The 57,671-nt window shown below is 54.9% G+C and carries 51 protein-coding genes and 1 tRNA gene (1 of these 52 running past the window's edge); 32 read left to right on the top strand and 20 right to left on the bottom strand.

Annotated elements, in window-relative coordinates; translation table 11 throughout:
- Positions 1 to 1,978: the 3' portion of a cell surface protein SprA gene (sprA, locus tag B2310_RS10005; RefSeq protein WP_290731076.1), read on the top strand. 4,880 nt of this gene lie to the left of the window's left edge; only the last 1,978 of its 6,858 coding nucleotides appear in the window; its start codon lies off the left edge, out of view; it ends in the stop codon at positions 1,976 to 1,978.
- Between the two features lie 100 nt (positions 1,979 to 2,078).
- On the opposite strand, the gene B2310_RS10000 is transcribed toward sprA, so the two are convergent.
- The 6 genes from B2310_RS10000 to B2310_RS09975 form a co-directional block, all read right to left on the bottom strand.
- Entirely contained in the window at positions 2,079 to 2,843 is a 765-nt protein-coding gene (locus B2310_RS10000; RefSeq protein ID WP_173380824.1) for a tetratricopeptide repeat protein, read from the bottom strand.
- Positions 2,840 to 4,648, bottom strand: coding sequence for a BatD family protein (locus B2310_RS09995; protein WP_290731072.1), 1,809 nt, complete (start codon positions 4,646 to 4,648; stop codon positions 2,840 to 2,842). Before B2310_RS09995 ends, B2310_RS10000 begins: the two co-directional genes overlap by 4 nt.
- 382 nt (positions 4,649 to 5,030) lie before the next feature.
- Positions 5,031 to 6,077 carry a CofH family radical SAM protein gene (locus B2310_RS09990; protein WP_290731068.1) on the bottom strand — a complete coding sequence of 349 codons (1,047 nt, stop codon included), beginning with the start codon at positions 6,075 to 6,077 and terminating at the stop codon, positions 5,031 to 5,033.
- Between the two features lie 27 nt (positions 6,078 to 6,104).
- Positions 6,105 to 6,593 carry a hypothetical protein gene (locus B2310_RS09985; RefSeq protein ID WP_173380827.1) on the bottom strand — a complete coding sequence of 163 codons (489 nt, stop codon included), beginning with the start codon at positions 6,591 to 6,593 and terminating at the stop codon, positions 6,105 to 6,107.
- A complete protein-coding gene (gene hpt, locus B2310_RS09980; protein WP_173380828.1) occupies positions 6,583 to 7,113 on the bottom strand; it encodes a hypoxanthine phosphoribosyltransferase in 531 nt (176 codons plus the stop codon). The genes B2310_RS09985 and hpt overlap by 11 nt, the downstream gene beginning before the upstream one ends.
- The gene (locus tag B2310_RS09975) at positions 7,106 to 9,529 is read right to left on the bottom strand and encodes a DUF3536 domain-containing protein (protein ID WP_173380829.1); all 2,424 of its coding nucleotides are present in this window, start codon (positions 9,527 to 9,529) and stop codon (positions 7,106 to 7,108) included. The genes hpt and B2310_RS09975 overlap by 8 nt, the downstream gene beginning before the upstream one ends.
- A gap of 80 nt (positions 9,530 to 9,609) precedes the next feature.
- Here B2310_RS09975 and B2310_RS09970 point away from each other — a divergent pair, with 80 nt between their 5' ends.
- The gene (locus B2310_RS09970; protein ID WP_290731062.1) at positions 9,610 to 11,358 is read left to right on the top strand and encodes a fibrobacter succinogenes major paralogous domain-containing protein; all 1,749 of its coding nucleotides are present in this window, start codon (positions 9,610 to 9,612) and stop codon (positions 11,356 to 11,358) included.
- Positions 11,359 to 11,584: 226 nt separating this feature from the next.
- Positions 11,585 to 12,607: a branched-chain amino acid aminotransferase gene (locus tag B2310_RS09965; protein ID WP_088638563.1), complete on the top strand. Its 1,023-nt coding sequence runs from the start codon at positions 11,585 to 11,587 to the stop codon at positions 12,605 to 12,607.
- Between the two features lie 96 nt (positions 12,608 to 12,703).
- On the opposite strand, the gene uvrB is transcribed toward B2310_RS09965, so the two are convergent.
- Positions 12,704 to 14,935: an excinuclease ABC subunit UvrB gene (uvrB, locus tag B2310_RS09960; RefSeq protein ID WP_290731059.1), complete on the bottom strand. Its 2,232-nt coding sequence runs from the start codon at positions 14,933 to 14,935 to the stop codon at positions 12,704 to 12,706.
- Positions 14,936 to 15,237: 302 nt separating this feature from the next.
- On the opposite strand from uvrB, the gene B2310_RS09955 reads away from it, so the two are divergent.
- The 7 genes from B2310_RS09955 to B2310_RS09925 all read left to right on the top strand — a co-directional run bounded on the left by B2310_RS09955 (position 15,238) and on the right by B2310_RS09925 (position 21,546).
- A complete protein-coding gene (locus B2310_RS09955) occupies positions 15,238 to 15,483 on the top strand; it encodes an acyl carrier protein (RefSeq protein ID WP_173365779.1) in 246 nt (81 codons plus the stop codon).
- A gap of 77 nt (positions 15,484 to 15,560) precedes the next feature.
- Positions 15,561 to 17,963, top strand: a complete 2,403-nt coding sequence (locus B2310_RS09950; protein ID WP_290731056.1) for a beta-ketoacyl-[acyl-carrier-protein] synthase family protein — start codon at positions 15,561 to 15,563, stop codon at positions 17,961 to 17,963.
- 16 nt (positions 17,964 to 17,979) lie between these two features.
- Positions 17,980 to 18,711, top strand: a complete 732-nt coding sequence (locus B2310_RS09945; RefSeq protein ID WP_173365778.1) for an SDR family NAD(P)-dependent oxidoreductase — start codon at positions 17,980 to 17,982, stop codon at positions 18,709 to 18,711.
- Entirely contained in the window at positions 18,708 to 19,154 is a 447-nt protein-coding gene (gene fabZ / locus B2310_RS09940) for a 3-hydroxyacyl-ACP dehydratase FabZ (RefSeq protein ID WP_173365777.1), read from the top strand. The genes B2310_RS09945 and fabZ overlap by 4 nt, the downstream gene beginning before the upstream one ends.
- Complete coding sequence (locus B2310_RS09935; protein ID WP_173380833.1) at positions 19,154 to 19,936, top strand: lysophospholipid acyltransferase family protein; 783 nt, start codon at positions 19,154 to 19,156, stop codon at positions 19,934 to 19,936. Before fabZ ends, B2310_RS09935 begins: the two co-directional genes overlap by 1 nt.
- The gene (locus B2310_RS09930; RefSeq protein WP_173380834.1) at positions 19,933 to 20,778 is read left to right on the top strand and encodes a patatin-like phospholipase family protein; all 846 of its coding nucleotides are present in this window, start codon (positions 19,933 to 19,935) and stop codon (positions 20,776 to 20,778) included. Before B2310_RS09935 ends, B2310_RS09930 begins: the two co-directional genes overlap by 4 nt.
- A gap of 60 nt (positions 20,779 to 20,838) precedes the next feature.
- A complete protein-coding gene (locus B2310_RS09925; protein ID WP_173380835.1) occupies positions 20,839 to 21,546 on the top strand; it encodes a hypothetical protein in 708 nt (235 codons plus the stop codon).
- A 29-nt stretch (positions 21,547 to 21,575) separates the two neighbouring features.
- Here the strand turns inward: B2310_RS09925 and B2310_RS09920 are convergent, their stop codons facing one another.
- The gene (locus B2310_RS09920) at positions 21,576 to 22,712 is read right to left on the bottom strand and encodes an LD-carboxypeptidase (RefSeq protein WP_290731050.1); all 1,137 of its coding nucleotides are present in this window, start codon (positions 22,710 to 22,712) and stop codon (positions 21,576 to 21,578) included.
- Positions 22,713 to 22,823: 111 nt separating this feature from the next.
- Here B2310_RS09920 and B2310_RS09915 point away from each other — a divergent pair, with 111 nt between their 5' ends.
- The 4 genes from B2310_RS09915 to B2310_RS09900 all read left to right on the top strand — a co-directional run bounded on the left by B2310_RS09915 (position 22,824) and on the right by B2310_RS09900 (position 25,723).
- On the top strand, positions 22,824 to 23,186 hold the full coding sequence (locus B2310_RS09915) for a hypothetical protein (protein WP_290722566.1): 363 nt from the start codon (positions 22,824 to 22,826) through the stop codon (positions 23,184 to 23,186).
- A gap of 54 nt (positions 23,187 to 23,240) precedes the next feature.
- Entirely contained in the window at positions 23,241 to 23,864 is a 624-nt protein-coding gene (gene hisH / locus B2310_RS09910) for an imidazole glycerol phosphate synthase subunit HisH (protein ID WP_290722567.1), read from the top strand.
- A 226-nt stretch (positions 23,865 to 24,090) separates the two neighbouring features.
- Positions 24,091 to 24,924: a TIGR02147 family protein gene (locus tag B2310_RS09905; RefSeq protein WP_290722568.1), complete on the top strand. Its 834-nt coding sequence runs from the start codon at positions 24,091 to 24,093 to the stop codon at positions 24,922 to 24,924.
- Positions 24,917 to 25,723: a hypothetical protein gene (locus B2310_RS09900; RefSeq protein WP_290731047.1), complete on the top strand. Its 807-nt coding sequence runs from the start codon at positions 24,917 to 24,919 to the stop codon at positions 25,721 to 25,723. Before B2310_RS09905 ends, B2310_RS09900 begins: the two co-directional genes overlap by 8 nt.
- Here the strand turns inward: B2310_RS09900 and rph are convergent.
- The 6 genes from rph to dusA form a co-directional block, all read right to left on the bottom strand.
- Positions 25,701 to 26,426: a ribonuclease PH gene (rph, locus tag B2310_RS09895; RefSeq protein ID WP_097036700.1), complete on the bottom strand. Its 726-nt coding sequence runs from the start codon at positions 26,424 to 26,426 to the stop codon at positions 25,701 to 25,703. The genes B2310_RS09900 and rph overlap by 23 nt on opposite strands.
- A gap of 39 nt (positions 26,427 to 26,465) precedes the next feature.
- Positions 26,466 to 27,317, bottom strand: coding sequence for a prephenate dehydratase (locus tag B2310_RS09890; protein WP_290731040.1), 852 nt, complete (start codon positions 27,315 to 27,317; stop codon positions 26,466 to 26,468).
- A gap of 18 nt (positions 27,318 to 27,335) precedes the next feature.
- Entirely contained in the window at positions 27,336 to 27,950 is a 615-nt protein-coding gene (locus B2310_RS09885; protein ID WP_290731037.1) for a C40 family peptidase, read from the bottom strand.
- A 48-nt stretch (positions 27,951 to 27,998) separates the two neighbouring features.
- Positions 27,999 to 28,970 (bottom strand): biotin synthase BioB, encoded by a 972-nt coding sequence (bioB, locus tag B2310_RS09880; protein ID WP_290731034.1) that lies wholly within the window; start codon positions 28,968 to 28,970, stop codon positions 27,999 to 28,001.
- Positions 28,971 to 29,038: 68 nt separating this feature from the next.
- On the bottom strand, positions 29,039 to 29,998 hold the full coding sequence (gene argF / locus B2310_RS09875; RefSeq protein WP_173380843.1) for an ornithine carbamoyltransferase: 960 nt from the start codon (positions 29,996 to 29,998) through the stop codon (positions 29,039 to 29,041).
- A 332-nt stretch (positions 29,999 to 30,330) separates the two neighbouring features.
- Positions 30,331 to 31,356 (bottom strand): tRNA dihydrouridine(20/20a) synthase DusA, encoded by a 1,026-nt coding sequence (gene dusA / locus B2310_RS09870; RefSeq protein WP_290731031.1) that lies wholly within the window; start codon positions 31,354 to 31,356, stop codon positions 30,331 to 30,333.
- Positions 31,357 to 31,390: 34 nt separating this feature from the next.
- Here dusA and B2310_RS09865 point away from each other — a divergent pair, with 34 nt between their 5' ends.
- Genes B2310_RS09865 through B2310_RS09850 form a run of 4 tightly spaced genes read left to right on the top strand, consistent with a single transcriptional unit; the run spans position 31,391 to position 35,138 of the window.
- Positions 31,391 to 32,302 (top strand): aspartoacylase, encoded by a 912-nt coding sequence (locus B2310_RS09865; RefSeq protein WP_290722574.1) that lies wholly within the window; start codon positions 31,391 to 31,393, stop codon positions 32,300 to 32,302.
- A gap of 1 nt (position 32,303) precedes the next feature.
- Positions 32,304 to 32,966: a hypothetical protein gene (locus B2310_RS09860; RefSeq protein WP_290722575.1), complete on the top strand. Its 663-nt coding sequence runs from the start codon at positions 32,304 to 32,306 to the stop codon at positions 32,964 to 32,966.
- Entirely contained in the window at positions 32,959 to 34,227 is a 1,269-nt protein-coding gene (locus B2310_RS09855; RefSeq protein WP_290731028.1) for a hypothetical protein, read from the top strand. Before B2310_RS09860 ends, B2310_RS09855 begins: the two co-directional genes overlap by 8 nt.
- A gap of 5 nt (positions 34,228 to 34,232) precedes the next feature.
- Positions 34,233 to 35,138 carry an HAD-IIA family hydrolase gene (locus B2310_RS09850; RefSeq protein ID WP_290731025.1) on the top strand — a complete coding sequence of 302 codons (906 nt, stop codon included), beginning with the start codon at positions 34,233 to 34,235 and terminating at the stop codon, positions 35,136 to 35,138.
- Here B2310_RS09850 and B2310_RS09845 read toward each other — a convergent pair.
- Both B2310_RS09845 and B2310_RS09840 read right to left on the bottom strand, forming a co-directional pair.
- Positions 35,116 to 35,700, bottom strand: a complete 585-nt coding sequence (locus B2310_RS09845) for a hypothetical protein (RefSeq protein WP_290731022.1) — start codon at positions 35,698 to 35,700, stop codon at positions 35,116 to 35,118. The two genes, B2310_RS09850 and B2310_RS09845, sit on opposite strands and share 23 nt — an antisense overlap.
- A gap of 264 nt (positions 35,701 to 35,964) precedes the next feature.
- Positions 35,965 to 36,037 (bottom strand) — tRNA-Gly (locus B2310_RS09840).
- Between the two features lie 191 nt (positions 36,038 to 36,228).
- On the opposite strand from B2310_RS09840, the gene B2310_RS09835 reads away from it, so the two are divergent.
- Positions 36,229 to 38,790: a VPS10 domain-containing protein gene (locus B2310_RS09835; protein WP_290731019.1), complete on the top strand. Its 2,562-nt coding sequence runs from the start codon at positions 36,229 to 36,231 to the stop codon at positions 38,788 to 38,790.
- Between the two features lie 16 nt (positions 38,791 to 38,806).
- Positions 38,807 to 39,664 carry a hypothetical protein gene (locus B2310_RS09830; RefSeq protein ID WP_290731015.1) on the top strand — a complete coding sequence of 286 codons (858 nt, stop codon included), beginning with the start codon at positions 38,807 to 38,809 and terminating at the stop codon, positions 39,662 to 39,664.
- Between the two features lie 107 nt (positions 39,665 to 39,771).
- On the opposite strand, the gene putP is transcribed toward B2310_RS09830, so the two are convergent.
- Positions 39,772 to 41,313 (bottom strand): sodium/proline symporter PutP, encoded by a 1,542-nt coding sequence (gene putP / locus B2310_RS09825; RefSeq protein WP_290731012.1) that lies wholly within the window; start codon positions 41,311 to 41,313, stop codon positions 39,772 to 39,774.
- Between the two features lie 53 nt (positions 41,314 to 41,366).
- A complete protein-coding gene (gene cysK, locus B2310_RS09820) occupies positions 41,367 to 42,290 on the bottom strand; it encodes a cysteine synthase A (protein WP_290731009.1) in 924 nt (307 codons plus the stop codon).
- A 96-nt stretch (positions 42,291 to 42,386) separates the two neighbouring features.
- Here cysK and B2310_RS09815 point away from each other — a divergent pair, with 96 nt between their 5' ends.
- Positions 42,387 to 43,295 (top strand): lysophospholipid acyltransferase family protein, encoded by a 909-nt coding sequence (locus B2310_RS09815; RefSeq protein WP_290731007.1) that lies wholly within the window; start codon positions 42,387 to 42,389, stop codon positions 43,293 to 43,295.
- Here the strand turns inward: B2310_RS09815 and B2310_RS09810 are convergent.
- A complete protein-coding gene (locus B2310_RS09810) occupies positions 43,292 to 43,843 on the bottom strand; it encodes a pseudouridine synthase (protein WP_173365756.1) in 552 nt (183 codons plus the stop codon). The genes B2310_RS09815 and B2310_RS09810 overlap by 4 nt on opposite strands.
- Positions 43,844 to 43,971: 128 nt before the next feature.
- Here B2310_RS09810 and B2310_RS09805 point away from each other — a divergent pair, with 128 nt between their 5' ends.
- The 10 genes from B2310_RS09805 to B2310_RS09760 all read left to right on the top strand — a co-directional run bounded on the left by B2310_RS09805 (position 43,972) and on the right by B2310_RS09760 (position 56,195).
- Complete coding sequence (locus tag B2310_RS09805; RefSeq protein ID WP_290731004.1) at positions 43,972 to 46,377, top strand: Tex family protein; 2,406 nt, start codon at positions 43,972 to 43,974, stop codon at positions 46,375 to 46,377.
- 328 nt (positions 46,378 to 46,705) lie between these two features.
- A complete protein-coding gene (locus tag B2310_RS09800; RefSeq protein ID WP_290731001.1) occupies positions 46,706 to 47,623 on the top strand; it encodes a hypothetical protein in 918 nt (305 codons plus the stop codon).
- A 134-nt stretch (positions 47,624 to 47,757) separates the two neighbouring features.
- Entirely contained in the window at positions 47,758 to 48,606 is an 849-nt protein-coding gene (locus tag B2310_RS09795; RefSeq protein ID WP_173380855.1) for a TIGR02147 family protein, read from the top strand.
- The gene (locus tag B2310_RS09790) at positions 48,603 to 50,045 is read left to right on the top strand and encodes a LamG domain-containing protein (RefSeq protein ID WP_290730998.1); all 1,443 of its coding nucleotides are present in this window, start codon (positions 48,603 to 48,605) and stop codon (positions 50,043 to 50,045) included. Before B2310_RS09795 ends, B2310_RS09790 begins: the two co-directional genes overlap by 4 nt.
- A 27-nt stretch (positions 50,046 to 50,072) precedes the next feature.
- Positions 50,073 to 50,846 (top strand): fibrobacter succinogenes major paralogous domain-containing protein, encoded by a 774-nt coding sequence (locus B2310_RS09785; RefSeq protein WP_290730995.1) that lies wholly within the window; start codon positions 50,073 to 50,075, stop codon positions 50,844 to 50,846.
- A gap of 6 nt (positions 50,847 to 50,852) precedes the next feature.
- Positions 50,853 to 52,409 (top strand): PEGA domain-containing protein, encoded by a 1,557-nt coding sequence (locus B2310_RS09780; protein WP_290730992.1) that lies wholly within the window; start codon positions 50,853 to 50,855, stop codon positions 52,407 to 52,409.
- 152 nt (positions 52,410 to 52,561) lie between these two features.
- The gene (locus B2310_RS09775; RefSeq protein ID WP_290730989.1) at positions 52,562 to 53,347 is read left to right on the top strand and encodes a fibrobacter succinogenes major paralogous domain-containing protein; all 786 of its coding nucleotides are present in this window, start codon (positions 52,562 to 52,564) and stop codon (positions 53,345 to 53,347) included.
- 86 nt (positions 53,348 to 53,433) lie between these two features.
- Positions 53,434 to 54,207, top strand: coding sequence for an FISUMP domain-containing protein (locus tag B2310_RS09770; protein ID WP_290730986.1), 774 nt, complete (start codon positions 53,434 to 53,436; stop codon positions 54,205 to 54,207).
- Positions 54,208 to 54,229: 22 nt separating this feature from the next.
- Positions 54,230 to 55,501, top strand: a complete 1,272-nt coding sequence (locus B2310_RS09765) for a TonB family protein (RefSeq protein WP_290730983.1) — start codon at positions 54,230 to 54,232, stop codon at positions 55,499 to 55,501.
- 67 nt (positions 55,502 to 55,568) lie between these two features.
- Complete coding sequence (locus tag B2310_RS09760; protein ID WP_290730980.1) at positions 55,569 to 56,195, top strand: fibrobacter succinogenes major paralogous domain-containing protein; 627 nt, start codon at positions 55,569 to 55,571, stop codon at positions 56,193 to 56,195.
- A 279-nt stretch (positions 56,196 to 56,474) separates the two neighbouring features.
- On the opposite strand, the gene B2310_RS09755 is transcribed toward B2310_RS09760, so the two are convergent.
- Positions 56,475 to 56,672: a ferredoxin gene (locus tag B2310_RS09755; protein WP_088636941.1), complete on the bottom strand. Its 198-nt coding sequence runs from the start codon at positions 56,670 to 56,672 to the stop codon at positions 56,475 to 56,477.
- 135 nt (positions 56,673 to 56,807) lie between these two features.
- On the opposite strand from B2310_RS09755, the gene argB reads away from it, so the two are divergent.
- On the top strand, positions 56,808 to 57,599 hold the full coding sequence (gene argB / locus B2310_RS09750) for an acetylglutamate kinase (protein WP_072812227.1): 792 nt from the start codon (positions 56,808 to 56,810) through the stop codon (positions 57,597 to 57,599).
- The last annotated feature ends 72 nt before the right edge of the window (positions 57,600 to 57,671 follow it).

The raw sequence follows: 57,671 nt of genomic DNA, 5'->3' as shown, positions 1-57,671 counted from the left end.
CTACGTGAACCAGGTGCGAGATCCGGATTTCGTGGAACCGCAGGTGGACAAGGTCGTCACCTATACGGCGGACCTCACGCATAAGCTCAACATGCGCTGGAACATCCTGTCGTTCCTTTCTACGAGCTACTCGTTGAATATCAAGCGCGACATGTATGGTGGCGGCGACCGCGAAGGCTTCGTGAAAGAAAACTTCTTTACCACTGATGAAGGCGGGCTTTTTGCTAGCGGGTATGTTTTCGATTACGACCATACCGACAGGAAGGTCTATATTTCGCGCGACAGCCTCGTGATTATCCCGACGGATACGATTCCGAAGAAGGATGCTTCGGGCAAGGATATGGCTATCGACATGTCCAATCCGGATTCTTACACGATTCTTTATGATAGCACCACGTTCTACAAGGTGGATAGCGTCGGTAGTCGCCAATATGGCAAGTCCTACGGCATTCTCCGCAACGAACGTTCTAGAAACCAGCAGTTCAAGGTTAATTTCAATCCTCGCCTGATTCCATTCCTGCCGTTCAACATGGGATTTACTTCTGACTTCAACCAGCAAAAGACAATTCCCGATGACTTTGACTTCATGAACCAGAAGACGCTCGAAAAGAATTACTGGACGATTTCGCAGACGAACCGGTTTGAATTCACACCCACGCTCAAGATTGTCGACCTTGTTAAATTGTTCGGAAAGGAATCCATGGCTGTGAAGGCTCTTGAAAAAATCAAGTGGCGCGAAATTCGCATGAACTGGACGGCCAGCACGAATACCATCGGTGAAAACTTTACACTTGCGCAGCTGTACGAACAGCAGGGCGTGACACCCTTCCAGTATTACCTATACGGATTAGGCCTTGGTAACGGCTACCGCAATCGTGGCCTGTGGAATATTGTATCCGGGGATATGGGACTTACTTCGCGCGGTGATTTCGAAAGGTTCGGCCAATACCGCAGCAAGGATGTCGATACCCTTGTCTACCAGGGCAACTTCCGCCATGCGGTTTCCCGTAGCTTCCAGATTGGTTCCGGCTTTACCCTGCCTATTTGGGATATCGGCATTACCGGCGATTTGCAGTGGAAAGAAGATTTCGCGCAGTCCAGGGAATACCCGCTTTACATAGATACGACGACGGTGTGGCCGAAGATCGGTGTAGGCGTGACGGTCCCGAACTTTGCGCAAAGGATTCCTCTGTTGAATAGCTTCAAGAGTGTGAGCACGGTCCATCGGTTTGACTATACCTACACGACGACGGTGAAGCCGTTCCAGAGCGCAGAAGATTCCTGGGCGCATCAGATAAACTTCAATCCGCTCATCCGCGTGACCTTCTTGACTCAGAAAAACCTGAAGATAGAGAATAGCGTTCGATTCAAGATAGAGACAACAGACAGACGTCCGAAGGAAGAAGTCATCGGGCTCCCATGTTGGCCGGATTCTACGGGCAATATTGCCGATACCTCCGATTACTTCTGGGAAACTCCGTGGATACATACGTCGCTTTACAACGATTTTGCCATAAACATCGGGGACGACTTTACGATTTCCTATCCGCTCAAGCTCAAAAAGGGCTTCCAGATTTGGAAGTGGTATTTCAAGCTTGAAAATAACCTGGACCTGAAATTGACTGCGGGCTACGACTACAACAAGACGATTCGCAAGGAATATAATCCCGATCAGAACTACAGCATGTGGAATAAGGAGTCCGGTACGGACGGGGTGTTTAAGCAGTGGCATTTCGATTCCAGCGTCAACGCTCCCGATGCAGCCTACAAGCCCGAGCTGAAGCTTACGGACCGTACGGTGCCCTCGCGGACACACGAATGGTTTATCCGTCCGAGCGCAAGCTACCAGTTCAATAAGATGGCCTCGATGAGCAGCTACATCGAATACCGCCAGATTCACGAAAAGCTTGATGACGAGACTCCGCACCTGCGGCAGATACTGCAGTTCGAAATTGCACTACTGCTGAAGTTTAATTAATTGTGGGTGCGCAAGGCTAACGCAGTTAGCCGAAAAAAATTTGCATTATAATCGCATACGCTAAGGCGTATGCGCGAGGCTAACGTAGTTAGCCGAAGTATTACTTTATAATCCCCACTTCGGAGAGTTTCACGAAGCCCTTGATCTTTTCGCCGAGGCGGATTTCTGCGAAGTTGCCTTGTTCGGAAATGACTTCGAACGTGGTGCCTTCGGAAAGCGTATTGAGCGTCTGCGACTTGTCGCTCGGGGCGCTTGTCACGTCGGCGTCGGTTGCGGTGACAACTCCACAGATGTCTTTTTCGAGCACGAAAATCTTGTAGGCGGCACTGGAACCGATGACGCAGAAAATTGCAGTGAGCACGAATATGGCGCCCGTGCAGATGTTCTTGGCGCGTTCACCGATGACGATGCGGCCGGCAATGCCGATGAGCGCAATGAACCAGAAAATAGCAAGCAGCGTGATGAGCTGGGCCTTCAGGGAAAGCGCGTGGTGTAACTTGAAGAGGCCGGAGAGGATGGGGTTCTCTTCTTCGTCTTCGTCCACCTTGTCGCGGGTCATGGCCTGCGCAAACTTGAGGTTGTGCTGGATGTCATCGTCACCCGGGCGCAGCCTGAGGGCCGAACGGTAATAGAAGATGGCGAAACCAATCTTGCCGCTCCTGAAGTAGGCGTTCCCCAGGTTGTAAAGCAGGTCGGCATCGGGTGTGCCGTTGTCGGCACAGGTGCGCCATTCGTCGATGGCGCGCTCGAAGTCGCCCCCGTTATAGGCCTTCGTGCCGGCGTCAATGCCCGCGCAGTCGGGGGCGGCTACGGCCGATGCCGCAGCGATGCAAAGTGCCAGAAAAATGTACTTCATGAAATTCATACGTCGATCTCCTCGCAAAGTTTTTCTACGTCGGCAAGCATCTGCTTCTGCTCGCTTTCGTTCGGGTTCACCGGGGCAAACCGCGCAAAGGCGCACTTTTCGAGCCAGCTGTCGATGGCCTCGATGGTTTCTGCCTTCACGCCGAGTTCTTCGAGTTTCGATTTCATCTGTGGGCGGGTCATGCCCTTGAATTCCAGGTTGGTGCGGTCGCTCAGGTAGCCGATGAGGCCGTTTTCGAGTGCGGCGTACAGAGCCTTCGCGTCACCCTTCGCCAGGGCGTCACGGGCGCTTGCGAAGCGGGCCTTGAGCATCTTGTTCGCCTTGCCCTTGCGTACCAGGGCCGTGTCGCTATTGTGCTTGCGGCGCTTGCGGATAATCCATGTCACGACGAAATAGAAGGGAAGGGCGGCCGCCATCAGAACCCAGTAAAGGATGCTCTTGTACGGTGCGGTATTGCCTGTGCCCTTGACCTGGTGGATAAAGCGGATGTCCGAACCTAGCGATTCGATTTCCTGTTTTTGCACGGCGGCGGGGCCGCTTGCGGCGACGGGGTTCTGGAATACTGCCTCGGGGGCATTTTCACCCTTCTCCACATGGATGTTCCAGGGGCCTGCCTTTGCTGTCTCGTACTTCTTCTTTGCGGGGTTGAACCAGCTGTAGGTAATCTCGGGTACGGTAAAGTCGCCCTTCTTTTTGGGGTAGAGGAAAACTTTTATGCTCTTGCTGGTAATGACCTTGCTGCCCGCGACCTTTTTGCTGATGCTGTTTTCGGGCGGGACGGAGCGGAAGTCGCTGAAGTCGGGGAACTTCGGGTCGGTAATGGTACCGGGCGTTCCGTCGCCCTTGATGTCCACGGAGAGCGTGAGCGCTTCGCCCACCTTCACGTCGGTGCGGTCAAAGTCGGCACTGAAGCTGTAGTTACCCACCATCCCGCTGAAGTCCGCAGGCTTGCCTTCGGTGGGGAGCGGCTTTACGGTAATGTTTATTGCCGGCGTCTGGGTTTCGGCTTCGACGGATTCCTGCCGGATGCTCTGCGAATGGAAGGACATGCCGCCCATCTGCTTGTTTTCTTCGACAATCTTCGGTTCGCCGCGCTTGGTGTACTTGAACTTGAACGGCGGAATTTGCAGGTTGCCGCTCTTGGTGGGGCTGAGCCATGCGAACTTTGCACTCGCCTGTAATTCGCGGCGGTTATTCTCAACGGGTTCGAACTTGATGCCGGCTATATCGCTCCTGTGGACGATGAAGTCGTTGCCCGTGTTCATGTCGGTCGCCTGCAGGTTGCCCTGGAAGTGCTCGTAGGCGTAGAATCCTAGTGTCACGTAGAACTGTTCGCCTTCGTAAATGGTGCGCTTGCTTGGGGTGAGGCTTACTGTGAGCGCATCGTCGCTATAGGCTCGCTGGATGTTGACGGGGATTTCGCCCGAGATGGGTTGTTTTTGCCCTTCAAATTCGATCATGACCTTGCCGATGTTCAGGCGCCCTGTCTTTTTGGGGGCCCTTAGCTTGAAGGTATAGATGCGGGCCTTGTAGGCGCCGCGGCTACCGCCTCCCCAGAAGGAATTGAACATTTCTTCCATACTGGGGCGCATCACTTGGTCGGTACTGTCCATGCCAAGGAACGTGAAACCGTTCTGCGTGTCGATGGAAAAACCGCTCCTGTTTTCGGGCAAATCGCTTAACGGGTATACAAGCTGCAGTCCAAAGGTCTTGCCCGCTTCTACGCGTTCCCTGTCGAGTTGCAGGGAAGGCCGCGCGGAGGCTATGGCAGCCAGGACGAGGCAGAATACGATAATTTGTTTCATGCCCCAAAAATACCAATTTTTCAGGGAGAAAACCAACGAGAAGGATCCGAATTGGGCGTTCGGGGGAAGAGGGCGAGGGATGTAGGGATGCGAGAAAAAATAGAGTGGGTAAATTATTTAAATATATATAATTTTTCCCCTTGACGCGTTAGTAAATTTTTGTTAATTTTGGCGCGCTGTTTGGAAAAGAAGTGAAAAACGGCGATAAAAAGCAAAAATAAAGGATAGAAAGGTTAATATGTACTGCATTCTCGCTGCCCTGCTGGTCAAGAGCTTCAAGAAGTACGCCAAACGCGCCTAATCGACGCTCGGCTCTTTTTTTAGATATCTCTCTCTAGTGATTTCCGGTGCCGTTGAAAAAACGGGCCGGTTTTTTTATGCTTTAATCAAAATTTAAACTGCGCCGGTACGGGGTAAAACCGGCGTCGGTAATGAACTTTTCGGCCGCCTCGATGGTGGTGAGGCCGTGACTTTGCAGTACGTTTTCTTCTATCACGATGCTGTTGATGTCGTCGGCGCCGGCATGGAGCCCGAGTTCCCCGAGAGAGAGGCCCATCCCGAGGAGCGAAACCTCGATATGCGGGATGTTGTCGAGGAATATGCGGCTGAGCGCGAGCAGCTTGAGGTATTCGTCGCCGCGCACGTGCCGGATGGGGAACTTGTCGGTCTGCGGCTGGAACGTCCATACCACGAAACTCTTGAATCCGTGGGCGGCGTCCGGCGCCCTGTCCTGCGTGCTCCGCACGTAGTTCAGGTGCTCGATGATTTCTTCTGCGGTCTCGACGCTCCCGAAGACGATGTTCGCGCTCCCGGGTAAACCCTTCCTGTGGCAGGCGGCGAGAGTATCGCACCACTGTTGTGCGGGGAGTTTTCTCGGGCTCAGCATCTGGCGCATGCGGTCGCTGAGGATTTCGGCGCCTGCTCCCGGAACGGAACTCAGGCCCGCTTCCTTCAGCACGTCGAGCAGTTCGTCGAGAGGCATGTTGTTGAATTCGGCGATGCGCACGAGTTCCACCGGCGAAAATCCGCGTACCTTCACGCCCATCTCGCGCGTGAGCATCTTGAGCACGTCTGTATAGTAGTTGAGCGGGATTTCGCGGTTCACGCCGCCTTGCAAGAAAATCTGGTCGGCGCCTTTCGCCTTCGCTTCAAGAGTCTTCCGGCGGATTTCGTCCAAACTAAGCACGTACGCTTCCGGGCTATGCGCCGGCCTGCAAAAACTGCAGAAGCTGCAGGTCACCTCGCACACGTTCGTGTAGTTCACGATGCGGAACGCGGTATAGCCCACGCGGTTTCCGGGGTTCATGCGCCTGCGAATCGCGTCTCCCGCTTCCACCACTTCAGTCCACGGGGCGTTTTTTAGGATATCGAGCGCTTCCACCGGAGTGATGCGGGTTCCGTCAACCGCTTTTTGCAGGTTCCTATCCATCGTGTAACCGCCTACCCCGCCTGCCTGCTACTTCTCCGCGTCGTTGCTGTCTAGCACCGGAATGTTCTTTTCTTCCTGGCACAGGTTCTCTTCGCGAATCTTGAAGGTGAAGTCGACCAGGTTGTTCTCGAACATCTTCTGGTAGGGCTTTTTCGCCTGCACGCTCTGGAGGGCGCAGGTGCAGTAGTTGATTCGCTGCACGAGCTTTACGTCATCGGAAGGCGTGCCCTTCGCGAACACGCATTCGTGCATGATGGCGTATTCCATCGGGCGGTCGTAACGGCCCTTGCACTTGTTCTTGAGGTCGGGCTGCGCTGCCACCTTCTCGATGATTCCCTGCGAGGGCACGTCGTTTATGACCTTGCTCACGATAAAGCCCGCAATGAAGAACAGGAGGCACACGGCAGCGTTGATAAGGAATCGCTTGCCGCGGCTTATCTTGTTGTAGCTGCGTTCTACGGCTTCGAATGTCTGTGTGGCATGCAGCCTGACGTCTTCAAAATCGTTACTTGCCATCGTCTTCCTCCATCGTCCAGATTTCGGGGAATGTGCGGTAGTCGCCCGCGTAGTCGAGCCCGTAGCCCACGACAAACTTGTTTTCTATCTCGAAACCCACGAAGTCGGCGGTTATGTCCGCGGTACGGCGGGCGGGCTTGTCGAGCAGCACGCAGGTCTTGATTTCCTTCGCGCCCATGCCGGCAAGGGCCTGCTTGATTCCGAACATCGTGTTGCCGGTATCGAGAATGTCGTCTATCACGAGCACCTTCTTGCCGCGGATATTGATGTTCTCGAGCCCCGTGATTTTGAGGTTCCCGCTCGATTCGGTGCCGCTACCGTAACTGGACGCCCGTATGAAGGCGAGTTGCAGTTTCGGCGACGCGATACGCTTGCAGATGTCGGCGCTGAACATGAATCCGCCCGAAAGTATGGTGATTACGATATCGCACCCGAACGCGGCAACGTCCTTGCCGAGCGTGTCCAGTCGCTCGTTTATCTCCCGTGCGGAAATGAGCGGTTTGCTGGACTTCCTATACATTGTCCACCTCGAAGTTGAGCCAGCCGAACATGGGCTTGAGTGCAGCAAGTTTGCCCTTCGGGTCTTCCTTGAATTGCTTGTAAATCTTGAATACCTTGTTCTCGAGGCTCGTCTTGTCGATGCCGAGTTTGAGCCAGTCGGCAACCGTGATGAGGTCGGTTATGTACTTGACCGTAGATTCGTCGATCTTGGCGTAAACGTCGTCGATGAGGGCGCTCAGCTTGCGGAAGAACATGCGGCCCGTACCGCCGAAACTCGGGTTCGTGTCGAGCTTGTTCGCCTCGTCCATGAGCCCCTGGATTTCCTTCACGAGGTTAGAGTCCGGACCTTCGAGCAGCTTGAGCGCCTCGTGGTGAATGCGGGCGTTGAGTTCGAGCGAGAGAATCTTTCGCATGGTGTCGGGCAGCGTGTGATCGGGGTCGGCAAGGCTGTCGATGGAGATGCCGTGATTCAGCGCGAAACTCGAGAACGATTCCGTGAGGCTCGCAAGGTGTTTCTGCGTGCTGCGCTTGTTGATGGTCTGCAGCGAGTCGCTCATGAGGTCGCGCATACGCACCACGTAGGCGGTCGGGAACAGGTTCCTGAGTTCGATGGTCCCCATATTCGGGTTTTCCACGAACTTGAGGCCGTTCTCCTCGATGCTCCCCATCGCCACCACGATGTTCACGCGCCCGAGGGCGTCGGTAATCACGAGGTTTGTCGTCTCGCGCTTTTCGCCGATAAACTTGTCTTCGTAAGTCACGCGCACGAGGGTCTGGCGCCTGCGGCTAGAAATTTTCTCGGCCTTCATGCGGGAGTTCGAATTGTCGGAATCCTGTTCGAGTTCCAGGTGGAATATCGCGGCGCGTTCGGCCATTTCCTTGAGGATTACGGGGACCGCGTCTTCGGCGTAGCGCGTAAAGACCTCGGCTCCGTTCCACTTGTGTTCGTTACTCGTGGCGCGGGCAAGGATACTCAGCACCTCGCTCTTGATGTTGTGCCCGAACGGCAGGAACGGTTCCAGCAGTTCCATGGCACGCAGGGCGTAGCGCATGTTCTGTACGGGTTCCAGGCCCTCGATGTCGTTGAAGAACCAGCCGCAGCTCGTGAAGCTGAACAGGCAGAACTTCTGGATTTCGAGCAGGCGAATCGCCTTCGCGCACATGGCCTCGTTTTCGGGTTCCTTGACGGTATCCTTGAGGAACTGCTCCACGCGGGACTTGTCTTCGGGTGCGACGAGCGCCTGCACGTAGTTGTTGCGGGCATCCCACGGGCCGATTTTCGAAATCTTCTCAAATTCGCGGACAAAAACGTCGTCGGCAAGTTTTTTCAGGTGGTTGAACGCGTCACGCAGGGGTCCGCGCCATTTCTGGTTCCAGCCGGGCCCGCCGCCGGTCGAGCAACCGCAATCGCGGTACCAGCGGCCCACACCGTGGGCGCAGCTCCATGCACATCCTTCGCCGTAGAAGTTCTTGAGCATAACCTCGTGCTGCGGCGGGAACTTCTCGAGGAACCAGCCGTAGTTCACCGGCACCATCTTGTGTTCGGGAGCGTAGCGGTTGTAGAGCCAGGCGGCGCACATGTCGCCGAAAGGCTCGTGGTGACCGTAGCTTTCGCCGTCGGTACCGATGCTCACGAGTTGCGCGTCTTCGCGGTTCTCGTCCCAGGCGTCGGCAATGCGCCTGCCGAACGTGCCTGCATCGCGCAGGAGGTGTTCAAACCCTACGGCAGAAGAAAGCCACGGGTTGTAGAAGAATACGTCCAGGTATCCGTCGCATACGAGATTGCCGTCCTTGTCCCGCGGGTACACGCGGTAGGGGCGCGTCGTATCGATGTCGGTGTTGCTGCACCCGGTCCATTCCTCGTCGCCGAACTTGCGGAAGCTATCGGCCTGCGTGGGCGAGAGGATGGTAAACTTGATGCCCGCCTTGATGAGTTCCACCACCGTCTCGAAGTTGATGGCGGTCTCGGCGAGCCACATGGCCTCGGGCATACGACCGAAATGGAACTTGAAATCCTCGATACCCCAGCGGATTTGCGTGCGCTTGTCCTGCTCGCTTGCAAGCGGCATGATGATGTGGTTATAGACCTGCGCAATCGCGTTGCCGTGCCCGAGCCGCTCGATGCTCTTCTTGTCGGCTTCCTGGATGCGGCGGTAGGTATCCGGCGTGTTTGTGCGAATCCAGCCCATGAGGGTTGGGCCCATGTTGAAACTCATGTATTCGTAGTTGTTGACGATATCTACGATATGCCCGTGCGGGCTCAAAATGCGGCTTGCGGAATTGGGACTGTAGCACTGGCTCGCTATTCGGTCGTTCCAGTCGTGGTTCGGGCGTGCGCTGGGCTGGTTCTCGATGACACCCGTCCAGGGGTTTTCGCGAGGGGGCTGGTAAAAATGACCGTGAATAGTAAAGTAGAGGGGGTGCTTCTTGTCCATGTGCTCAAAGATAGATTTTTTTGAGGGTGCCTATAAAAATTAATGTATATTCATGCATGTTTAGCGCAGGAATGTTATTTATGGCCTTGAAGAAATTCTTGATGGTTGCAGTTGTGGCGGCGGTGCTGGTGGCTTGCGGCGGCAACCGTAACTCTGAGGCTCATCCTGATGGGGAATCTTCTTTGTCTAAAAACGTCATCCTGAGCTCCGGCGAAGGATCCTGTTGCAACTCTTCTAGCGTCATTGCGGGCGACACGATATACGATACTAGGCAACTTGTCGACTTATTAGTAGAGTTGGATTCGAAGGAACTGCAATCTAGTAACTCCAGGTCCAGCAGCAGTGCTTTTGTGGCCTATGTGGCCCCCACGACTGTAATAAAGGGGACAATGACCGACGAACGTGATGGCAAGATCTACAAGACTGTTAAAATCGGTACGCAGACTTGGATGGCGGAGAACCTGAACTACGAGAGCGCGAACAGTTTCTGCTATAATGATTCCGCAGAATACTGCGCCAAATACGGTCGTACTTATACTTGGGCAGTTGCAATAGATAGCGCAGGAACGTGGTCTGCAAACGGCAAGGGTTGTGGAAGCTGCGTAGAGGGCTTGTGTTATTTTATAGCGTCCTGTACGCCGACATACCCGGTGCGTGGTGTATGCCCCGAGGGCTGGCACTTGCCCGATACAACGGAATGGAAAACGCTATTCACTGCGGTTGGCGGGCGATTAAATGCGGGCGAAATGCTCAAGTCCACTAGCGGCTGGAATGATAATAGGGGAGAAAATGGCAATGGTATAGACGCCTATTCTTTTGCTGCGTTTCCTACCGTCTGCAAGCACTTCAAAAAAGGTTATTTCGGCTATGATGGCGAGGATGCGCACTTCTGGAGTTCCTCCCAGCATAGTGGAAGCAATGCGTACTTCATACGCTTGGACAACGACGGCGATGGTGTGTCTTGTACCCACAACTACAAGGACTACGGCCACTCGGTTCGCTGCCTCAAGGACGAATTCTTTGAGCAAAGTTCATCTTTCGGTGACACGGCTGAGCCTAGTAGCAGCTCTGCGAAATCGTCGTCGAGTGCGGCGTTGAGAAGCGGTATCCCTGAGGGATATGTAGACCCGTCGACTGTGGTTAAGGGGACTATGACTGACGAACGTGACGGTCAGACTTACAAGACGGTCAAAATTGGTACGCAGACTTGGATGGCAGAGAATTTGAACTACGCATACACAGGCGTTCCCTATGAATTTCGGTTGGTCAGATCCGATTCCTCTAGCTGGTGCTATGGCAATGACCCTGCCAAGTGTTCCAAGTATGGTCGCCTTTACACCTGGATTGCTGCGATGGATGGCGTGGGCAGGTGGTCTACAAACGGTAAGGGTTGCGGTTATGTCCATAAAGAAGATGAGATGTGTTCGCCGACTTATCCGGTGCGAGGCGTTTGCCCTGAGGGCTGGCACTTGCCGGATACGACAGAGTGGAAAATATTGTTCTCCGCTGTCGGTGGAATATATACAGCGAGCAAAATGCTCAAGTCTACTAGCGGCTGGGGCTGGAATAAATATTATAAGGTATATGGCAATGATGTAAATGGCTGTGGCTCGGACGCCTATTCCTTTACGGCGTTGTCTGCCGGCGACTTCTACGAAGGATACAACGGTGAGGGCCGCATCGCGTATTTCTGGAGTTCTTCCCAGTACAATGGCGTCGATGCGCACAGCGTGAGCTTGGGCTATTACGACGACAGAGCGCACCTGTTCATCAACTTCAAGGATCTCGGACTCTCTGTCCGTTGCGTCAAAGACTTGCAAGCCGAGTGATGCGGTCGCCAAGCTTGCTTGTGCGACCATTTCCGAGGCGCAGCAGTCTGCACTACGAAGTAGTGCAACGGCTAGCCGGGGCGTTGCGGGGCTTATAGCCAATATTTCATTATTTTTTCACGATAAATCAAGCCAAAATCCCTGCGATAATTGTATTTTTCTGTGCGGTACCGAACGATACCTTTAAAAATGCACAAACTGCAAAAAAGGTTAAATTATGCTTGATTTGAACACTGTCGATTGGAAGACGCTCCCCTTCGGTTATTACGATACCGATTACAATGTCCGCTGCTACTACCGCGATGGCAAGTGGGGCAAGGTTGAACTTTCTTCTTCCAAGGACATCAGCATCCACATGGCCGCTACTTGCTTGCATTACGGTCAGGAAGGTTTCGAAGGCCTCAAGGCTTACACGGGCAAGGACGGCAAGGTCCGTATCTTCCGCGTCGACGAGAATGCCAAGCGCATGCAGAACACCGCGAACCGCGTGCTCATGGCTGTTCCGCCGGTCGAGCTGTTCCGCGAGATGGTCCACACAGTGGTGAAGGCCAACGCCCGTTTTATTCCGCCGTATGGTCATGGTGCAACGCTCTACATCCGCCCGCTCCTCATCGGTACGAGCCCGGAAGTCGGCGTGAAGCCCTCCGACGAATACCTGCTGTTGATGTTCGTGACTCCGGTGGGCCCGTACTTCAAGGATGGTTTTAAGCCTGTCGATATGATGATCAGCCGCAACTTCGACCGCGCCGCTCCGCAGGGTACGGGTACGGTGAAGGTCGGCGGTAACTACGCTGCCAGCTTGCTTTCCCTCGCCGAAGCCAAGAAGCTCGGCTACTCCAGCACGATTTATCTGGACGCGAAGGAAAAGAAGTACATCGACGAATGCGGTCCGGCAAACTTCTTCGGCATCAAGGGCAAGACCTACGTGACCCCGAAGTCCGAATCCATTCTGCCGTCCATTACGAACAAGAGCCTGCAGCAGCTTGCTGAATACCTCGGCTACACCGTGGAACGCCGTCAGGTCCCGTTTGAAGAACTCGCTGAATTCTCTGAAACCGCCGAATGCGGTACCGCCGCCGTGATTACCCCGATCAAGAAGATTGTGGATCCGGTTGCCGGCAAGGAATTCACCTACGGTGACGGCAAGAATCCGGGCCCGGTCTGCACGGAACTCTTCACGAAGTACACTGCTATCCAGTTCGGTGAAGCGGAAGACCCGTTCGGCTGGACTGAAGTGGTCGACGTGTAATTGTCGCGAACATGACGAATGTGAAAAATCCCGCGGAGAAATTCGCGGGATTTTTTTATGGGAGATCCCCGGTCAAGCCGGGGATGACATGAGGGTTTATTGCATGCCGCGGATGATGTCGCGGAGTCGCGCGGCTTCTTCGAAGTCGAGTCGCGCGGCGGCTTCCTTCATCTGGCGCTCGAGGTCGGCAAGTTTTGCCGATAGATCCTCGCCTGCGCGAGGATGACGTGTTGCGGTGGCGCCGACGGCCGCACTCAGTTTGGCGTTCTCCGCGCGCTTGGAGTAATTAGAACCTTTCTTTCGTCTAGAACTGGGCTGCAGCGGTTCCATCGGACGGATTCCGGGTTCGTTCCCTTCGGCAGGCTCAGGGAACTGGTCGTCGTCGATAGAATTGTCGCCGTCAATCCCAAGGGGATCCGCGATTCTCAGGTCGTCTTCCAGCTTGCGGGTCACGGACTTCGGCGTGATGCCGTGTTCCTTGTTGAATTCTTCCTGCACGCTACGACGGCGGGCGGTTTCGGTAATTGCCTTGTCCAGGCTGTCGGTCATGTTGTCTGCAAAAAGCAAGACGGTACCGTTCACGTTACGGCTCGCGCGACCCATCGTCTGGATTAAGCTGCGGTAGTTACGCAGGAATCCTTCCTTGTCGGCATCGAGAATCGCGACCATGCTCACTTCGGGCAGGTCGAGGCCTTCGCGCAGCAGGTTGATGCCCACCAGTACGTCGAATTCTCCGGTGCGCAAGCCCCGGATGAGCTCGTGGCGTTCCAGCGTCTTGATGTCGCTGTGCAGGTAACGCGCGCGGATGCCCGCTTCCACAAAGAAGTCGGTAAGGTCCTGCGCCATCTTCTTGGTGAGCGTCGTGACCAGCACGCGGTCGCCGTTCTTGACGACTTCTTCGATGCGGTAGAGCAGTACGTCCATCTGGCCCTTGATGGGGAACATCTCGATTTTCGGGTCCAGAAGTCCGGTCGGTCTGTTAATTTGTTCGGTAACGACGCCGCCCGTCTTGGTGAGTTCGTAATCGCCGGGGGTGGCACTCACGAAGAGCACCTGCTTCGGGTACATGTACTCGAATTCGGCAAAGTTCATCGGGCGGTTGTCCAGCGCACAAGGAAGGCGGAAGCCGTACTGCACAAGCGTCGTCTTGCGGGATTTGTCGCCCTCAGCCATGCCGCCCACCTGCGGAATGCTCACGTGGGATTCGTCCACCATCAAGAGCCAGTCGTCGCCGAAGTAATCGATAAGCGTAAACGGGCGCGTACCCGGTGCGCGGTTCTCGATAATGCGGGAGTAGTTCTCGATGCCGCTGCACATGCCGGTCTCGCGAATCATTTCCATGTCGTATCGAGTGCGGCTCGAAAGGCGGGCCGATTCCAGCACCTTGCCTTCCTTGTCGAGTTCCGCAAGGCGCTCGGTCAGTTCCACTTGCATGCGCTGCAAAATTCCTGCGCGGCCTTCTTCCTTGGTCACGAAGTGCTTTGCCGGAGCGATGGTCATCTCGTCCATTTCCTGAGTGACTTCGCCGGTAATGATGTTGAAGCGAACGAGCCTGTCCACCTCGTCGCCGAAAAGTTCGATTCGCAGGCCTTCCTCGTCGTAGCTCGGGTGGATTTCAATCACGTCGCCGTGCACGCGGAAGCTGCCGCGTTCCAGGCTGAAATCGTTTCTCGTGTATTGAATTCGCACCAGGTCATGCAGAATCTTGTCGCGGTCGTAAACGTCACCCTTTTTGATGCGCACCATCAAGTCGAAATATTCGCTCGGGCTACCCAAACCGTAGATGCAGCTTACGGAGGCAACGATAATCACATCCCTGCGGGTGAGCAAGTTCGCGGTCGCGCGCAGGCGGAGCTTGTCAATCTCGTCGTTGATGCTCGCGTCCTTCTCGATGAAGGTGTCTGTGTGCGGAATATACGCTTCGGGCTGGAAATAGTCGTAATAGCTTACGAAGTATTCCACCGCATTGTGCGGGAAAAACGCCTTGAATTCCTGGTAGAGCTGCGCCGCGAGCGTCTTGTTGTGCGTCAAAATCAGCGTCGGCTTGCCTACGTTCTTGATGACGTTCGCCATCGTGAAAGTCTTGCCGGAACCTGTGACGCCAAGCAGCGTCTGGAACTGCTCCCCGTGCTTGAAACCTTCGGTGAGTTCCTCTATGGCCTTCGGCTGGTCGCCCGCCGCTCCGTAAGGGCTCACGAGTTCGAAGTTCGCGCGCGTCGGCGACTGGAACTGTTTGAGGTGCCCCGGTAGGCTCTGCTCGGGCGGTAGCGGTTTCGCTATCGGTTTCGCATACGGGTCAGGTGTGATTGTCTTGCGTGCGCGTGCCATATCCCAAAAATAGCAATTTCAAAATTTCCGTTCGGTTGGGGCGAGTTTAGGTTCAATTATAAGTTGTCTGTGAAAGGAGTCCCTTGCACGGCGGGCTCTTCATTGCATTGTTTTTTTGAAGGATGGGCGCCCGACGAGGGGAATGCCGGAGCAAATCGAGCGGCTTTTCCCTGAACAGTAGGGGCGATTTCTTGCTTTTTATCGCCATTTTGGGCCTACATGTCGTTTTTTTAAGGTTTTTGCGATAAATACTTACAAAAAGATTTCTATCTTTGTCGCAAAAATAAACAAAAGAGGAAACAATGGCTAACGAAGAAATGAAAAACAAGCTCAAGTCGTTCTTTATGTCGGATCTCGGCGTCGATGGTGACGTGCTCCAGTTCGACACTCCGCTCTTTGGCGAAGAAATCGGTCTCGATTCCGTCGATTCCCTCGAAATCATCTCCTTCGTGGATTCTACCTTTGGCGTGTCCATGACCGGCGTTGCCAAGGAAAACTTCCAGAGCATCGATACTATCGCTGCCTACATCGAATCTCACAAAGCTTAATTTTAGAATGGTCATCCTGGATGGCCGCGGTTACTGAGCTAGCCGGACAAAGGCCCGACAGGATCCATGGGTAAAATATGACTCCTGACGAACGCCGCTGTGTTGTTACTGGCCTGGGTGTGATTTGCGCCGTCGGTAACAATGTCGAAGAAACCTGGAAGAGCGCTTTGGAATCCGTTTCGGGTATCCACAAGACGACTTCCCTAGATACAAAGAACTGCTATGCGGACTTGGCTGCCGAAGTCAAGTGCGACACGCTCGACCAGATTGACGCCCCCGAAGAGAAGGACCGCGTCTCGAAGCTCTGCATCAAGGCCGCGAACGAGGCCTTAGCCGATGCGGGGCTTTCTAATTTTGGCGACGACCAGCGCGTGAGCGTGGTCATCGGCAGCTGCGTGGGTGGCGTGCTCTCGATTGAACAGTATCACCAGCACGGGCGCGATGCCGCAGAAATTGCGAAAATGCCGATTGCATCCATTGCAAGCCAGGTGGCAGAAACCTGTGGCGCGGGCGGCATCGTGACGAACGTGGCGAATGCGTGTGCGGCGGGTACGATTTCTATCGCGGTGGCATGTGACCTCATCCGCGCGGGCAAGGCCGACGTGGTGATTGCGGGCGGTGCGGATTCCTTCGCTTCCGTGCCGTATTCCGGTTTCCTTTCGCTCCATGCGCTCGACGAGAACGGTTGCTCCCCGTTTAACCGCTGCAATGGCATTACGCTCGGTGAAGGTGCGGGTATCGTCATCGTGGAATCCTACGAACATGCCCAGAAGCGCAGCGCGAAGACTTATTGCGAAGTGCTCGGCTCCGGCGTCACGAGCGACGCGAACCACATTACTGCCCCGCGCGAAGATGGCGTGTGCTTGATGGAGGCCATCAACCGCGCCGTCAAGAACTCCGGCATCGACAAGTCCGATATCGGTTACGTGAACGCTCACGGTACCGGCACGGGCAAGAACGACAATGCTGAAATTACGGCTTTCAAGAATTTCTTTGGCGAAGACAATGCGAACGTGAGCGTGAGTTCCACGAAGGTGATGACGGGCCACTGCCTGGGCGCCGCGGGTGCCATCGAGGCGGTTTTCAGCATCAAGGCGCTTACGACCGATACGGTGCTCCCGACGTTCCCCTATACCGAGGAACAGTCCGCCGCCCTCAAGGAGAAGGTGGGCGCTCTCGACTTTGTGCAGAACAAGGCCCGCCACAAGGAACTCAAGTGCGTGTTGAGCAACAACGTGGCATTCGGCGGCACGAACGCGGCCATCGTGTTCTCGAAGGTGCCGGGCGAAGTTTCCGCCCAGTCCGCCAAGGCGAAGAAAATTGCGGTGACCGGTCTTGGAATCGTGTCTCCGCTCGGCAACAGCAAGGCCGCCTACCTGGATGCCGTAAAGGCGGGCAAGAAGCCCGAGAGCGCTTCGGTGCATTCGACCATCGCGCTCGAGGATTACAAGGAACTTGGCATCAAGATGGCCTTCTACCGCAAGCTCGACAACCTGGGCCAGCTCCAGACGGTTTCGGGCATGCGCGCCCTGCAGGATTCCGCATTCCAGGTGACCGACGATAACGCGAAGGATATCGGCATTATCGTGGGAACCAGCGAGGGCGGTCTCGGTGCCACCTACGATTTCGAGGAACTGATTGCCGAGGCGGGCAACGCGGGCGGTTCCGCGTTCAAGTTCCCACACACGGTTTACAACGCCGCCGGTGGTTACCTCTCGATTTGCTCCGGCATCAAGGGTTACGGCGTCACGATTACGACGGGCCCGCTTTCCGGTCTCGACAGCATCGGCTACTCCATGAACGTCATCCACGACGGCCAGGAAAAGGCGATGATGGCAACCGGTACCGACGAAAACTTGCCGATTATTACCGAGTTCGCCCAGAAGCTCGGTGTTGCCGCAGGTGATGTGGTCGCTCCCTTTGCCGAAAACGAAGGCTTCGTGGTGGGCGACGGCTCCGTGTCGATAATGCTCGAGGAAGAGGATTACGCGAAGGCCCGCGGTGCGAAGGTCTATTGCTACGCGCTCGGGTTCGGCCATGGCCGCAAGAACGTGAAGTTCGGCAAGCTTGCTGGTTCCGACGAGGCGCTCGACAAGGCCATCAATGACGCCCTCGCCGATGCGGGTCTCTCTGCCGCCGATATCGATGCGGTTTGCGGATTCGCGAACGGCTGCAAGCGTATTGACGATATCGAGAAGGGCGCCCTCAAGCGCGTGTTCGGCGACAAGCTCGCTACGATGCCGCTGTTCGAGGTCAAGGAGCGTGTCGGTGAAGGCCGTGCGGGGTCTGCCGCGCTCGCCGCTGCAGAAGCCGCCATGCTTTTGAATGGCGAACTTGCAAGCGATAACGCCTATTTTATTGCGGGCGACGGTTCCGTGACAAGCAAGGCAGCCGATGCAGCCGGTCTCAAGAAAATTCTAATCATCTCTTTTGCGGCGGGTGGCTCTTACAGCGCAGTCGTGTTTGGAAAAAATCCTTAAATAGGGAGGCTCAAAAATGAAAGTTGCTCTCGTTACAGGTGCATCGAAGGGAATCGGCAAGGCTTGTGCCTTGCGTCTTGCCCGCGACGGCTACACGGTCGTGGTGAACTACTCCAGTTCCGACGAGGCCGCGCAGCAGACGCTCGACCAGATCAAGGCTGAGGGCGGTGACGGCATGATTTACAAGGCGAACGTGGCCGACCTCTCCCAGGTGAAGGTCATGGTCCGCGAGGTGTTCAAGGCCTATGGCCGCATCGACGTGCTCGTGAACAATGCGGGCATCGTGCGCGACGAGTACCTCCTGATGATGAACCCCGAAACGCTCGACAAGTGCTTCGACTTGAACGTGAAGGGCTACTTCTACTGCGCCCAGCAGGTCGCCGTCAAGATGTACAAGCAAAAGTCCGGCGTGATTATCAACATGAGTTCCGTATCCTCCAAGTTTGCGCTTGCCGGCCAGGCCGTCTATAGCGCCACGAAGGGAGCCGTGAACTCGCTCACCCAGACGCTCGCGAAGGAACTCGGCGGCTTTGGCATCCGCGTGAACGCCGTTGCTCCGGGCTTTATCGCGACCGAGATGATTGAGGCTATCCCCGAAGAGACCCGCAAGGGCTATGTGGAAAAGATTCCTCTCAAGCGCTTCGGTACCGCGGACGAGGTCGCGAACATCGTGTCTGCGCTCGCGTCTGACCAGTTCGCCTACGTGACGGGCCAGGTGTTCGTGCTCGATGGAGGCCTTTCGCTATGATGAACATTTTCGAAATCAGCGAAAAGATTGCACAGCGTCCGCCGTTCCAGATGATCGAAAAGGTCACGGAACTCGTGCCAAACGAATCCGCTACCGGCATCAAGAACGTGAGCGTGAACGAACCGTATTTCATGGGGCATTTCCCGGGCACCCCGATTATGCCGGGCGTCCTCATTTGCGAAGCCTGCGCACAGCTCTGCTCCCTCGTTATCGAGAAGCCCGCCGAGGATTTGGAAAAGAACCTCTACGTGCTTTTGAAGATTGACGGGTTCAAGTTCGTGAAGCCCGTGATTCCGGGCGACCAGCTCGAAATTACCGTGAACAAGACGAAGGGTGGTGGAGTCATCGTTGGCTTTGACTGTATCGTGAAGGTGAACGGCAACGTGCACGCGAAGGGTGCGCTGACGTTCACGAGCATTCCGAAAGAAAGCCTCGGAAAGTAATGAAAAAGAAGAATCCTTTGTTCGAACTTTTCATGAAGTTTGTCATGGTGGTCGTGATATACACCGTGCGCGTTTACCTGCTTGTGGCGTATCGCCCGAAAATCGAGTACGTGGGAGAGACGGTGAAGTCTCCGCGGCTCAAGACCCCTTCGGTTATTATTGCGAACCATACCAGCATGATTGACCCCCTCATGATGCTGGCCATCTTTTTCCACAAGAAGAGCATTGTTGTGGCGAAAGACCAGGTGGAAGATCCACATTTCAGCTGGGCTTTGACGCGCGTGAAGTGCGTGATTCCCTGCGACCGTTTTAACCTGGATACCGAATGGGCCTTGCTAGCGAAGCGTGAACTGGAAAAGGGGAACAACGTCATTATTTTCCCCGAAGGCAAGTGCCGCTATGATGGACTCTTGAATGAGTTCAAGACGGGGTTCGCTTTCCTTGCGCGTAGTACGGGCGCTCCCGTGCTTTCTGTGGGCCTTGAAGGCGTCTACAAGATTGGGCGCCGCACCCGTGTGGTCGTGGGTGAACCCGAGAAAATCGAGCGTGTGAAAGGCATCCCTTCTTCGAAGCATTTGGCTGAACGCAGCGAGTATTTCCGCCAGAAGGTCTGGACGCTCAAGCAGAAGGCTCTTGGTGTTGCAGAACCTCCGGTTTTGCCGGTGGCGGCGGAAACACCGTCCGAACAGATCCCCACCTTGGTGGCCATGCGCACTAAAGAGCAAAGCTCTAAGTGCTGTCCGCCCGGTCAGGCCGGGGATGACAATAGGGGGAATGCGTGAAGACGGGGTTGGTGTTAGAAGGAGGCTCCCGCCAGACGATGTTCAGCGCTGGAGTGCTGGATACGTGGTTCGACGAGGGTATTGATTTCAATTACGTGTCCGGTGTGTCGGCCGGGGCACACGCGGCGGTCAACTTCATTACGAAGCAGCAGGGGAGGCTAAAGTTTATCGTGCTCCCGACCCGCTTGCAAGAGGGCAAGAAGTGGGCAAGCAAGTTTATCGGAATCCAGAAGGAATTCCATGCGCTCAACTACCTCTCGGCTGACGGCAAGATGCCTCTCGATTTTGAGGCATACCGGAATTCCAAGACTGAATTTGAAATTGGTCTCACTTGCTGTGAAACCGGCCGCGCCGAATTCAAGTCCGAAAAGCATGACAAGAAGCGCCTGCTGGACCTGATTAGCGCGAGTTGCGCCCTCCCGATGATTTTCCCGATGGCCGAAATTGACGGCAAGCATTATGCCGATGGCTGCATTACGGTTCCCATCCCGTTTGAACGCGCTTTTGAAAAGGGCTGCGACAAGGTGGTGGCTGTTTCGACGCATTACCCGGGCGAGGACGTGACGGATTTCCGCAAGTACCGCGCCATCCTCAACCCGATGTACAAGCGCAAGTACCCCGAACTTTTCCGTGCACTGATGGTACGCCTCAAACGCTACGAGAAGATGTTCGTGCAGATGGAAAAGCTCGAGAAGGAGGGGAGGCTGTTCCTGGTCCGCCCCCTTATCGAGCTGTGCGACCAGTTCGATACCGACATGGACAAGATGAACGAGTCCTACGAGCATGGAATCGAGATGGCCAAGCGCCGCATGGACGACTTGAAGGCTTTTTTAGAAATCTAGCGGTTGACGCCCGTTTCGATATTTCTATATCTAGAGCAGGTCCCATAAAAGGAGTCTGCTATGAAAATTGCTCGAATCGCTATATCCTTGCTGGCCGTAAGCTTGCTTTTCGGCTGTGCCTCGAGTCCGAGAGCCTTGGCTTCCCATAAGGCCATTCCCGGTGGTGCATACACGGGAAAGGCCGATAACAACAGGCCTGAAAATCTCAAGTACCAGAAACTTCCGGACGATGTCGAATATGTCGTCGCTAGCGATTCGCTTGTCGTCGCCGTCCATGGCGATCTCAAGAAGGCTCTCGAATCCGACGAAGGTGTCGTGCTGGCAAAGTACCTGTTCCTGATGCCGGGATCCTGGGAAAGCATCAAGGACGACGAAGCGTTCAAGAGCAAGTTCAAGAGGCAGAAGGGAAAGTTCGAGGTCCAGGTGACCAAGAAAAAGAAATTCAAGTTCCACTATGCCATTCCCCAGAACGAGCAGTCTGCGGAGAAGGCGTGGAATGTCGTGAAGCAGAGAATTCTCAATTCCGAACAAACTCCGGAAACGCCGTCAGAAACGCCGAAAATCCGTTCTATCAGTACGGAGGAAATGGTGTACCTGTCGAAATTCTCGCCGTTCAAGATGGTGGAACCGCTGTTCGTCGTGAACGACCGCTACCTTTTGGGCTATAACAAAAAGGGAGAACTCGAACTGGTCGATGAACTCCCGTACTATATTCCGTTCTATGACGAGGCGATGGAAATTATTTCTCAAAAGAACAAGAAGAAATAATACCTTCGCCTAAGCCATTTCGATTTAATTTATTCTAGGTCAAACGATTTTCCGGAGAGCATCTTGCGGAGAGCCTTGGGCATGGGCTTTTCCGTTGTCAGCTTGTCCGTGTCGACATCCACTTCGTCGCCGCCGTTGATGTTGAATGCGAGCGTAGCTTCCTTGTCCTTGACATCGAGCGTGACGGTTGCTCCCATGACTATCGGAAGGTTGATGTCGCCGTGGCCTGCGGGGAATCCGGCCATGACGGGAATGTTGTATTTTTTCAGGCGCTCGATGAGCATAGCTTCGGGACTGTCGAAATCAAGGTCGGTTCCGCATTCCTCGAATTCGCCCAGGACGACGCCCTTGACATTTTCCATGACTCCGCGGAGCTCGAGCGAACTGAACATGCGGTCAAGATTGCGCATGGTTTCTTCCAGTTCTTCGAGGAACAGGATGATTCCGTCTTCGGAGTAGACGTCGACGGGGCTTCCTGCGAGAGGGACGAAAGTCGCCATGTTGCCGCCGACGAGGACGCCCTTCGCCTTACCATTGATGTTTAGCTTGTTGGCGGGGACCTTGTATTTGGGGACCTTGCCCAGGAGCAGGTCGCGCATGTAGATGCTGTTGTCGTCTTCGCCGCCGGTCTTGCCGATGAAGGAACTCATGGTGCCATGGATGCTCATGACGCCCGCCTTGGTTTCCATGGCGTGGAGCGTGGAAATGTCGCTAAAGCCGATGAGCCACTTGGGGTTGTCCCTGACGGTTTTCAGGTCGACGCGGTCGATGAGGTGGATGGCGCCGTAGCCGCCGCGGTTGGTGAGGATGGCCTTGATGCTTGTATCCTTGAGCGCGTCGATAAAGTCTTCGGCGCGTTCGTCGGCGTTCCCTGCGTACTTGCCTGCGTAGATGGCACCCACGTGCTTGCCGATGACGGGCTTGAATCCCCAGTCTTCCAGGACTTTCGCCGTGTTCTCGACGTTAGAATCGGGCGTGTGGTAGGAGGGGGAGAGCAGGGCTATCTTGTCGCCTTTCTTGAGGAAGGCGGGTGCTACGCATTCCTCGATCTGCGAAGGTTCGGGAATCGAAGCCTCGGACAACGAGTCGTTGGAACATGCGATAAGGGTCAGGCTGAAAAACGTTGCCACAACAGCCGAACTGCGAAAGAATTTAAAACCATTCATTATACACCTCTTTTGCGGTAAATAATAACAATAAAGTGAAATATTTCAAGGAAAGTGCGGATAGGGTGTGCGCAATATCAAAATTTGTATATTTCTCCTAAAGGAGCGAATATGGCAGAAAAGATGAATACAGTTGCGGCAATCTCGAAAAACTTCCATGCGGAACACCGCGGTAACTGCGCAATGTCGGTGGCCTACGGCTATGCGCGTGCGACAGGCAAGTCCGAAGCAGAAGCTGTTGAGGCGGCAGAGATGTTCCGTGCGTTCGGTGGCGGGAAGGCCCCGAACGGCGCCTGCGGGGCGCTCTATGCGGCAAAGATGATGCAGCCCGATCATGCGGATGCCATCGAGGATTTTTTCAAGCGAGGCGCCCAGGGTTTTACCAAGTGCGGTGAAATCCGCCCGAACAAGGTCATCCCATGCAACCGCTGCGTGGAGCTTGCGGGCGAGGCACTCGACTTTTTGAATGCGTAGCGCTTTCCCTGCTCCCTAAATTTTTTATCTTTGCGCATGCAAAGAGAGGTCTCTATGTCTGCAAATCCTATTATCGTGGTCGACTACAACGCCGGTAACTTGACATCCGTGATGAACGCGCTTGCACATATCGGTGCGGATGCGAAGTCGAGCCGCGATGCGGATGAAATCGCGAAGGCGACCCGCCTGATTTTTCCGGGTGTGGGTGCCGCCGCTTCTGCAATGGAAACGCTTACCCGCACGGGCATCGGAGACGCCATCAAGGCTGTTGTGAAGGCGGGAAATCCGGTTCTCGGCATCTGCATCGGCTGCCAGATTATCCTCGAAGAGAGCGAGGAAGACGGCGGCGTGAAGACTCTCGGCCTTATTCCCGGGCGTGCGGTGCGCTTCAAGGACGAACCTGGTCTCAAGATTCCGCACATGGGTTGGAATCAGGTGAACTTCACCCGCGAACACCCGATCATGAAGGGAATCCGCAGCGGCTCTGACTTCTATTACGTGCATTCCTACCATCCGGTGGTGCCTGCGGAATATGCGTTCGCCGAGACGACCTACGGCACGCAGACTTTCCAGGGGCTTATCGGCAAGGACAACCTGATTGCAAGCCAGTTCCACCAGGAAAAGAGCGGCGACGTGGGCCTTGCCATGCTGAAAAATTTCTGCGACTGGAACGTTTAGACGTCCATTGAAAGATTTTTTTACAATTCCGGGCTGTAGCCCGGTTTTTTCATGTTAAGGCTTTTTGAGGGGGTTCCCCTAATTTATCTGGTTTTCGCGCTTTTTGTATCATGGATTTTGTGTTTTTTATAAACAACTAAAAAAGTGCTTAAATCTTTGTAAAATCGTTAATTTTGTATCGTAGACTATTGACAAACGAATAAAAAAGAGCTATATTAATGCACGTATGAAACCGATAACCGAGTATCAGGATTACCGTCGTTACATGCAGGAATTCTATGAGGAGGAGAAAAGGAATTCCGCATTCACGTGGCGGGAATTCGCTCGGTTATCCGGTTTCGTATCGCCGACGTATCTGAAGCTTGTCTGCGAAGGCAAGACAAGGCTCAAGAACGATGGCGTGGATCGGACCGCCCGGGCCATGGGGCTGATCGGATACGAAGTAGATTACTTCCGTGCGATGGTTAGGTATGCGCATGCAAAGACGGACTACGACCGCAAAAAGGCGTACGACGAGATGCTGGGCATAGCAAAGGAGAACAAGGTGAAAGTAGTCGATGGCGACGCTTTCGCTTATTTTGAGTCATGGAAGAATCCCGTAGTCCGCGAATTGGCCCCGGTGATGCCGGGGGCGAAGCCCGGGGACATCGCGAAACGCTGCTGCCAGGAAATCTCGGCGGGTGAAGTTCGCGAGTCCCTGGACTTCATGACCAAGGTGAGCCTCCTGAAGAAGGACAGGAACGGCTGCTACACCCAGACAGACAAGGCGCTGAGGGGAGATTCCGAGGTCATGCCCGTGGCGATCCGTTCCATGCACCGCGATATGGCGAAATTCGCCGTGGCGGCCGTAGACGACTTTGCGATATCGGATCGCAATTTCCAGGGTGTTACCATGGGCGTCGATCGGGAAACTTACGAACAAATTATACGCGAGATGGATGCGTTTCGCCGCCGTATCGTGACGATAGCGAATTCCTCGAAAAACGTGAAGCAGGTTTATAGGCTAAATTTGCAACTGTTTCCCCTTTCTTGGCCCGTGCCGGAGGAAAACGATGCTTGAGCGTTTGAAGTGCCTGCCCGGCTTGCTGCTGCTTCTCCTTGTCGCATGCTCGACGCATGTCGCCGGAACTACGGATGAAAATAACGCTCTTGCGGAAAACGATTCTTCGTCCAGCGTGTCCTCTTCCTCCGGAACGTCGAGTTCGTCCGGTCCGGGAATGCCTGCTTCGAGTGGCTCGGAGGTACCGCCAGAGAACAGCATTATGGACTTGCCTTACTGGTTGCCGTATTGGGGCGATAGTGACGACAAGCGCCAGCTGGATGTGCAGATAGAAAGGGGCGAAGATGATAATATGAAAATCTCGTACAGGAGATTGTCGATGCTGGGAGCGCCGGATGCGGGACGCAGCGCTGAGTTCGGTGTGGCAATCCGTGTTGCCGGGGAAGGCCCGGATGTGTTCTCCGAGATGAAGACTTGGACCGGTGGCGCCTGCTATATGCTGACCTCCGATGCGCCGATTGTCCTGAAGATGGGCATGTCGCCCGTGAAAGAAAGAGAATTGGAGTATGACTTGCCGCAGGCGACCCTCATCAAGCCGGAGGATGTTGGCAATATGGTTCTCCGCTGCCTGAGCTGGACCGAATTCGAACAGCAGGGATTCGGACCTTCGATTACGATTGAAGAGGCGTTCTTCGATTACATGACGGAACTCAGGTTTGAGGTCCAGCTGGATAGTGGCGTCTACGAGGGCGCGTTCGAGATATATCAAATCCGTCCCGGTGGGTCAAACGTCAGTACGGATATTGACGGAGTGAATATATCGGTTGACGACGGAACTAGGGAAGTTCTCCGCCAATAAGTTCCATCTGCTTCTTGAAGATATCCTTGCAGGCGTTTTCGCCGAGGTCGAGGAGCGTGTTGAGCATGTTGCGGTCGAAACTTGCGTGTTCGCCCGTGCCCTGCACCTCGATGAAATTCTTTGCGTCCTGCATTACGACGTTCATGTCGACGTCGGCGGCGGAATCTTCTACGTAGCACAGGTCGCAGAGCGGCTTGCCCGAGACGACGCCCACGGAGATTGCTGTGATGCCGTGCTTCAGAATCTGCTGCGTGATGCCGAGGCGTTCCTTGATTTTCTTGAGGGCAATGGCAAGGGCCACGAAGCCGCCGATGATGCTCGCGGTACGCGTGCCACCGTCGGCTTCGATCACGTCGCAGTCGACCACGATGGCATTCTCGCCGAGTGCGGCCAGGTCGGCGGCACCCCGCAGCGAACGGCCCACCAGACGCTGGATTTCTTGCGTGCGGCCACTCGCGCCCTTGCGTTCGCGTTCTACGCGCTTGCCCGTGCTTTGCGGGAGCAGGCTGTATTCGGCGGTAATCCATCCGGTACCGCGACCGGCGAGCCAGTCGGGAACTTTCGGCAGGAGGGTCGCGTTGCAGATGACGCGGGTGCGTCCCATCTCGATGAGCACGGAACCGTCGGCGCTCGAAATGAAGCCGGTGGTCATCTTGAGGTTGCGGTATTCATTGAATTTGCGGTCAGTACGTTCGTAAGCCATAATTGCTCCAATTATCAATCATCCATCATCAATTATCAATTAATAACTCAGTTTCTCCGTCGTGCCTTCGCGAAAGCTCCCGAGACGGTATACGAAGTCGCAGTAGCTCTGCAGTTCCTCGAGCGCCTCGATGACGGCAGGGTCCTTCGGGCTTCCTTCGAAGGAGAGGTGGAATATGTATTCCCACGGGCGGTCGGGATGCGGGCGGCTCTCGATGCGGGTGAGGTTCAGGTCGCGCTTCGCGAAACACCCGAGTGCGGCATGCAATGCGCCGGACTTGCCGGAATCGCTCAGCATGAACAACAACGTTGTCTTTATCGTTCCTGTTTCCGGGAGCGGGTTTGCCGTCTTCTGGATGGCGTAAAACCGGGTGAAGTTCACCCCCGGCAAGTTCTCTATACCTTCGGCCAAGATATCCAGGCCGTAGAACTTGCCGGCGTAGGCGCTCGCAATGGCGCCTACGGTTTTATCGCCGCGCTTTGCGACCTCCTCGGCGCTGCCTGCGGTATCGTAGAACGCGGTGCTCTTGATTTTCGGGTTGCGTCCGAAAAAGCGGCTGCACTGCGCAAGGCCCTGCGGGTGGCTCAGCACCTCCTTCAGGTCGGCAAGCTTTGCCCCGGGGAGCGCGCACAGGCTATGCGAAATCTGGAGTTTGACTTCGCCCACGATAGGGTGGCGCCACTTGTATAGCAGGTCGTAGTTGTCGTAGATGGAACCCGCGGTGGAGTTCTCGATGGGGATTGCTCCGCCGTCCACGGCGCCGGTTTCGATGCCCTGGAAAATCTGCTCGAACGTGTCCATTGGGACAACTTCGATATCGTTTCCGAACAAGTGATATGCGGCGCTTTCGCTGTAGGCCCCGCGACGGCCCTGAAATGCGATTTTTTTCATAGTGCGAAAGATAGAAAGCTACTTGAACCTTCGTGCGCCTTGGTACTTGTTCTTGTAGTATTTCTCGTTCAGGTTCGAGATGATGACTCCGCGGCTGGAACTGGCGTGGATGAACCTGTCGCCGCCGAGGTAGATTCCCACGTGGCTGATTTTCCAGAAACTTCCGAAAAAGATGAGGTCGGCTTCGCGCAGGCTCCCTCGGCTGACGGATTTTCCGCGTTCGTCCTTGTACATCATGTGGGCGTTGTGGGGGAGGGCGATGTTGAAAAAGCCCTTATAGACTTGCATGACATAGCCGGAGCAGTCGGTCCCTTTGGTGGAATTTGCACCGTAGACATAGGGCGTGCCGAGCCACTTGCTGGCGTATTCTTCGAAGGTTGTTTTCGGGGCGGGCGGTTCCGGGATAGACTTCTTTGCGGCGGCCTGCTTGATGTCTCCTGCGGAAGTCTTGTGGTTGCCGGTTTGGGCGGGCGTTTTTTTTGAAGAGTTCTCCTGTTCTGCCGATGCTTGCGCAATGGGCTTGTAGTCGCCGATGTTCCTGTCGTAGCCCGTGCGCGTCGGGAAAGTGCAGCCAATCAGGCCCGCACATATCGGGACTAACGCCAAACTTGCGATTTTCGAAAGCGAAACCATCGCTACGAAATGTAATTAAAACGTGAACCTCGGGGAGCGGGTTCTTCACTATTTGATGAATCCGTGCGGGTTGAAGCCGAGCCCTTTCACGAGTTCGAAGTCTTTGCAGCTGTTGACGCCGGCGGTAGTGAGCATGTCGTCGGTGATGGCCGCGTTCGCGCCGCTCTTGAATGCGCGCTTGCCGTCATCGCCCAGTACGCCGCGCCCGCCCGCAAGCCGGATAAACGCCTTCGGGTTGATGAAGCGGTAGATTGCCACGATGCGGCAGAACTCGTCGTTCGTGAGTTTCGGGAGGTTCTCGTAGGGCGTGCCGGGGATGGCGTTCAGTACGTTTACCGGAGTGGACTTCACGCCGAGCCCGCGCAGGTCGAGGCACATGTCGATGCGGTCTTCCATCGTCTCGCCGAGCCCCATGATGCCGCCGCTGCAGATTTCAAGACCTGCGGCAAGGGCGTTCTGGAGTGCGCCAATCTTGTCGTCGTAGGTGTGCGTGGTGCACACGTCGGGGAAGTGCCTGCGGTAAGTTTCCAGGTTGTTGTGGAATCGGGTAAGGCCGGCCTCTTTCAGCTTGTCGAACTGTTCCCTGTTCAAGAGCCCTGCCGAAAGGCAGACGGAAAGTTTCGTCTCCTTTTTGAGCCTGCGGATGGCTTCGGAAATCTGCTCCACGTCCCGATTCGAAAGGGTTCTGCCCGAGGTGACGATGGAATAGCGGGGGATGCCGGCGGCCTCTTTCTTCTTGGCGTCTTCCACTATTTCGTCGGCGCTGAGCAGTTTGTATTCAGGGGCGCCCGTGTGGTAGTAACTACTTTGTGCGCAATACTTGCAGTTTTCGGAGCAGCGTCCGCTACGGGCGTTCACGATGGAGCAGAAGTCGAAATCGTTTCCGTGGAATTTCTCGCGAATTTCGTTTGCGGCCTGCGTGAGTTCGCCGAGGTCGGCGTCGAGCAGTTTAATGGCTTCCTCGCGGTTGATTTCGTAACCGCCTAAAACTTTTTCCTTAAGATCTTGAATGAAGGACATTTTTCGATTCCTTAAAAAAGGAGATGCCCGCACAAGGCGGGCATGACAATTTTAACTTTTTCCCGCTATTAAGCGTTAAACGGTTGCATCACTTGCCACAATACGGCTTTATGTGCATGGAGGCGATTCTCAGCCTCTTCGAAGCTCATGTTCACGTCGAGGTTGTCCATCACGGAGTCCGTGATTTCTTCGCCGCGGTGTGCAGGCAGGCAGTGGCTCACCTTGCAGTGTGCCGGAGCGAGCTTCAAGAGTTCGTCGTTGATCTGGAACGGGAGGAAGTGGCTCTGCTTTTCGGCCTTTTCGCCTTCCTGGCCCATGCTCACCCAGACGTCGCTATAGAGGATGTCGGCATCCTTGACGGCTTCCTTCGGGTCGTTGAACACGCGGTACTGGCAGCCGTGCTTCTTGAGGCCGGCGGCGGCTTCTTCCACCACGTCCTTCGGCTGCTCGAAACCCTTGGGGCAGGCGAGCGTGAAGTTCATGCCCACCTTGGAGGCGAGCGCGAGGAAGGAGTTTGCCACGTTGTTGCCGTCACCGATGAAGGCGACAGTCTTCGGCTTGCCGTCGGCGTTCTTGAAACCGCCGAGGTTCTCGCAAATCATCTGCGCAAACGCGATTGCCTGGCAGGGGTGGCAGTCGTCGGTCAAAGCGTTCACCACAGGGACGCTACCGAATTCGGCGAGTTCTTCCACGAGCTGCTGCTTGAAGCAACGGACTACGATGGCATTCACCCAGCGGCTGAGGCAGCGGGCGACGTCCTTCACGCTTTCGCGCTTGCCGAGCCCGATTGAATCCGGGGCGAGGAGCACGGCGTGGCCGCCGAGCTGGTTCATGCCCACCTGGAACGTGGTGATGGTGCGCAGCGAGGGTTTCTCGAAGAACATGGCGATGTTCTGGCCGTGCAGACGGTCGGACACCTTGCCGGCGTGAACTTCGGCCTTCAGGCGGGAGGCGATTTCGACGGTTTCGAGGATTTTTTCTTCACTCCAGTCCATCAGGCGAAGGAAGTGCTTGTTGCGATCAATCATTTTGATTCCTTTGGGCAAGCCCTAAAAACAAAAAAACTAAAAAAACGGAGTTTTTCACTCCGTCTTTTGGAAATCACAAGAAGATGCTAACGGATATTAGCGAAGTTTCTTTTTGTGACGGTCACGACGACGGCGCTTTTTACGCTTGTGGGTCGCAATCTTCCTGCGCTTTCTTTTCTTTCCGCAAGGCATGGTTGTATCTCCGTTAAAGGTTAAACTTAAAAATGTGCCCCCAAATAGAGAAAATTTTTGGCCTCTTGTCAAGGGGAAAGAGGGATTTTAGGGCAGACTAGGGGGTGCGGACGGGGCTGTTTTTTACCGAAAAACGCAAATTACTCGGTTACCTGGTCCATCGCCTGGCGGATAAGTGCCGCGGCCCCGCCGAACTGTGCGGCGCGCGGGGCGTTGTTGCTCAGCATCTGGCGGAACTTGCGGGCGCCGGGGAGTCCGGTGAATAGCCCGTACAGGTGGCGCACGAGGATGGTCGCGGGGCAGCCTTCGGCGGTCTGCTTCTCCACGTAGGGGAGGTAGGCCTCGAGCAGCGCCTTGCGGGTGGCGGGGCGTGCCTTGCCGGCGATAATGTCTGCGGGGTTGTCGCTCGCCGGTCGCAGGTCGTTAAAAATCCGTTCGTCGGCGTCGTGCAGGAACCACGGGTTCTCGTACGCTTCGCGTCCGACCATCACTCCGTCCAGGTCCTGCAGTTGCTCTTCCACCTGGTCGAGCGTCTTGATGCCGCCGTTGATGCTGATGTTCAGGCCTGGCATCTCGGCCTTGAGGCGGTGCACGAAGTCGTAGTGCAGCGGCGGGACCTCGCGGTTCTCCTTGGGGCTGAGTCCCTGGAGCCAGGCCTTGCGCGCATGTACGATGAAAACCCTGCAACCTGCATTGCTGATAGTTTGTACAAAATCAGTGAAGAATTCCCAGCTGTCGAACTCGTCGACCCCGATGCGGCACTTGATGGAGACGGGAATGGAAACTGCGTCCCGCATGGCCTTGAAGCAGTCGGCCACGAGGTTCTTATCCTTCATGAGGCAAGCCCCGAAGTTCCCGTTCTGCACGCGGTCGGAAGGGCATCCGCAGTTCAGGTTCACTTCCTGGAAACCCGCGGTTTCCACGAGCTTGCTTGCCTGCGCGAGGTCGGCCGGGTTGCTGCCCCCGAGCTGCAGAACTGCGGGGTGCTCGAAGGCTTCGTGCCCGAGGAACTGTTCCGGCTTTGCGTGGAGCACCGCGTTTGCGACAACCATCTCGCTGTAGAGCAAGATATGCTTTGAAATCAGGCGCAGAAAGTAGCGCTCGTGACGGTCGGTGCAGTCGAGCATCGGCGCGATGGAAAGCTTGCGGTTGAAGTCCAGGTCCATGCGCGCAAATGTAGAAATTACTATAATATATTACATGAGCTTAATTCGCAAAATTGTCGTTGCTGGCGGGACGCACGGAAACGAGCGGACGGGTGTTCGCTTGGTCGAGAAGTGGATGGCGTGCCCCGAATGCTACGGCGCGTGCTGCCCCAGCGCAGATGTTTCGCTGGTACTTGCGAACCCGGAGGCCATGCGGCTTAACCGGCGTTATCGCGATTTTGATTTGAACCGTTCCTTTTCGCAGGTCTGTCTCGACGCTTCTCTTGAACCGCAACAGTACGAGTTTAGGCGTGCGCGCGAACTGAACCGCATTTACGGTCCGAAGGGCGCAAACACGAAGACCGACCTGTTGCTCGACGTGCACAACACGGGCTCGAACATGGGGCTGTGCCTGATTCTTTCGGCGCGTGACCCGTTCACGATGAAGGCCTCCGCCGTCTTGACGCAGGAATTCGATGACGCCTGGATTTACTACCAGCCGGAGGAGCGCAGTGCGTCGCCCTACTTTGGCACGGTCGCGAAGGCGGACGTGTGCATTGAAATTGGCCCGCAGCAGCACGGCACGCTGGATGCCCGCCTCTTTGAACAGGCGGAAAAACTGGTGAAGCGTTACCTAGAACTTGCGGACGAATGGAACCGCGGGGAACTGCAGAAGCGCTCCCCTATCCAGGTGGAAGTCTACACGCAGTTGCGCGACCTCGGTTACCCGAAGGCATGGGCGGGCGCCCCCATCGAGGCGATGATCCACCCCGATTTGCTTGGGGCGGATTATCGCGAACTTAAGAAGGGCGACAAACTGTTCCGCACCTTCGACGGGAAGGACATTTTGTACGAAGGCGAGGCCGACGGGCGCGAGAGCGTGTGGCCCATCTTCATCAATGAACCCGCTTACTACGAGAAGGACATTGCGATGAGCCTGACCGTAAAGAGCGTGGAGGAATGGTAATATGGCTGAATTTGACATGAGTGGCGTGCCGGGAGAGGAACTCACTTCCATCCCGGGCGAAGAGCGCCTGGGTAACCTGATGCAGTTGATTGAAGCCCAGAGGGGCGAGGGTTGGGAATCCCGCCTTCACGACATTCTCGATTCTTTCGAGGACTTCTTGACGTTGCGCCCCGAACCGCCGCAGGCCTGGCTCGACAACTATGCGGCGAGCGGCAAGCAGTTCGACTACTACCAGATTGTGCTCCCGAAGGATTTCGAGGACCCCTACGAGGATGACCTCGGAAACATCCGCCGCTTGCGTGGCGAGTTTGAACGCGAGCCCTCCACGATGGCGCTCGAACACGAACTCATCAGCCGCAATTACTTTGTCTACGAGAACGGCCATGCGGAGGCTATCCCGGCTCCGCGCCCGATGCTCATGCTCGAAAGCCAGGACCGAGACGACGACCAGGAAGAACTGGAAGGCGACATCACCTGGGACTGCTGTATTTCCATTTTTGCGGACGGAAGTTACGTCGCCTACAACCTCGATAACGACGACGAGGAGGTGCTGGGCGAGGATTTCAAGGCCGTTTTCCAGAAATACATCAAAACTTTGGCCAAGATGCAGCTGGTGATTCCCGTTGAAGGCCGAGATTATGGTATATTAAGGAGTGATGCGTAAGGTTCTGGAAATATGTCTTGCGGTTGCCCTGCTGTGCAGTGGGGCGTTTGCGGCGTTTATCCAGAATCCGATTCCGCCGAGCTCCAAGCAGAACTTTTTCCGCGATACCGACGGTGACGGTCGCATGGACCGGATTGTCGTAAGGTTCCTGGGGGCAATAAGCCAGGACTATATTGACGAAAAAATCGACAGCCTCACTTATACCTGGGTTGACACGACGGGCTTGATTTCCCACTTTGTTGCGTTCCCTGCGGATATGCGGCTTGATACGACGAACGTACGGCAGATGTTGGTCGGCGTGAATCAGAAAAATTTTGAGCGCATTACGACAATCTCTTCGGCGTTTATGTCGGTGAGGCCATATGGCAGGGTTGATCTGTATCTTGCGGACAGTTCGGTATTTCATGTGGTAATGCGGGATGGTATGTCGCCTGCGATTCGGGAGGCGCATTTGAAGAGCTACCGTGGAAACAGGGCTGATACGCTTCAGGTGAATTTTACCGAGTGGGCCGAGGCTGTCGACGGTTGCGACGCAATGCTGGAATTCAAGAAGACTGGCGATTCGACGGTGCGCTACCTGCCTGCATCTTCGGTAGAGTGGAGCCAGCTGGCCACTAAGGCGCTGTTCATATTTGACAAGGACCTTTCGCTCAATGTGAGGCTTTCTCCCGGAGACTCCCTTCGCCTAACCAGCGGTTGCATCAAGGATACCTCGTCGAATACCGTGTTGAAGAATGGCAGGTTCGTGGAGGTGGATGGTTTCTATCCGTTCCTGCTGAATGTGACGGAACTTGTCGAGGACGAGGAAACCTCGGTTGCAGATGACCAGCCGATTTTCGAACTGGACTTCTTGTCGGAAGAGGAAGAGCAGAATGATGGCTACCACAGGTGGCGGATGACAATGGAAGTTCTCGGGCAGAGTTTTGAAGATGCCATCCGTAATGCAGAAAAGATGGAGACAAATGCCCCCCTTGATCTTTCGAAACTGAAGATTACCTACAGTGTCCGGATCTATACGAATCTCGGAGCGTATGTTGTGGGGACATCCTACGAAATAAAGGGGAGCGACTCGAGGTTCGAACACAAGCCTACGTTCCTCTCGCTGCGGTGGAACCTGATGGACATGCACCATCGCCGCGTATCGACGGGCGCATATATCGCGAATATTTTTGCTGCCGTTGAATACGGGGGCAAGGTGATTTACCGAAGCGACCTGCAACCGGAAAACCTCTCGCGGGTGTTCGGCGTCAAGCGCCGTTAGTTTGCATGGAAGCACTCGAACTCGAAATATACGGGCGGTACCGCGCGCTTGTTGAAAAGTCGGGCGCGTTTGCCGGTAGCACTCGTCCTGCGGGGGAACCTGTTCACGTGCGCCTCTCCGACATTATCGATAAGTACGATGCCTTCTGCTTTGACGGTTACGGCACGCTGTACAACCGTGGCGACTTCGTGTACCCGGGCGCGAAGGAGTGGTTTGGCGCGCTGAGGCGTGCAGGAAAGCAAATCCGACTGGTCACGAATGCGGCGTCGAACCTGGACCAGGCCCTCGCCGAAGAGGCGGATGCCCGCGGGTTCGATTTCACTGTCGCAGAAACGATTTCTTCCGGTAGCCTGCTGAAGGGTTGGCTGTCGGGCCTGCCTGCGGGTGGCTCGCCTTTTGGTGCCGGTCGCGAGGTCTATTACATCGGGCGTGCGACGGGCGTGAACGTGCTCGCCGAATGCGGGATTGCTGCCGTGGAGAATCCGGTTTCGCCCGTGGTGGCGATTTCTTCTTCGACGGCGACGGATGAGATGTACGCGCAGGCGGTAGCTATCTTGCGCCGGCCCGGAGCGCTGTTGCTGGTCTTGAACCCGGATGCGTGGGCCCCGCGGATTGACGGGACTCGCGCGCCTGTCTCGGGCGAACTTTGCGAACGCCTGCGCCGGGAAACGGGCTGCGCTGCGGAATATTTCGGCAAGCCATTCCCCGGAATATGGCAGAAGGTCCGCGCGACTTTGCCCGCGGGCGCGAAGGCGGTTATGATTGGCGATACGCTCGGGACGGATGTGTACGGCGCGTATGTCGCTGGTTTCGATAGCGCGCTTGTTGTCGGGCGCAATGAGCCGGCGGCAGAGCTTGCTGCCGACGAGAAACTGCTGGGCGTGAGGCCTACTTATTACCTGGAACCGTAGCGGAATCCGCGGGTGCCTGCTGCTCGCCGGGCTTACCTGAAACGATTACGTACAACGTATCGTGAACGATGACCGTGTCGCGCACGAAGACGGTGTCGTGTGCGCAGACCGCCTGTGATAAGGACGCTGAGCTTGCCGAAGCACCTGTCGAAGCGCCTGTCAAAGGGGTGCTGTTTGTCGGCGCGTTGCTTGCGGAACTTGCCGGAGTGGCTGCATTGTTTGCCGTGGTGCCCTGCGCGTTCTTCTTGGACTTTTCCTCTTCGCGGATCCTGTCGATAAGCTTTTCGCGCTTGGTTTTCAGGTCTTCCATTTCCTTTTTCAGGCGGGTCTTGTTGCCGGGCCTGCGTTCGCGCGAGTAGCGTCCTTCGATGCGGTCAATCTGGGTTTCCAGTTCGCGCAGCTCGTCGTAAAGCGGGCCTTCGCCTTCGAGCGAGGGTGCGGGCTTGAACCAGTCGACGAAACGCTGCCACAGGGATTTTTCCTCTTCGGCATGCAAGGCGGTTGTCGCACAGAGCGTCAGCGCGATGAACAGGGTCCCGGGAATGAATTTGCGGAAATGCATGCGACAATGATAGAAAAAAAAGTGGACTCTTTTCTAGCGGAGAAAGGGTTTGTTGACAATCAGACTCCGCTGCGCGGCTGATTGTCAACCCTACGGGCTTGATGCTCGTGGGACTCGCATCAAGCTCAAAAAGTGCCTATTTCATGGTCACTTTGTGCCCACGGCACTTTTGTGCCGAACCCTCTTCGAGGGTTCTTGCCACCTTTTTCTCCCTACTCTAAAAAACAAAAAAAGACACCGTGAAGGCGTCTTCTTTGTTTTTAGAGCGGGAAAAGGGTCTCGAACCCTCGACATCGACCTTGGGAAGGTCGCGCTCTACCAACTGAGCTACTCCCGCGAGTGTTCCAAATTTAATAAAAAAGGCCGTTTTGTAAAGGGATTCTGGAAATTTGGGGCGATTTTTGCCTTGTTGTGTTTGCATAAACGCTTTTGGGGCGCCCTTGCCGCATTTCGTGGCGCACCGGAGCCCAATAATATATTTTCATATCCGGTGTATGGGGGTGTTGTACCTTTATGTTTGGTAAGAATATGTTCGAAAAATTGATGCTGGGTGCCGCGCTTGTCGCGGCGGGTGCGGGCCTCTCGCAGGCCGAAAACTACAACTGGGGCAATGTCCGCTTCGATGGCGGCGGCTTCGTGTCGGCGGTAATCTTCCACCCGAAGGCCGAAAATGTGCTCTATGCGCGTACCGACGTGGGCGGCATCTACCGCTTCGATTTCGAGAACAAGAGGTGGATCCCGCTGATGGACTGGATCTCGGAGAACGACAAGGGCTTGTACGGCACCGAGGCGTTCGCGCTCGACCCGACCGACCCGAAGCGCATCTACGTGCTCGGCGGGACGGGCTACTTTAGCCAGGGCCGGACTGCCGTGCTCCGGAGCGAGGATTACGGCGCCACCTGGGACACGAGCTACGTGGAAATGCTCGCCCACGGCAACGGCATGGGTCGCCAGACCGGCGAAAAGCTCGCGGTGGACCCGAACAAGCCGAACATCATCTTCTGCGGGAGCCGCACGAAGGGCCTCTACAAGAGTACCGACTACGGCAAGACGTGGACGAGCGCCTACAAGGTCGCGCTTTCCGACGCGAAGGAATCGAGCCTGAACGGTGTGAACGGAATCAGCTTCGTGATGTTCGACGAGGCGCAGGGCACGAATGCCGATGGCTCGACCAAGACGATTTACATCGGCATCTCCGAAACGAAGGACAACCTGCAGGTGAGTAACGATGGCGGTGCCACGTGGAAGACCGTATCGGGTGGCCCTGCGAACCTGATGCCCCACCGCGCGAAAATCGTGGGTGGCGACATGTACATTACCTACGCCGACGGTCCGGGCCCGCACAACATCAGCAGCGGTGCGGTCTACAAGTACAACATCGCGGGCGGCACGTGGGAAGATATCACCCCGAGCGATTCGGTGACGCACGAGCAGAGCCCCACCACCTACGAGAAGGACTATAGTTCCTACGGCGGCATTTCCATCGACCCGAAGGACCCGAAGCACATCGTGGTCTCGACGCTCGGCAAGTACACGGGGCGTCACCTCGCGAAGAACGCGAAGGGCGAGGAGCGCGACAACTACGGCGACCGCATCTACACGACCACGGATGGCGGCAAGACGTGGATTCACGGGCAGCATTACGGCGACGGCATCAACATCGACGCGAACGGCACGGACTGGATTCCGGGCAACGCCATCCACTGGGCGGGTTCGCTCGAGATTAACCCGTTCGACAACAAGCAGGCGTGGGTCACGAGCGGCAACGGCATTTTCATGACTGACGACATCACCGCGAAGGTGCCCGTGTGGAAGTTCATGTCCCGCGGCATCGAGGAGACCGTCCCGCTCGATATCGTGAGCATTCCGGGCGGTCCGCTGGTGACCGCGATTGGCGACTACGACGGCGCCGTCTATACCGATATCAACGCGAGCGCCCAGAGGCACACGCCGACGGTCGGCTCCACCGAGACGATGGCCTTCGCGCCGCTCAGCGGTAGCCTGCTGCGCACGGGCGTGATTACCGTGTACGGCCAGTACGAGAGCATCAACTACAACGTGATGTACCGCAGCGACGACATGGGCAAGACATGGGACAGCGTGAAGACTACGCTCAAGGGCCCGAAGGGCATGGTGGTGCTCTCTGCCGACGGCAAGGTGATGCTGCACCGGCCCGAGATGGGCTCGACCACGTACCGCTCCGCAGATAACGGCGCAACCTGGACCGCGGTGGAACTCGACGGCGGGCAGACGCAGAATTCGCGCATTGTCGCGGACCCCGTGAATCCGGATGTGTTCTACGTGATGGATGCGCAGGCGAACCTGTACCGCTCCGATGACGGCGGCAAGAGCTTCGCGAAATACGGCGCGCGCCTGCAGAACGACGCCACGGGCGAATACTACAACGGTGGCGGCCTCATCCGCACGGTGCCGGGCAGGGAAGGCCACGTGTGGGTCCCGATGGACCAAGCGCAGATGTGGCTCCCGAAGGGCTTCAGCGAGAACGGGCTTGCCTACAGCGAGAACGGCGGCAAGGACTGGACGCGCTGCGAAGGTGCAAAGACTGCCATTGCGGTGGGTATCGGCAAGGCCAAGGAAGGAGCTGACTACGAGACGATATTTATCTGGGGTGCCGCGAAGGAAGGCGACCCGATTGGAATCTACCGCAGTACTGACAAGTGCAAGACATTCGAACGCATCAACGACGACAAGCACCAGTTCGGCGGCCCGGGTAACGGGAACTTTGTGCAGGGCGACATGAACAACTTCGGCGTGGTGTACATGAGCACCGTGGGCCGCGGGACGATTGTCGGAGCGCCCGAAGGTACGGAATTCTTTACGGTTCGCGCTGCACGCCAGGTGGCGAACTTCGTGCCGGCGATGCAACTGGAAAAACGCGTGCTCCATGTGACCGCGCCTGCGGGCAGTACGCTCTCGCTATTCGCCGTGACGGGCAAGGCGGTGCTTTCCAAGCAGGTGGTAGGGCTCGCGCACGTCTCGCTTGAAAAAATCCCTGCGGGCCGCTATGTGGCAAAGCTATTCAATTCTGCAGGCAAACCACTTTCGGTCAAGTTGCTCCAAATAAAGTAAATCTATATTTGGGCGCATGAAATGCAAGAAAATTCTTCCCGTATTTATTTTTTCCGCATTGCTGTTCGCAGCATGCGGTGACGACAGCTCTTCCGCTTCTGCGGCCCCTTCTGCAGAAGAATCCTCCTCTTCCGTGGAAGAAGGTGAAGACTCTTCTTCTTCCGAAAAGGACGATGCCAAGTCTTCGTCTTCTTCTGCAGCAATTCTGGAAGGGGCTCGTGCAGCGGAACTCACCGATTTACAGAAGAACTACGAACTCAAACTGTTTGACCAGACAGTCTACCTGTCGACCGGCAGCAAGCAGGGCGTTCTGGCCCTCCGCATTCCGGACGAATTGTGGGTGGTTACCTATACGGATTTTGCCGATGGCGTGGTGAGCTTTAAAAAAGACAATGCCGGCTTGCAGTATAGTGAAACCGATGCCGTCAAAAAGATTATAGGAAAAATGGACGCCGGCTTCAAGATATCGTTTGTCGTCAAAGAAGCCGACAATGCCGATGAAAACGACATAATTCTGTACTCTGTAGACGGTGGCGATTACAGCGAAGCGGTTAAGGCTAGCGTCGCTGTCCAGAAGAGCAAGGTCTCCAAGGCCGAAACAATTCAGAAGAAAATCTATGAATGTGCCGATGGCGATTCTACGAGGACCTTCAAGTTCTTCGACAGTTCGTACGCCTATGAAACTTCGGTCGGCGACAATGTGGTGAACAAGCATGAAGGTCACTACGATATCCAGCGCTCCACGTTGCTGATGCTCCCGTTACGCGAAGAGGATGCATCGCTTTCGATGTTCATCTATTCTGTGGGTACCGACAGCACGATTACCTCACAGTCGGGTGAGTCCATGGACTGCACGATTAAGGATGTCGAGTAAGCTTGGCAGAAACGCAATCCCCATACGGGATGATCCCTGGAAAATGAAAAGACCTGCTTGTGAGCAGGCCTTTTTTGTACTTTCGCAGCGCTCAAGCGCCAATTGAATTACAGCGTCATATCGCTCAGGCGCGTGTGTTCCACCGCATCAAACTCTTCTTGAATCTCCTTGCTCGGGGCCTTGGTGCAGAGGCTCACGATCACGATGGTCGCAAAGCTAAGCACGAAGCCGGGCACGAGCTCGTAAATCTGGAAGATTTCGGCGGAGAATCCGGAGAGGTAGAACTTCCACACGAAGGTGGTGATGCCGCCCACGAGCATGCCCGCGATGGCGCCCGGAAGCGTGGTACGCTTCCAGAACAGGGCAAGGAGCATAATCGGGCCGAAGGTGGCGCCGAAACCGCCCCAGGCAAAGCTCACGAGGCTCATCACCACATCCAAGAAGCTCTTGCCCTGTGCAGCGCCGTCGGCGCTGGGCGCTCCCTGCATGGCGACGATGACCGCGATAACCGTAATGAGTACGACCACGCCGCGGCTCACCCACATGACTTCCTTGTTGCTCGCATTCTTACGGAACAGGTGCTTGTAGAGGTCGTTACTGAAGGCCGAAGCCGAAACCAGCAACTGCGAGTCGGCCGTACTCATGATGGCGGCAAGGATAGCGGCCATGAGAATGGCGGCGACAGCCGGATGGCAGAGCGCTTGGCAGAGAATCATGAAGATGCGTTCCGGGTCGGCGACGGTAATGCCGTTCGCTTCCACGTAGTAGCGACCGAGAATGGCAATCATGATGGCGGCACCAAGGCAGATGGTGACCCAGGTCATGGCGACACGGCGGGAGAACTTGATGTCTTCGGCGTTCTTGATGCTCATGAAGCGCACCAGGATGTGCGGCATGCCGAAGTAGCCGAGGCCCCACGCGAGGCTAGAAATCAACGCAATCAGCCCGATGGACTTGCCGGTGGTGGCGTTGGTGAACAGGCTCATCAGGTAGGGGTTCTGCGCGTTCACCGCATCCATGGTGGCTGCAAAACCGCCCGAACCTGCCATGATAATCGAGGGAATGGCGATGACGGCGATGAGCATCATGGTCGCCTGAACAAAGTCGGTCCAGCACACGGCGAAGAAACCGCCCATGAAGGTGTAACTCACTACGACGACCGCACCGATGATAAGGCCCGTGGTGTAGTTCATGTTGAAGATGGTGCCGAAGAGTTTCGCACTAGCGACAAAGCCAGACACGGTGTAGAACAGGAAGAACGCGAGAATGAAAATCGAGGCGATGACGCGGATGATTCCCTTGTTGTCGCGGAAACGGTTCGCAAAGAAGTCGGGGAGCGTAATGGAATCGCCGCAGAAGTGGCTGTACTTGCGGAGCCTGCGACCCACGATTTTCCAGTTGAGGTACGTGCCGATCACGAGGCCGATGCCAATCCACGCTTCGGAAAAACCGCTCACGAAGATGGCGCCCGGGAGGCCCATCAAGAGCCAGCCGCTCATGTCGGAGGCCTGCGCGGACATGGCCACGACCCACTTGTTCATGCCGCGGTTGCCCAGGTAGTAGGCGTTCAGGCTGTTCGCCTTCTTGGAAAAGTAGAATCCGATACCGAGCATCATCAGCAGGTACAGGATAAATACGGTAATGACCATTTGGTGAATCTCCTATTTTCGAATACTTGTTTATTGAAATATAACTATACGGGCTACTTTTCCGTCCAGAGCCAGGTGCTCAGGTAGCGTTCGCCCGTGTCGGGGAGGAGCGCGACGATTCGCTTGCCCTTGAATTCGGGGCGCTTGGCGACCGTCAACGCGCATTCCAGAGCCGCTCCGGACGATATCCCGACAAAGATGCCTTCTTCGCTTGCTGCCGCGCGGGCCGCATTCCCCGCCTTCTCCGTGCTGGTGAGGTACACCTCGTCGACCACCTTCGGGTCGTAGATTTTCGGGATAAAGTTCGCACCGATTCCCTGTATCTTGTGAGGACCCGCCACGCCCTTCGAAATCATCGGGGAATCATCGGGTTCAATCGCGATTACGTAGACGTTCGGGTTCTTTTCCTTGAGGTACTTCGCCGTACCGCTTACGGTTCCGCCCGTGCCCGCCGTCGCGATAAACACGTCCACGTTGCCCTCGGTATCGTTCCAGATTTCGGGGCCCGTCGTGAGGTAGTGCGCTTCCGGGTTCGCCGGATTCTCGAACTGCTGCGGAATGAAACTTCCCGGGTTCTGCGCCGCAATCTCGTTCGCCTTCTCGATGCAGCCCGCCATGCCCTTCGCGCCTTCGGTCAGCACGACCTCGGCCCCAAGCGCCTTCAATAGCAGCCTGCGTTCCATGCTCATGGAATCGGGCATCGTAAGCACTACCTTGTAGCCCTTCACCGCACCTACGTAGGCGAGCCCGACGCCCGTATTGCCGCTGGTCGGCTCGATGATGAGGGCGCCCGGTTTGAGCTTGCCCTCCTTTTCGGCGCGTTCAATCATGTTGAACGCCACGCGGTCCTTCGCGCTTCCGAGCGGGTTGAAACTTTCGAGTTTTACGTAGACTTCGGCCCCGCCCTTGTTCAACTTGTTGATGCGTACGAGCGGCGTGTTGCCGATGGTTTCGAGAATGCTGTTGAAAATTGCCATAAAAAACTCCGTCGCGACACGTGCCGCGCTGGCAAACAATCTAGTATTATTTTTTGTGTGCCGGCCGCGCCCGTTTAAGTATATTTTATGCAAATTATGCCTGTACTCCGTTCCATCATGTCAAAAGTGTTCGCGCGAACCGCCGGTTTCGTGCTTTGCACCTGCGGGTGGAAAAAGGGGACGGTTTACGCGAACTTGCGACACGTGGATGGCGCGGAACCCCGTGAAGGGAGCCCGCTGCGCATTTCCCGGCCGGGAACGTTCTACCGCACGCTCATCTGCAACCTCACGCGCCATGCGGGAGAAATCCTTTTCCGGTTTGGCTCGTTCAAGAAGTTGCCCCGCGAATTTTCCGCATATCCTTGCCGCATCGACGGCTGGAACTTTGCCCTTGCGGAAGGTTCTGCGCCGGTCCTCGAGAAGATGCGAAACGGCGGCATATTCCTTACGGCCCATTTCGGGAACTATGAGGCGATAGGCCCGTGGCTCTGTCGCCTCGGAATCCCGCTGGTGGCAAGCTACATCCCGCTAAGGCCCGCGTGGCTCAATCGCATTCTGGATAAACGAATCCGGGCCGTCGATGGTCGCCCTTACGGCGTAGATGCGCGCACCCCGCGGGAGTTCTTGCGCCTGCTCGATAGCAAGAAGTTAGTTTGTCTGCTGGCCGACCAGGATAGCAGAATCCCGAGCGCGCTCGAGGGCGAGTTCATGCACAGGCCCGTACGCAACAACCCGCTTCCGGAATTCTTGCTCCGGCACCGCCCCGAGACGCCCGTGTTTATCTGCTGGCTGGAGGATGCCCGCGGTTCGCTGCGTGTCCTCCATGCGGTAGAGCTGCCCCGCGCATCCGCTCCCCGCGATGTCTTGCCCGCCTTCAACGCCTGGCTCGAATCCCGCATAAAAGAAAATCCAGCCCTCTGGTACGGCTGGACTCATCGCAGGTTCTATTCCAGGAATCCGGAAATCTACGCGCGGAAAAGTCCGCGCATGGAATATTCCGCTTAAAGGATTTTCTCCGTTACGGCCCGCCACTGTCCGGGCTGCAGGTCGCCGAGCTCGACGTTCCCGATCCTGGTGCGGATGAGTCTCAGCGTCGGGAAGCCGACCGCGGCAGTCATGTGGCGCACCTGGCGGTTCTTCCCCTCGATAAGCGTGAGCCGGACCCACGAAGTGGGGATGTTGGCGCGGAATCGGACGGGCGGGTTGCGTGGCCAGAGCCATTCCGGTTCGGTTGCAATTTCGGCGGTGCACGGCTTGGAACGGTAGCCCTTGAAGGTGACGCCCTGCATGAGCTTTTGGACGGCTTCTTTCGTGATTTTGCCTTCGACCTGCGCGAGGTAGGTTCTCGGGTGCTCGAATTTTGGGTCGAGGAGCCTCTTGATGAGCTTTCCGTCGTCCGTGAGCAAAAGGGCCCCTTCGCTGTCGTGGTCTAGTCTTCCGGCGGCATAGATTCCGGGTGGGAATCCGAACTGGTCGAGAGCCGGGTGCCCCGCTTCGGGGGTAAACTGGCTCAGGACGCCGAAGGGCTTGTTGAAGAGGATGACGCTGGACATCAAAAAAAATATAGCATTACCACTTTGTCACAAAATTGACACTTTCTTTTGCTATATTGCGATTCTGTCAACCCAGGGCATTTATGACCCTAAAAACCGGAAACGGAATCTACATATAGGAATAGAAAATGGATTTTTCCGCAATTATTGCCGAAGAACTGAAGCTCGAAGTATGGCGCGTCGCTAAGGCGCTTGAACTCATGGACCAGGGGGGCACGGTCCCCTTTATCGCCCGCTACCGCAAGGACCAGACGGGTACGCTGAACGAAATTGAACTGCGCGACATCAGCCACCGTCGCGACTATCTGCAGGAACTTGCCGACCGTAAGGAAACGGTGCTCAAGAGCATCGAGGAACAGGGCAAGCTCACTCCCGAACTCAAGGCCCAGATCGAGGCCTGCAAGGACAAGACTCTTCTCGAAGATATTTACGCCCCGTACAAGCCCAAGAAGCGCACCCGCGCGACCATCGCGAAGGAACTCGGTCTTGAACCGCTGGCCCGCCTGATGTGGGCGCAAGAAAATACCGGCAACACCGCCGAAGAAATCGCCCGCATCTACCTCTCCGAGGAGAAGGGCCTCGCCGACCCGAAGGCCGCCCTCAAGGGTGCCGCCGACATTTTGGCCGAAGAGATTGCCGACAATACCGAATTCCGCCAGTACCTCCGTGCCAAGATGGAAAAGACCGGCGTGATGGTTTCCAAGGTCAAGAAGGATTTCGAGAAGCAGGAAACAAAGTTCAAGGACTATTACGACTTCAGCGAGCCGGTCAGCAAGATTCCGAGCCACCGCATGCTTGCGCTCCGCCGTGGCGAAAAGGAGAAGGTGCTGCGCCTCACCATCGAAGTGCCGAACGAAGAAATGGTCGGCTACCTCAAGACCCAGATTATCAAGGGCGAAACGACCTGGACTCCGTACCTGGAGGCCATGTGCCAGGACGCCTGGGAACGCCTGCTGCAGCCGAGCATGGAAAGCGAAGTGCGCCTGATGCTCAAGGACGCCGCCGAAGAGGAAGCCTTCAAGGTGTTCAGCAAGAACCTGCAAGACGTTCTGCTTGCCGCCCCTGCCGGTCACAAGGCCGTGCTCGCTCTCGACCCGGGTTTCCGTACGGGCTGCAAGGTGGCTGTGCTCGACGAAAACGGCAAGTTCATGGATCATGGCATTATCAAGCCGCATGAACCGTGGAACGACAAGGCCGGTGCCGCTGTGTACCTGATGCAGCTCATCGACAAGTACAAGATTGACCTCATCGCCATCGGTAACGGAACCGCGAGCCGCGAGACCGACGCCTTCTGTGGCGAGATGGCCCTCAAGTTCAAGGGCAAGGTTCCGCCGCGCGTTATCGTGAGCGAAGCCGGTGCTTCCGTTTACAGTGCAAGCATGATTGCCATCCAGGAATTCCCGAAGGAAGACGTGACGACCCGCGGCGCGATTTCGATTGGCCGCCGCCTGCAGGACCCGCTTGCCGAACTCGTGAAGGTAGACCCGCAGTCTATCGGTGTTGGCCAGTACCAGCACGACGTGAACCAGCGCGAACTCAAGAAGCGCCTCGACGAAGTGGTGGAAAGCTGCGTGAACATGGTGGGTGTGGACGTGAACAGCGCATCCGCTCCGCTCCTTGCCCATGTGGCGGGCCTCAGCAATACGCTTTCGGAAGCCATCGTGAAGTACCGCGAAGAGAACGGCGCGTTTGCAAGCCGTGAAGACCTGAAGAAGGTGAAGGGCTTCGGTCCGAAGGCCTTCGAGCAGGCGGCGGGCTTCATGCGCATCCCGGGGGCCGAAAATCCGCTGGATGATTCCGCGGTGCACCCCGAAAACTACGCCCTCGTGGAACAGATGGCCGAGAAGGTCGGCGTCCCGGTGAAGGATATCGTGGGCAATGCCGAAGCGGTGAAGGGTATCAAGGTGGATGAGTTTCTCTCCGACGAGGTGGGTAAGGCTACCCTCGACGATATCGTGAAGGAACTGCAGAAGCCGAGCCGCGACCCGCGTAAGGAATTCCGCTACGCGAAATTCGATGACCGCATCAAGACCATCAACGACCTCGTTACGGGCAGCTGGATGGAAGGCGTGGTCACGAACGTGGCGAACTTCGGCGCGTTCGTGGACATTGGCGTTCACCAGGATGGCCTCGTGCATATTTCTGAAATCAGCGACAAGTACGTGACCGATGCGAAGGAAGTCCTGACTGTGGGCGATGTGGTGAAGGTGCGCGTTGTTGCCGTAGATGCGAACCAGAAGCGCATCAGCCTCTCGATGAAGCAGGAATCTACCGACGGTGTGGCAGGTGCGGGTGTGAGTGGCCCTCGCGGCCAGCGAGTTGGCGGTCCCCGCGGCAACTTCGGTGGCCGCGGCCGCGATGGTGTTCGCGGCAATGCCCGCCCGCAGGGCGGCATCCAGGGCCATGCGACCATCGCAGACCTCAAGAACAAGATTGCGGGCAAGGATCGCCCGGGTTTTGCTCCCAAGAAGCCCGTGGTCGCCCAGCCGCAGAAAATGAGCGCCCTCCTGAAGCAGATGAAAAAAGGCAGGTAGATTTGACAGCGGCGGAACGCTTGCGTTCCGACATTGGCAAATCTACGGTGCCTAGCGCTGCGTAGCAGCGCCAAGGCCGGTAGGCGAGCGTCGCGGGAATAAGCTCGCGTTCGATGATTTGGAAAGCAGGTTCCACCTTTGGTGAAACCTGCCTTTTTTGGTAAGAATACGCCTTTTTTTGTTATAAAATAATTGCATTATGTTCCTTTGAATGCAATTTGATTATTTTATCAAATAATCAAGCGGAGAAAATATGTCAGAACAAGGTAGCGAAAACAATCGTTATAGGGAATTTGTCCTTAAGAACCGGCGCTCTATGAATGAATCCATGTCGAGGATTCTTCTCTTTTGTGCCTTTGCGGGCCCTGCAATCGCGCTCGACCGCTTCCTCGGTTATTGCGATGTCTCGTACTTGTCGTGCGCCCTGGTAAGCCTCTTGCTTATCCTCCTCTCGATAGGGCAGAAACTCCTGAACCGCTATTATCCCTTGAGCATCGTGACCGTGTTCTGGGGGCTTGTGGGCTTTATGTGCGTGCTTACGTTCATGTGCATGGCCAAGGTCGGGGTGTATATTACCTATGCGCTAGTGCCCATGGTGAGCCTGTTCTATTGCGAGAAGAACATCTACCTCATAAGCGTCGCCATGAACTACGTGATGATTCTAGTGTCGAATGTGCTGGTAAGCGATTTCCGTTCCCTCGACCGTCTCGATTTCCATAATCCGCTGGATTGGTTCGTCGCGGTGATGGGAGGCTATACGATTGAATCCATTGCGATTGGCGTTGCCGGATACTACCTGTGCAAGCGCATTTCGAATCACTTCAGGAGCATCTATACCAGCAATATCGTTATCGACCAGAAGTACCGCGACGAGGAACACAAGGACCGTGTCACCCGTGCCGTTACGGCCCTGTACCAGTGCGTCTACGTGATAAATCTCAAGAACATGAGCTACGAGGTGGTGCAGCGCGACCGCTTTGTGTCGGATGTTGTGCGCGACGAGGACAATCTTGCGACGAACATTGAAAGGGCTGTCTTTGCTCTTGTGGAAAACGTGGACAAGCAGCGTATGTTCGAGTTCCTGGACTTGAATACGCTCCCGGCCCGTCTGGATCAGCAGAGCATGATTTATGCGGAATGCCAGGGAAAGTTGCACGGTGCGGTCCAGCTGTCGTTTATCCTCGTCGAGAGGGACGAAGAGGGGGCGCCGCTTTCGGTCGTGTTCACCTTGCGACAGGCGGCCTGATTTTGGCCACGCCGGTGTGCGAGGCTTGTTTTTTACACGCTCCTGTGTTACAAAAATTGCCGATTTAAACGCATTTTACACGCTTTTTTACTCAAAAACGGCCTTTTTGTGTAAAAATAATGTAGTTTATGGGCATGAGTATCGCGCTGGAACATCTTTTTGACTACGATGACTTCCGCAAGTTCATGCAGGACTATTTCGAAGAGCAGAAGAAAATGCGCTCCGTGTTTTCGCACCGTTTCTTTGCGGCGAAGGCGGGGTTCAGCAGTTCCTCGTACTGCCTGAACGTGATTCGCGGGCGGTTCAACCTCACGCCGAAATCTATCGAGAAGATTTCGAAGGCGATGGATTTCGAGCCCCTGCAAAAGGAATACTTCGAGGCGCTGGTGCAGTACAACCAGGCGCAGCAGGTGGACGAGCGCGACCAGGCCTGGAAGCAGATTCTGCAAATCCGCAAGCAGATTGAATTCACGCACATCACCACGCGCGAGCAGGCCTACTTCAGCAAGTGGTACTACCCGGTAATTCGTGAACTCGCGGCAGATTCGCAGTGGCACGGCGACTACCGGATTTTGGCCCGCTCGCTTACCCCGCAGATAACTACGGAAGAGGCGCGCGATGCGGTGAAAAACCTGCTGGAATGGGGGCTCTTGCGCAAGCTCGACGACGGCCGTTACGTGCAGACCTCGCAGATGCTTGATGCTGCAGAAATCCCGCCGATTGCCCTCCGGCAGATTCGTCGCGAGTATATCCAGCATGCGATAGGCGCGGTGGAGTCCATGCCGAAGGATGAGCGCTTTGCCGCCTTCACGACGCTTGCCATGAGCGAAAGTTCCTATAATTATGCCGTGGAAGTCCTCGAAGAAGCCCGCAAGAAGATTATCGCGCGTGCGTCCAACGACACGAACGTGGAACGCGTTTACGAGATGATGCTCGTGGCATTCCCGATGAGCAAGAAAGTCGGAACGGAGGTTGAAAGATGAAACGTTTGTTTGTTTATCTAAAACAGCCTCGCCGTGCGTGGGCGCTCGTCCTTGCCGCTTCCCTTGCGTTTTTTGCCTGCTCGAACGGCGACGATGTTGCAGGCGGTGTTACCGATATCGGGAACTCTATTGCACGTGAACCAGATACGACAAAGATTGCAGGGACCGTTGTCGACATGCAGGGCAACAAGATGCCTGCCACACGGCTCACGCTGTACTGGGATAACGGTTATGCGATTGAGGATTCTCTGGAGGCTGTTGCCGATTCAAATGCGCAGTTCGAATTCAAGGTCGCAAGTAATGACATGCACGGTTACCTGCAAAACGGGCGGACGACTGCCATCCAGTATGCGGATTCAGCAAGGGATGTGATAAATGCGTTTGCGGGTGTTTATCTGTATGCACGGTCGGGTTCCCTTTCGGGAATCTCGCTCCCGCCGAGTGGAAAGGCGACCGAGGTCCGTATCGGTTCGCGCAAGGCCCTGCGCGGGAGCATGTCCGGTGTGACTTCGGGCAAGGTTCACATCGGCGGGACGCATCTTAGCGCCGACATACAGGAAGACGGTTCGTTCAGTTTTGATTCTATCCCGCCAGGAATGCAGGAAGAGTTAATTTACTCGGAAAGCGATTCCGTGCTGGGTTACATTCCGTTTACCATACAAGATGGAGGCGATACCGTTGTATTGCCGCAGCTTGAAAACTACGACGGATTCCTCTGGAACCCTGACCTGTCCCTGCTTGCGGATGCGTACGGGTTTAACTCTTACCATACCGATTATGTTCGCTGGTCCGATACCGGCTGGACAACCGTGAATATTGAGATGAATGGCGACGAGTACGTGTTCAACCACGACGGCAGACTTGCTGACAGTGTGAATTACGTGGATGGCGTGAGCGGCAAGGGCGTGCTGCTCGGTGCAGGCCAGTATATCGACCTCGATACGCTCAACCCGACCGGTGGCGACTTCACGCTGTCGCTGTGGACTAAGTGGAACGGCCCCAATGGCGAACACCAGGTGCTGTTCTGCCAACGCGCCTATTGGAGCGATTCTACGTCGCGATTCCAGTGGCACTACGAAGTGAATCGCGGTTCGTTCGCCGTAATGAAGAGCATGCCCGGCTACCCCGAGGTGGTGTTCTTCGGGGATTCGACTTCCGTACCCGTGGGCGAGTGGGCGTTCCTTGTGCTCGTCTCCAGGAACCATCGCGTGAGCATGTACGTGAACGGCGAGCCCGTAGCGATTGCTGATAGCGACGGTACCGAATTTGCAGGCGAGTTCGTGCCGAACGAATTGAACCGCAGTGTCCCGTTCCGCGTGGGGGGCGACGAAATCAGGACAGAAACCTGGAATGGCGTCATCGACCGCGTGAGCATCGAAACCCGCGCCCGCAGCCCCGAGTGGATAAGGGCGACGTACGAGTCCGTCCTTTCTCGGTAAAAGGGAATATTGACAATATTTGTTTGTATGAAGGCAACAATGGTTGCCGTTAAATATTATTTTTGTAAAAAAGGAATTGAAATGAATAAGAAGCCTTGTTTTCTTGGTTTTGTGTTTTTGCTTGTCATGGCGTTGGTTTCTTGCGACCAGGAAGGAGTCAAGACGAGTAAATCGGGGTATGTCGATCCTTCAAGTGTTGTCAAGGGCACGATGACGGACCCCAGGGATGGAAAAACCTATAAGACCGTGACTATTGGGGACCAGATCTGGATGGCTGAAAATATGGCCTTTAAGGTTGGGAATAGCACCTGTTACCAAAATAAAGAGAGTAATTGCCAGAAATATGGACGATACTACAACTGGGGCGACGCAATGAAGGCTTGCCCTTCGGGGTGGAGGCTTCCTAGCAAGGGCGATTTCGATAAATTAGTCGTGTCGGTTGTTTCTGAGCCTCTTGAAGCAGACTCCCGGTGGCTTCAGCACGCGAAAGAGAAAATTTTGATTCAGATGCTGAATTCCAAGAAGGGATGGCAAAAGAATGGTAATGGAAAGGACTTATACGGCTTTTCGGCAATTCCCGCTGGGGATGGGGATGCGTATGGTTCGGAAGGTTTTCGCTTCAGGCTTATGGGATATGGCGCCTATTTTTGGAGTTTTTCTAATACCGGGAACGATTCTGATTACCATGACTTTTTTTCGCTGTATTACACGGAATGGGGAACGTATGAGTATGAAGGTATTGGAATTTGGAACTATCCGGATGGTGCCTTGCTTTCAGTCCGCTGTGTTCAAGACAAATAGAATTTTATGAGACGTCAGTTTTTTGCATTTCTTTTCCTGTTGATTGCGGCTCCTGCGTTCGCGGCACATGTCGCTGTTCTGGAAACAATGGCGGATCCCACCGCGAAGGACAAGGTCAAACTCTCTGACAGGCTGTATTTGACGAATGTCCTGCGTGAAGAGGCCGTGAAGCAACTTCCTGCCGAACAGAACTTCACCATTATGACCCGCGAAAACATCTTACAGATGTTGCCGCCGGGCAAGGCCATCGAGGATTGCGAAGGGGAATGCCTTGTGGAAACCGGGAAGAATATCTCCGCCGACTATATTTGCCAGGCGCGTGTCGGCAGTTTTGGTGGCTCGCTCACACTTTCGGCGGAACTCTACGAGACCGCGGGAAACAAGCTTGTTTCGAGCTTCAATGGACAGGGAAAGAACGTGAACGCCTTGCTCGACATTATCAAGAAGAAGGCGCCAGACTTCTTTAGGAGTGCGAAAAGCAAATCGACTGGGTTTGACGGGCTAGGTGGTATTGGCTCAGTCGGTTCCATTGGCGATTACAGTTATTCGGGCAAACAGAAGTTTATTGTAGAAATTACTAGCGAACCGAAGGGTGCCGTGCCTACCATAGATGGAAGGGCGGATTCCAAATGCTTGAGTACTCCATGCAAGGTGCTGGTGGAGGCCGGTAGCCACAGGTTTGTTGTTTCCAAGGACCGTTACGACGATGGCGAACAGGTTGTGGATGTGAGAGAGAATAACAGGAAGATTTCGTTCTCGCTTACTCCAGCATTCGGCTGGCTTGTGGTAAAGCCTGAATTCGAAGGCAACGCCGAGAGTCGAGGGAAATTGTCCATCTCTGTGGATGGCAATCATAAGAAAGACGAAAAAATTGAACTGGACCCCGGTGTACACAAGGTCAGCTTGTCGCACCCCTGCTATGACCCGGTGGAATTTGTGGTATCTATAGCGAAGAACAAAACCGAGCTCTTCGACAGGATGATGACCCGGGGCAAGGGCGGGCTTGAACTCAATGCGGAATTCAAGGGCGAGCCGCAGTCGGTGACAGTGCGTATCGATGGTGTGGAAGTGGGTAGCACGCCTTATGCGGGGGAGGTGCCGATGTGCGCCGAGGTTGAACTTGTGGGAAGTGGCTGGGCAGAGAAGGTCGACGTGCAGCCGAAGTGGCACAAAGATGTACAGGTGACGCACTCGCTTGCACATAGCCCTGATGGGCTTGATGTCGATGAAACCCGGCTACGCGCCAAGGAGGCCTATGCAGAACTGGATGGCGATGATGATTTCTTGGCTGAGTCAGGCAGGCCGTCGAAGGTGAAAAATGACGGCAGCGGTGCGGCTGGAAAGATTTTGCTGGGCACTGGCGTCACGGCTGCGGTGACGGGCGTTGTGCTGGCCGTTATCGGGAACAGCCAGGCGAAGTCCGCATCCGAGAAAAAATACGAGACAGAGTCGGAGTTTAAGAAGAACCGCAAAGATGCGGAATCAGGACAGACTCTCCGCAGTGTAGGAATCGGAATTGCCATTGTCGGTGCCATCGGGATAGGCATAAGTTTTGCGTTCTAGGGGGTGGGATAATGAAGTGGATAGTAAATAGTGGCTGGTGGTTAGGAAATCGTCACCAACGCGTCTCATTTCGTTACCCTCGCGTAGGCGTGGGGCTGTTGACAATCTTTTGCCTTTTTCTTCTCTCCGCCTGTACCGACTATGTCGCGCAAATGGATGAGGACTTTGAAGCGTGGAAAGAGGAACGGTTGACGAAGGATGAACCATCTTCCAGTTCGCAGGTCAAGTCGAGTAGCAACTCGATGCAGAAATCGTCTTCTTCAAATGTGAAATCATCGAGTTCTGTTACGGTATTTAGTAGCACAGGGGCAAGTAGCAGTACTGTGGAGTCCTCGTCCTCTATGGTTGTTTCTTCGTCTTCTGTTTCGGTGTCGTCCAGCAGCGTTGCTGCAGTCAATTCGAATTCTTTTAGGGATTCCCGCGACGGCCAGACCTACAGGATTGTTAAAATAGGAACGCAAGTTTGGATGGCGGAAAACCTGAACTACGAAACGGCAAACAGCTATTGCTACGATGATGTCTCGAGCAATTGCTCCAAGTATGGTCGCCTTTACACATGGGCGGCGGCGACAGCGGCCTGTCCCAGCGGCTGGCATTTGCCAACAAAGACTGAATTTGAAACCTTGCTCACAGTAGTGGGTGGCTCGTCCCCTACAGTGGGCTGCTCATCTACTGCTGGCGCAAAGCTAAAATCTACCAGTGGTTGGAACAATAGTGGTAATGGCTCGGATGCCTACAGTTTTTCCGCTCTCCCCGCGGGCAGGCGGGGCAGTGTCACCTACTCTGGCGACTTCTTCTATTTGGGCGAGTCTGCCGATTTTTGGAGCGCCGATGACGATGGCGGCTACATGAGCCTAGGCTATCGCGATGATGGAGCTTGCGTGTGGCGCGGCGCTTACAATTACTTCGCTTATTCTGTCCGTTGTCTCAAGGATTGATTGTGTTGAGATTGCGTGACATACGTCGTCTTTGTCTTTTGTTGTTGGCGATACTTTTTGTTGCCTGTACTGATTATGTTGCACAGATGGATGAAGACTTTGTTTCATGGCGTGCGGCTCGTAATGCTGTGGAAAGTGGCGTTTCAAGTTCAAAAGACGAATCCAGCAGCAGTTCGTTGATGTCATTGTCTTCTTCAAATGTAAAATCATCGAGTTCTGTTGAGAAATCATCTAGCAGTATCGTCGAATCATCGTCTTCTAAGGTCCTTTCATCATCGTCGGCTCTTGTGTCATCTAGCAGTGAAATTCTAATGTCAAATAGTTCCGAGAAATCGAGTAGTAGTTTATTTGGCGAATCATCTTCTAGTAAAAGTCTTGGGACGATGACCGACTCCCGCGATGGTCAGACGTACAAAACGGTAAAGATTGGCGTGCAAATCTGGATGGCGGAAAACCTAAATTACAAAGCGGACTCTAGCTTCTGCCACCACAACGATGAAAGTAATTGCTCCAATTATGGTCGATTTTACAGATGGGCGACTGCGATGGATAGTGCTGGTACATGGAGTTCGAACGGCAAGGGTTGCGGTTATGGCAAGGCATGTTCGCCGACATACCCCGTGCGCGGCGTATGTCCAAGTGGCTGGCATCTGCCTTCATTGACGGAGTTGATCACCCTGTTCAATGTAGTTGAAGGCTCATCGACCGACTACGAGGATGCCGCCATGTTTTTCTGGAGTTCTTCTGAGAACGATAGCATCTACGCATATGGCATGAACATGTACTATGATTTCGGTGATGCTTATCCAGACGTTCACTTTAAGAACTTTGGTCAATATGTCCGTTGTCTCAAAGATTGACAATTTTTTTAAGGAGTAAAAAATGCATATTCTAAAATTAGGTGTTGCCATCATGGCTCTTACAGCATCCTTGTGCACATCAGTTTCTTTTGCGGCTCAGCAGAAAGGAACGATGAAAGATCCTCGCGATGGAAAAACATACAAGACTGTAAAAATTGGCGACCAAGTCTGGATGGCGGAGAACTTAGCTTTCGAGATAAACGAGAGAAACGGAAATCCTGGGAGCACAAATGATTGTTTGATTTTTGGCGGTAACGGGGAAAAAGCGAATTGTAAAAAATATGGCCGATATTATTCGGCGATGGCCGCTGCAACAACCGCTTGCCCTGATGGTTGGCGTTTGCCGGGTGCTGCAGAATTTAAAAAATTATTGGATTATACAGGAAATTCCATAGACCTTAAATCAAAAAAAGGGTGGAACACCTACCAGCAACCGAGCGGGAATGGAACAGATAAATACGGATTCAATGCACAACCTTCAGGTGGATGCGTAGTAGCCCAGGATGCTAAATGTGCTTATATGGATGAAGGAAAATACGCCTATTTTTGGACATCTTCGATGCAATGGAACTCTGCAGAGGATGCCATTTTGCAACAATCGGTGCCAGAGGGGGTTGCTTATGCATTTTTGGGAGCACCGCATGCTGATTATGGTTTTGATGTTGCTCCACAAAAAAAAGCAATTTCGATGTGGTATCCTGTCCGTTGCATTCAGGATGAAAAAAAGAATGTAGGAGATGGGTTGGCTGGCTTGTTATCGGGGAATGCTAACGACAACGACCAGAAAGAAAGTGCCGATTTTAATGAAGGGGATGCAACGGAATCGTCTTCACACGATGCTTGTAAGGCTGCGGTAGCTAAAGTTAAGAATACATTTAATAGATGTAAAACACTCCCTACAGGAAGTTATGAAAGATCGATTTGCAAGAAAAAATATAAGGAGGAAAAAGAAGATGCAGAAAATGCTTGCAAAGTTACGGATAATTCATGTAGTCGTAGTGCATCGGATATTATGGAGGTTGTGCGTCAGAGAATGCCTGGTCTGCGTCACATCTACAACAAGTTTCTGAAGCTGCAACCACATTTTCAGGGTGTGGTTTCCTTGAGGTTTACGATTGCTCCGGGTGGCGAAATCATCAGTATCTCCATTGCTTCTTCTACGACCGGTTACGGCGAATTTGACAATGAAATCAAGACCGCTGTGAGCCGCTGGAATTTTGGCAAATTTAAATGTGATGATGGAAATGTCGCAAACGAAACGACAGTAACTGTTCCGTTTACTTTCTATGAGTAAAATAAAAGAATACTTATATAGAGGAAAAAATGAAAAATCTTCTTAAAATAATGCTTGCCGCATCCTTGTGTATATCGGCTTCTTTTGCGACTCCGCAGAAAGGAACGTAAAGGATCCTCGCGATGGAAAAACATACAAGACTGTAAAGATTGGCGATCAAGTCTGGATGGCGGAGAACCTGAACTACGGAACAGTGAACAGTTATTGCTTCAATGATGATGTAACAAAATGTACCAAGTATGGTCGCCTTTATACATGGGCGGCGGCCATGGACAGTGCCGGAGTGTATTCGACAAATGGCAAGGGTTGCGGAAAAGGCAAGACATGCTCGCCGACATACCCCGTGCGGGGCGTATGCCCCGACGGCTGGCATCTGCCGACCCCAAAAGAGTGGAGGACCCTATTCAGCGCTGTCGGCGGTTCACCGGGCGACGGTACAAAACTCAAATCCACATCCGGTTGGCAGAAAGACGGCAACGGCACGGACGCCTTCTCGTTCTCGGCGTTGCCTGCTGGCTACCCGAGCTTCAAAGGGAATTACTACGACGAGGGCACCTATGCGATCTTTTGGAGTTCTACTGAATACGATGACTACTACGCGAACCACATATACTTGTATCGCGGGGGCGACATTGCATCCCTGGCCGAAGACTACAAGGGCTACGGGTTTAGCGTTCGTTGTCTCAAGGACTAGATGAGCCTAGCCGCACCGCATTTGTAATCTTCTTCCTTGGCCTCGCCGTTTACTTGGACTTCTATGTAGCCTTACTTCACTGCCTGCGTTGCAAGATTCGTCTTGATGGTGAGAACCTCGGACTCGGAGATCTCCTTGTGCCCGTAATATACAATCGCTGGATTTCCCGTGCTAGACAAGTTGCGACAATTTCCTGCCTCTCAAATAAAAAACAGCCTTGTCCGAAGACAAGGCTTTATAAGTTTAGAGTTGGTTACGGACGCCTTGCGCCCCTAATGATTACTCGTACTTGATCACGCCGGCCGGGCAGCTGTCGGCAGCGTCCTTGATTTCGCTTTCGTAAGCGGAGAAATCGACGCCTTCCTTCACCTGCATCTTTTCGGGAACGCTGAACACTGCGTCGCAAGTTGCTTCGCAGGCGCCGCAGGAGACGCATTCGTCGCTGGATTCGTCGAGCCAAACTTTCGTGATTGCCATAATATACCTCTTGTGTCTTTGGTTGAATTATGGGTATAATATAATAAAAACATTGCCGCTGCGGCCTCTTTTTTTTATTTTTGCGCGTAATTTCACTGCCTTGCAAGGCAAAACTCGAGAGGAACAAACCGAGCGATGAAAAAAGTGGTTGTAAAAATTGGTGGCAGCCTGGCAATCGACGAAGCCAAGCTGGCTGATTTTGTGTCGGCAGTTTCTACCCTCCCCGGTAGTGGCTGTCAGGTGGCCGTGGTTCACGGCGGTGGCAAGGACATCAACGAGAATATCGCCTTGCTCAAGGAACAACCGACATTCATCGACGGCCTGCGCGTGACGACTCCTGGCATTATGAAGATGGTCGAGATGACCCTCTCGGGTCACGTGAACAAGAAGCTCGTGCGCATGCTCCTGAACAACGGCTGTGGTGCCGTCGGTATTTCGGGCGTAGACGCGAATTTGTTCCAGGTGGTCAAGAAGCAGGGCAAGGTGGACCTTGGCCTGGTGGGCGAAATCAAGAAGGTGAACCCCGGCATCGTGACCGCGCTCTGGGGTGCGGGGTTTGTTCCCGTGGTGAGCCCGATTTCTATTGGCCCTGACGCAAACGGCAACGGCGTGAGTTGGAACGTGAATGCCGACACGGCTGCAAGCGAACTGGCTGTGGCGCTTGAGGCCGACCAGTTCGTGCTGGTGAGCGACGTGCCGGGCGTGATGGACGAAAACAAGAATGTAATTCCCGAACTGAGCGAAGCGGACGCCGAAAAGCTGATCGAGGCTGGCGTCATCTCCGGCGGTATGATTCCCAAAGTCCGCGAGAGTTTCAAGTCGATCCGACGAGGACTCAAGAGCATCCACATCGTGGGTTGGAAGGACGCGGAACACTTTGGCAAACAAATTAATGGAGATTTAAACTATGGCACAATCTTGCGCTAACCTGCTCGAACAGGACAAACAAATTATCGCGCCGCTCTACGGCAAGGCAGACATCAACTTCGTGAAGGGCGA

Source organism: Fibrobacter sp. UBA3629 (genome assembly GCF_002374005.1).
Classification (GTDB): domain Bacteria; phylum Fibrobacterota; class Fibrobacteria; order Fibrobacterales; family Fibrobacteraceae; genus Fibrobacter.
Note: the sequence above shows the minus strand (reverse complement) of the source record. Positions and strands in the feature narration are given on the sequence as shown.

Coding starts and splice junctions, on each gene's coding strand:
- B2310_RS10000 (WP_173380824.1), bottom strand. CDS start 2,843: ATGAATTTCATGAAGTACATTTTTCTGGCACTTTGCATCGCTGCGGCA.
- B2310_RS09995 (WP_290731072.1), bottom strand. CDS start 4,648: ATGAAACAAATTATCGTATTCTGCCTCGTCCTGGCTGCCATAGCCTCC.
- B2310_RS09990 (WP_290731068.1), bottom strand. CDS start 6,077: ATGGATAGGAACCTGCAAAAAGCGGTTGACGGAACCCGCATCACTCCG.
- B2310_RS09985 (WP_173380827.1), bottom strand. CDS start 6,593: ATGGCAAGTAACGATTTTGAAGACGTCAGGCTGCATGCCACACAGACA.
- hpt (WP_173380828.1), bottom strand. CDS start 7,113: ATGTATAGGAAGTCCAGCAAACCGCTCATTTCCGCACGGGAGATAAAC.
- B2310_RS09975 (WP_173380829.1), bottom strand. CDS start 9,529: ATGGACAAGAAGCACCCCCTCTACTTTACTATTCACGGTCATTTTTAC.
- B2310_RS09970 (WP_290731062.1), top strand. CDS start 9,610: ATGGCCTTGAAGAAATTCTTGATGGTTGCAGTTGTGGCGGCGGTGCTG.
- uvrB (WP_290731059.1), bottom strand. CDS start 14,935: ATGGCACGCGCACGCAAGACAATCACACCTGACCCGTATGCGAAACCG.
- B2310_RS09955 (WP_173365779.1), top strand. CDS start 15,238: ATGGCTAACGAAGAAATGAAAAACAAGCTCAAGTCGTTCTTTATGTCG.
- B2310_RS09950 (WP_290731056.1), top strand. CDS start 15,561: ATGACTCCTGACGAACGCCGCTGTGTTGTTACTGGCCTGGGTGTGATT.
- B2310_RS09945 (WP_173365778.1), top strand. CDS start 17,980: ATGAAAGTTGCTCTCGTTACAGGTGCATCGAAGGGAATCGGCAAGGCT.
- fabZ (WP_173365777.1), top strand. CDS start 18,708: ATGATGAACATTTTCGAAATCAGCGAAAAGATTGCACAGCGTCCGCCG.
- B2310_RS09935 (WP_173380833.1), top strand. CDS start 19,154: ATGAAAAAGAAGAATCCTTTGTTCGAACTTTTCATGAAGTTTGTCATG.
- B2310_RS09925 (WP_173380835.1), top strand. CDS start 20,839: ATGAAAATTGCTCGAATCGCTATATCCTTGCTGGCCGTAAGCTTGCTT.
- B2310_RS09920 (WP_290731050.1), bottom strand. CDS start 22,712: ATGAATGGTTTTAAATTCTTTCGCAGTTCGGCTGTTGTGGCAACGTTT.
- B2310_RS09915 (WP_290722566.1), top strand. CDS start 22,824: ATGGCAGAAAAGATGAATACAGTTGCGGCAATCTCGAAAAACTTCCAT.
- hisH (WP_290722567.1), top strand. CDS start 23,241: ATGTCTGCAAATCCTATTATCGTGGTCGACTACAACGCCGGTAACTTG.
- B2310_RS09905 (WP_290722568.1), top strand. CDS start 24,091: ATGAAACCGATAACCGAGTATCAGGATTACCGTCGTTACATGCAGGAA.
- B2310_RS09900 (WP_290731047.1), top strand. CDS start 24,917: ATGCTTGAGCGTTTGAAGTGCCTGCCCGGCTTGCTGCTGCTTCTCCTT.
- rph (WP_097036700.1), bottom strand. CDS start 26,426: ATGGCTTACGAACGTACTGACCGCAAATTCAATGAATACCGCAACCTC.
- B2310_RS09890 (WP_290731040.1), bottom strand. CDS start 27,317: ATGAAAAAAATCGCATTTCAGGGCCGTCGCGGGGCCTACAGCGAAAGC.
- B2310_RS09885 (WP_290731037.1), bottom strand. CDS start 27,950: ATGGTTTCGCTTTCGAAAATCGCAAGTTTGGCGTTAGTCCCGATATGT.
- bioB (WP_290731034.1), bottom strand. CDS start 28,970: ATGTCCTTCATTCAAGATCTTAAGGAAAAAGTTTTAGGCGGTTACGAA.
- argF (WP_173380843.1), bottom strand. CDS start 29,998: ATGATTGATCGCAACAAGCACTTCCTTCGCCTGATGGACTGGAGTGAA.
- dusA (WP_290731031.1), bottom strand. CDS start 31,356: ATGGACCTGGACTTCAACCGCAAGCTTTCCATCGCGCCGATGCTCGAC.
- B2310_RS09865 (WP_290722574.1), top strand. CDS start 31,391: ATGAGCTTAATTCGCAAAATTGTCGTTGCTGGCGGGACGCACGGAAAC.
- B2310_RS09860 (WP_290722575.1), top strand. CDS start 32,304: ATGGCTGAATTTGACATGAGTGGCGTGCCGGGAGAGGAACTCACTTCC.
- B2310_RS09855 (WP_290731028.1), top strand. CDS start 32,959: ATGCGTAAGGTTCTGGAAATATGTCTTGCGGTTGCCCTGCTGTGCAGT.
- B2310_RS09850 (WP_290731025.1), top strand. CDS start 34,233: ATGGAAGCACTCGAACTCGAAATATACGGGCGGTACCGCGCGCTTGTT.
- B2310_RS09845 (WP_290731022.1), bottom strand. CDS start 35,700: ATGCATTTCCGCAAATTCATTCCCGGGACCCTGTTCATCGCGCTGACG.
- B2310_RS09835 (WP_290731019.1), top strand. CDS start 36,229: ATGTTCGAAAAATTGATGCTGGGTGCCGCGCTTGTCGCGGCGGGTGCG.
- B2310_RS09830 (WP_290731015.1), top strand. CDS start 38,807: ATGAAATGCAAGAAAATTCTTCCCGTATTTATTTTTTCCGCATTGCTG.
- putP (WP_290731012.1), bottom strand. CDS start 41,313: ATGGTCATTACCGTATTTATCCTGTACCTGCTGATGATGCTCGGTATC.
- cysK (WP_290731009.1), bottom strand. CDS start 42,290: ATGGCAATTTTCAACAGCATTCTCGAAACCATCGGCAACACGCCGCTC.
- B2310_RS09815 (WP_290731007.1), top strand. CDS start 42,387: ATGCCTGTACTCCGTTCCATCATGTCAAAAGTGTTCGCGCGAACCGCC.
- B2310_RS09810 (WP_173365756.1), bottom strand. CDS start 43,843: ATGTCCAGCGTCATCCTCTTCAACAAGCCCTTCGGCGTCCTGAGCCAG.
- B2310_RS09805 (WP_290731004.1), top strand. CDS start 43,972: ATGGATTTTTCCGCAATTATTGCCGAAGAACTGAAGCTCGAAGTATGG.
- B2310_RS09800 (WP_290731001.1), top strand. CDS start 46,706: ATGTCGAGGATTCTTCTCTTTTGTGCCTTTGCGGGCCCTGCAATCGCG.
- B2310_RS09795 (WP_173380855.1), top strand. CDS start 47,758: ATGAGTATCGCGCTGGAACATCTTTTTGACTACGATGACTTCCGCAAG.
- B2310_RS09790 (WP_290730998.1), top strand. CDS start 48,603: ATGAAACGTTTGTTTGTTTATCTAAAACAGCCTCGCCGTGCGTGGGCG.
- B2310_RS09785 (WP_290730995.1), top strand. CDS start 50,073: ATGAAGGCAACAATGGTTGCCGTTAAATATTATTTTTGTAAAAAAGGA.
- B2310_RS09780 (WP_290730992.1), top strand. CDS start 50,853: ATGAGACGTCAGTTTTTTGCATTTCTTTTCCTGTTGATTGCGGCTCCT.
- B2310_RS09775 (WP_290730989.1), top strand. CDS start 52,562: ATGGATGAGGACTTTGAAGCGTGGAAAGAGGAACGGTTGACGAAGGAT.
- B2310_RS09770 (WP_290730986.1), top strand. CDS start 53,434: ATGGATGAAGACTTTGTTTCATGGCGTGCGGCTCGTAATGCTGTGGAA.
- B2310_RS09765 (WP_290730983.1), top strand. CDS start 54,230: ATGCATATTCTAAAATTAGGTGTTGCCATCATGGCTCTTACAGCATCC.
- B2310_RS09755 (WP_088636941.1), bottom strand. CDS start 56,672: ATGGCAATCACGAAAGTTTGGCTCGACGAATCCAGCGACGAATGCGTC.
- argB (WP_072812227.1), top strand. CDS start 56,808: ATGAAAAAAGTGGTTGTAAAAATTGGTGGCAGCCTGGCAATCGACGAA.